Origin of the sequence: Neorhizobium sp. T25_27, assembly GCF_002968565.1 — a bacterium.
Taxonomy (GTDB): domain Bacteria; phylum Pseudomonadota; class Alphaproteobacteria; order Rhizobiales; family Rhizobiaceae; genus Neorhizobium; species Neorhizobium tomejilense.
Map to the genome: position 1 here is coordinate 610474 of NZ_PVBJ01000002.1, position 56369 is coordinate 666842.

The 56369-nt window shown below is 60.1% G+C and carries 58 protein-coding genes (2 of these 58 only partly in view); 44 read left to right on the forward strand and 14 right to left on the reverse strand.

The genetic code is table 11. The annotated features are described in order from the left end of the window. From flhB to motA, 5 genes are all read right to left on the reverse strand, one after another. Window positions 1-845, reverse strand: the 5' portion of a protein-coding gene (gene flhB, locus C5J24_RS09835) for a flagellar biosynthesis protein FlhB (protein WP_105404070.1). Its footprint begins 235 nt before the window's first position; 845 of the gene's 1080 nt are visible here — the first part of the coding sequence; its start codon is at window positions 843-845; the stop codon falls past the left edge of the window. A gap of 212 nt (window positions 846-1057) precedes the next feature. Next, window positions 1058-2110 (reverse strand): flagellar motor switch protein FliG, encoded by a 1053-nt coding sequence (gene fliG, locus C5J24_RS09840; RefSeq protein WP_105417518.1) that lies wholly within the window; start codon window positions 2108-2110, stop codon window positions 1058-1060. A gap of 28 nt (window positions 2111-2138) precedes the next feature. Further along, a complete protein-coding gene (gene fliN, locus C5J24_RS09845) occupies window positions 2139-2735 on the reverse strand; it encodes a flagellar motor switch protein FliN (protein WP_105417520.1) in 597 nt (198 codons plus the stop codon). 73 nt (window positions 2736-2808) lie between these two features. Then, complete coding sequence (locus C5J24_RS09850; RefSeq protein ID WP_172723912.1) at window positions 2809-3762, reverse strand: FliM/FliN family flagellar motor switch protein; 954 nt, start codon at window positions 3760-3762, stop codon at window positions 2809-2811. Then, window positions 3762-4631 (reverse strand): flagellar motor stator protein MotA, encoded by an 870-nt coding sequence (motA, locus tag C5J24_RS09855; protein ID WP_105404074.1) that lies wholly within the window; start codon window positions 4629-4631, stop codon window positions 3762-3764. The genes C5J24_RS09850 and motA overlap by 1 nt, the downstream gene beginning before the upstream one ends. Before the next feature lie 200 nt (window positions 4632-4831). On the opposite strand from motA, the gene C5J24_RS09860 reads away from it, so the two are divergent. The 13 genes from C5J24_RS09860 to C5J24_RS09920 are packed head-to-tail and all read left to right on the forward strand — an operon-like array spanning window position 4832 to window position 13810. Beyond that, the gene (locus tag C5J24_RS09860) at window positions 4832-5611 is read left to right on the forward strand and encodes a DUF1217 domain-containing protein (RefSeq protein ID WP_105404075.1); all 780 of its coding nucleotides are present in this window, start codon (window positions 4832-4834) and stop codon (window positions 5609-5611) included. A 1-nt stretch (window position 5612) separates the two neighbouring features. Next, complete coding sequence (gene flgF, locus C5J24_RS09865) at window positions 5613-6350, forward strand: flagellar basal-body rod protein FlgF (protein WP_105404076.1); 738 nt, start codon at window positions 5613-5615, stop codon at window positions 6348-6350. Window positions 6351-6372: 22 nt separating this feature from the next. Then, the gene (gene fliI / locus C5J24_RS09870) at window positions 6373-7770 is read left to right on the forward strand and encodes a flagellar protein export ATPase FliI (RefSeq protein WP_105417524.1); all 1398 of its coding nucleotides are present in this window, start codon (window positions 6373-6375) and stop codon (window positions 7768-7770) included. Between the two features lie 7 nt (window positions 7771-7777). Further along, complete coding sequence (locus tag C5J24_RS09875; protein WP_105417526.1) at window positions 7778-8344, forward strand: flagellar protein; 567 nt, start codon at window positions 7778-7780, stop codon at window positions 8342-8344. Between the two features lie 53 nt (window positions 8345-8397). Further along, window positions 8398-8784, forward strand: a complete 387-nt coding sequence (gene flgB, locus C5J24_RS09880; protein ID WP_105404079.1) for a flagellar basal body rod protein FlgB — start codon at window positions 8398-8400, stop codon at window positions 8782-8784. 4 nt (window positions 8785-8788) lie between these two features. Beyond that, complete coding sequence (flgC, locus tag C5J24_RS09885) at window positions 8789-9208, forward strand: flagellar basal body rod protein FlgC (RefSeq protein WP_046664764.1); 420 nt, start codon at window positions 8789-8791, stop codon at window positions 9206-9208. After that, window positions 9205-9543, forward strand: coding sequence for a flagellar hook-basal body complex protein FliE (locus C5J24_RS09890; RefSeq protein WP_037087084.1), 339 nt, complete (start codon window positions 9205-9207; stop codon window positions 9541-9543). Before flgC ends, C5J24_RS09890 begins: the two co-directional genes overlap by 4 nt. Window positions 9544-9560: 17 nt before the next feature. Next, window positions 9561-10349, forward strand: a complete 789-nt coding sequence (flgG, locus tag C5J24_RS09895) for a flagellar basal-body rod protein FlgG (protein ID WP_037087082.1) — start codon at window positions 9561-9563, stop codon at window positions 10347-10349. 20 nt (window positions 10350-10369) lie between these two features. Beyond that, window positions 10370-10852 carry a flagellar basal body P-ring formation chaperone FlgA gene (flgA, locus tag C5J24_RS09900; RefSeq protein WP_105417528.1) on the forward strand — a complete coding sequence of 161 codons (483 nt, stop codon included), beginning with the start codon at window positions 10370-10372 and terminating at the stop codon, window positions 10850-10852. Continuing rightward, window positions 10849-11976 (forward strand): flagellar basal body P-ring protein FlgI, encoded by a 1128-nt coding sequence (locus tag C5J24_RS09905; RefSeq protein WP_105404080.1) that lies wholly within the window; start codon window positions 10849-10851, stop codon window positions 11974-11976. The genes flgA and C5J24_RS09905 overlap by 4 nt, the downstream gene beginning before the upstream one ends. Then, complete coding sequence (locus C5J24_RS09910) at window positions 11973-12533, forward strand: MotE family protein (RefSeq protein ID WP_105404081.1); 561 nt, start codon at window positions 11973-11975, stop codon at window positions 12531-12533. Before C5J24_RS09905 ends, C5J24_RS09910 begins: the two co-directional genes overlap by 4 nt. After that, window positions 12530-13249 carry a flagellar basal body L-ring protein FlgH gene (gene flgH, locus C5J24_RS09915; RefSeq protein WP_037087079.1) on the forward strand — a complete coding sequence of 240 codons (720 nt, stop codon included), beginning with the start codon at window positions 12530-12532 and terminating at the stop codon, window positions 13247-13249. Before C5J24_RS09910 ends, flgH begins: the two co-directional genes overlap by 4 nt. A gap of 42 nt (window positions 13250-13291) precedes the next feature. Beyond that, a complete protein-coding gene (locus tag C5J24_RS09920) occupies window positions 13292-13810 on the forward strand; it encodes a flagellar basal body-associated FliL family protein (RefSeq protein WP_105417530.1) in 519 nt (172 codons plus the stop codon). Window positions 13811-13930: 120 nt separating this feature from the next. On the opposite strand, the gene C5J24_RS09925 is transcribed toward C5J24_RS09920, so the two are convergent. The 8 genes from C5J24_RS09925 to C5J24_RS09960 all read right to left on the reverse strand — a co-directional run bounded on the left by C5J24_RS09925 (window position 13931) and on the right by C5J24_RS09960 (window position 21553). Then, on the reverse strand, window positions 13931-14701 hold the full coding sequence (locus C5J24_RS09925) for a cephalosporin hydroxylase family protein (RefSeq protein WP_046611719.1): 771 nt from the start codon (window positions 14699-14701) through the stop codon (window positions 13931-13933). Continuing rightward, window positions 14694-15755 (reverse strand): class I SAM-dependent methyltransferase, encoded by a 1062-nt coding sequence (locus C5J24_RS09930; protein WP_105417532.1) that lies wholly within the window; start codon window positions 15753-15755, stop codon window positions 14694-14696. Before C5J24_RS09930 ends, C5J24_RS09925 begins: the two co-directional genes overlap by 8 nt. Before the next feature lie 4 nt (window positions 15756-15759). Then, window positions 15760-16593: an NAD(P)-dependent oxidoreductase gene (locus C5J24_RS09935; protein ID WP_105417534.1), complete on the reverse strand. Its 834-nt coding sequence runs from the start codon at window positions 16591-16593 to the stop codon at window positions 15760-15762. Beyond that, the gene (locus C5J24_RS09940; RefSeq protein ID WP_105417536.1) at window positions 16590-17813 is read right to left on the reverse strand and encodes a class I SAM-dependent methyltransferase; all 1224 of its coding nucleotides are present in this window, start codon (window positions 17811-17813) and stop codon (window positions 16590-16592) included. The genes C5J24_RS09935 and C5J24_RS09940 overlap by 4 nt, the downstream gene beginning before the upstream one ends. Beyond that, on the reverse strand, window positions 17810-18370 hold the full coding sequence (locus tag C5J24_RS09945; protein WP_105417538.1) for a dTDP-4-dehydrorhamnose 3,5-epimerase family protein: 561 nt from the start codon (window positions 18368-18370) through the stop codon (window positions 17810-17812). The genes C5J24_RS09940 and C5J24_RS09945 overlap by 4 nt, the downstream gene beginning before the upstream one ends. After that, complete coding sequence (gene rfbG / locus C5J24_RS09950; RefSeq protein WP_105417540.1) at window positions 18367-19449, reverse strand: CDP-glucose 4,6-dehydratase; 1083 nt, start codon at window positions 19447-19449, stop codon at window positions 18367-18369. Before rfbG ends, C5J24_RS09945 begins: the two co-directional genes overlap by 4 nt. Next, complete coding sequence (rfbF, locus tag C5J24_RS09955; protein ID WP_037087070.1) at window positions 19431-20204, reverse strand: glucose-1-phosphate cytidylyltransferase; 774 nt, start codon at window positions 20202-20204, stop codon at window positions 19431-19433. The genes rfbG and rfbF overlap by 19 nt, the downstream gene beginning before the upstream one ends. 101 nt (window positions 20205-20305) lie before the next feature. Further along, window positions 20306-21553: a glycosyltransferase family 2 protein gene (locus tag C5J24_RS09960; protein WP_105404088.1), complete on the reverse strand. Its 1248-nt coding sequence runs from the start codon at window positions 21551-21553 to the stop codon at window positions 20306-20308. 331 nt (window positions 21554-21884) lie between these two features. Between C5J24_RS09960 and fliP the strand changes: the two genes are divergently transcribed. Beyond that, window positions 21885-22622: a flagellar type III secretion system pore protein FliP gene (gene fliP / locus C5J24_RS09965; RefSeq protein ID WP_046630710.1), complete on the forward strand. Its 738-nt coding sequence runs from the start codon at window positions 21885-21887 to the stop codon at window positions 22620-22622. 62 nt (window positions 22623-22684) lie between these two features. Here the strand turns inward: fliP and C5J24_RS09970 are convergent, their stop codons facing one another. After that, complete coding sequence (locus tag C5J24_RS09970) at window positions 22685-24550, reverse strand: glycosyl transferase (RefSeq protein ID WP_105417542.1); 1866 nt, start codon at window positions 24548-24550, stop codon at window positions 22685-22687. A gap of 404 nt (window positions 24551-24954) precedes the next feature. On the opposite strand from C5J24_RS09970, the gene C5J24_RS32610 reads away from it, so the two are divergent. From C5J24_RS32610 to C5J24_RS10125, 30 genes are all read left to right on the forward strand, one after another. Beyond that, window positions 24955-26220, forward strand: a complete 1266-nt coding sequence (locus C5J24_RS32610) for a flagellin (RefSeq protein WP_105404090.1) — start codon at window positions 24955-24957, stop codon at window positions 26218-26220. Window positions 26221-26475: 255 nt separating this feature from the next. Beyond that, window positions 26476-27741 (forward strand): flagellin, encoded by a 1266-nt coding sequence (locus tag C5J24_RS32615; protein ID WP_105404091.1) that lies wholly within the window; start codon window positions 26476-26478, stop codon window positions 27739-27741. 276 nt (window positions 27742-28017) lie between these two features. Beyond that, on the forward strand, window positions 28018-29283 hold the full coding sequence (locus C5J24_RS32620) for a flagellin (protein ID WP_105417544.1): 1266 nt from the start codon (window positions 28018-28020) through the stop codon (window positions 29281-29283). A 251-nt stretch (window positions 29284-29534) separates the two neighbouring features. Further along, window positions 29535-30803 (forward strand): flagellin, encoded by a 1269-nt coding sequence (locus C5J24_RS09990; protein WP_105417546.1) that lies wholly within the window; start codon window positions 29535-29537, stop codon window positions 30801-30803. A 329-nt stretch (window positions 30804-31132) separates the two neighbouring features. After that, on the forward strand, window positions 31133-32422 hold the full coding sequence (locus tag C5J24_RS09995) for a flagellin (protein WP_105404094.1): 1290 nt from the start codon (window positions 31133-31135) through the stop codon (window positions 32420-32422). Window positions 32423-32644: 222 nt separating this feature from the next. Then, window positions 32645-33286, forward strand: a complete 642-nt coding sequence (locus C5J24_RS10000; protein WP_105417548.1) for a hypothetical protein — start codon at window positions 32645-32647, stop codon at window positions 33284-33286. After that, window positions 33283-34611 carry a MotB family protein gene (locus tag C5J24_RS10005; RefSeq protein ID WP_105417550.1) on the forward strand — a complete coding sequence of 443 codons (1329 nt, stop codon included), beginning with the start codon at window positions 33283-33285 and terminating at the stop codon, window positions 34609-34611. Before C5J24_RS10000 ends, C5J24_RS10005 begins: the two co-directional genes overlap by 4 nt. A 2-nt stretch (window positions 34612-34613) precedes the next feature. Beyond that, window positions 34614-35885: a chemotaxis protein MotC gene (gene motC, locus C5J24_RS10010; protein ID WP_105417552.1), complete on the forward strand. Its 1272-nt coding sequence runs from the start codon at window positions 34614-34616 to the stop codon at window positions 35883-35885. Continuing rightward, a complete protein-coding gene (locus tag C5J24_RS10020) occupies window positions 35882-37345 on the forward strand; it encodes a flagellar hook-length control protein FliK (protein WP_172723902.1) in 1464 nt (487 codons plus the stop codon). Before motC ends, C5J24_RS10020 begins: the two co-directional genes overlap by 4 nt. 151 nt (window positions 37346-37496) lie before the next feature. Next, window positions 37497-37994: a transglycosylase SLT domain-containing protein gene (locus C5J24_RS10025; protein WP_105404099.1), complete on the forward strand. Its 498-nt coding sequence runs from the start codon at window positions 37497-37499 to the stop codon at window positions 37992-37994. 280 nt (window positions 37995-38274) lie between these two features. Then, window positions 38275-38946: a transcriptional activator Rem gene (gene rem, locus C5J24_RS10030; RefSeq protein ID WP_038539784.1), complete on the forward strand. Its 672-nt coding sequence runs from the start codon at window positions 38275-38277 to the stop codon at window positions 38944-38946. A 107-nt stretch (window positions 38947-39053) separates the two neighbouring features. Beyond that, complete coding sequence (locus tag C5J24_RS10035) at window positions 39054-40346, forward strand: flagellar hook protein FlgE (protein WP_105417558.1); 1293 nt, start codon at window positions 39054-39056, stop codon at window positions 40344-40346. A gap of 45 nt (window positions 40347-40391) precedes the next feature. Further along, window positions 40392-41861, forward strand: a complete 1470-nt coding sequence (gene flgK, locus C5J24_RS10040) for a flagellar hook-associated protein FlgK (RefSeq protein ID WP_105417560.1) — start codon at window positions 40392-40394, stop codon at window positions 41859-41861. A gap of 2 nt (window positions 41862-41863) precedes the next feature. Then, entirely contained in the window at window positions 41864-42967 is a 1104-nt protein-coding gene (locus tag C5J24_RS10045) for a flagellar hook-associated family protein (protein WP_105404102.1), read from the forward strand. 35 nt (window positions 42968-43002) lie between these two features. Next, window positions 43003-43350 (forward strand): flagellar biosynthesis regulator FlaF, encoded by a 348-nt coding sequence (gene flaF / locus C5J24_RS10050; protein ID WP_037085209.1) that lies wholly within the window; start codon window positions 43003-43005, stop codon window positions 43348-43350. Further along, complete coding sequence (gene flbT / locus C5J24_RS10055; protein ID WP_037085211.1) at window positions 43347-43796, forward strand: flagellar biosynthesis repressor FlbT; 450 nt, start codon at window positions 43347-43349, stop codon at window positions 43794-43796. Before flaF ends, flbT begins: the two co-directional genes overlap by 4 nt. After that, window positions 43787-44227 (forward strand): flagellar hook assembly protein FlgD, encoded by a 441-nt coding sequence (flgD, locus tag C5J24_RS10060; RefSeq protein WP_105404103.1) that lies wholly within the window; start codon window positions 43787-43789, stop codon window positions 44225-44227. Before flbT ends, flgD begins: the two co-directional genes overlap by 10 nt. Before the next feature lie 53 nt (window positions 44228-44280). Further along, a complete protein-coding gene (gene fliQ, locus C5J24_RS10065; RefSeq protein WP_037085216.1) occupies window positions 44281-44547 on the forward strand; it encodes a flagellar biosynthesis protein FliQ in 267 nt (88 codons plus the stop codon). A gap of 122 nt (window positions 44548-44669) precedes the next feature. Beyond that, complete coding sequence (gene flhA, locus C5J24_RS10070; protein ID WP_046664742.1) at window positions 44670-46757, forward strand: flagellar biosynthesis protein FlhA; 2088 nt, start codon at window positions 44670-44672, stop codon at window positions 46755-46757. A gap of 28 nt (window positions 46758-46785) precedes the next feature. Further along, complete coding sequence (gene fliR, locus C5J24_RS10075; RefSeq protein WP_105417562.1) at window positions 46786-47538, forward strand: flagellar biosynthetic protein FliR; 753 nt, start codon at window positions 46786-46788, stop codon at window positions 47536-47538. A 9-nt stretch (window positions 47539-47547) separates the two neighbouring features. Further along, window positions 47548-47949, forward strand: a complete 402-nt coding sequence (locus tag C5J24_RS10080) for a hypothetical protein (protein ID WP_046630738.1) — start codon at window positions 47548-47550, stop codon at window positions 47947-47949. Between the two features lie 157 nt (window positions 47950-48106). Next, window positions 48107-48658 carry a rod-binding protein gene (locus C5J24_RS10085; RefSeq protein WP_105404129.1) on the forward strand — a complete coding sequence of 184 codons (552 nt, stop codon included), beginning with the start codon at window positions 48107-48109 and terminating at the stop codon, window positions 48656-48658. A 25-nt stretch (window positions 48659-48683) separates the two neighbouring features. Then, a complete protein-coding gene (locus C5J24_RS10090) occupies window positions 48684-49049 on the forward strand; it encodes a hypothetical protein (protein WP_105404104.1) in 366 nt (121 codons plus the stop codon). Further along, complete coding sequence (locus C5J24_RS10095) at window positions 49049-49597, forward strand: hypothetical protein (RefSeq protein WP_046664740.1); 549 nt, start codon at window positions 49049-49051, stop codon at window positions 49595-49597. Before C5J24_RS10090 ends, C5J24_RS10095 begins: the two co-directional genes overlap by 1 nt. A 177-nt stretch (window positions 49598-49774) precedes the next feature. After that, window positions 49775-50419 (forward strand): hypothetical protein, encoded by a 645-nt coding sequence (locus C5J24_RS10100; protein WP_105404105.1) that lies wholly within the window; start codon window positions 49775-49777, stop codon window positions 50417-50419. A gap of 107 nt (window positions 50420-50526) precedes the next feature. After that, entirely contained in the window at window positions 50527-52260 is a 1734-nt protein-coding gene (locus C5J24_RS10105) for a hypothetical protein (RefSeq protein ID WP_172723903.1), read from the forward strand. 119 nt (window positions 52261-52379) lie between these two features. Beyond that, window positions 52380-53279, forward strand: coding sequence for a bifunctional methylenetetrahydrofolate dehydrogenase/methenyltetrahydrofolate cyclohydrolase FolD (folD, locus tag C5J24_RS10110; RefSeq protein ID WP_105417667.1), 900 nt, complete (start codon window positions 52380-52382; stop codon window positions 53277-53279). A 139-nt stretch (window positions 53280-53418) separates the two neighbouring features. Next, the gene (locus tag C5J24_RS10115) at window positions 53419-54780 is read left to right on the forward strand and encodes an ABC transporter substrate-binding protein (protein ID WP_105417566.1); all 1362 of its coding nucleotides are present in this window, start codon (window positions 53419-53421) and stop codon (window positions 54778-54780) included. Window positions 54781-54872: 92 nt separating this feature from the next. Beyond that, window positions 54873-55886 (forward strand): carbohydrate ABC transporter permease, encoded by a 1014-nt coding sequence (locus C5J24_RS10120; protein ID WP_105417568.1) that lies wholly within the window; start codon window positions 54873-54875, stop codon window positions 55884-55886. A gap of 1 nt (window position 55887) precedes the next feature. After that, on the forward strand, window positions 55888-56369 hold the 5' end (the start) of the coding sequence (locus C5J24_RS10125) for a carbohydrate ABC transporter permease (protein WP_105417570.1). Its footprint extends 676 nt past the window's final position; 482 of the gene's 1158 nt are visible here — the first part of the coding sequence; the start codon lies at window positions 55888-55890; its stop codon lies off the right edge, out of view.

A 56369-nucleotide genomic window follows, 5' to 3' on the forward strand; every position in this document is an offset into this window, starting at 1 on the left:
CGCACGTAACGCAGCGCTACTGCAAAGTGAGTCGGGTTGGCGATCACGAGGGTGGCGCGCGGTACGTTGTTGATCATCCGCCGGCGGGCACGGTCTCGTGCGACCGATTTCTGGCGCTGCTTGACGATCGGGTCGCCCTGAGCCTGCTTGTATTCGTCCTTGACCTCCTGCTTGGTCATCTTGAGTTCGTTGTACCAGTGATAGCGCGTCCACAGCACGTCGACCACGGCAAGTATCCCCGCCGACAGGACGACCACGATCACCATTTGGCGGATGACTGAATCCAGTTTTACGAGGATGACCTGCGGATCAGAGAACATCGCGTCCAGCGAGGAGAGATATTCGCCGCGCAATGCGAAATACATGATCACTGCCACGATCAGGATCTTGAAGATCGACTTTCCGAATTCGACGAAACCCGGAACGCTGTAAATCCGCCCGAAACCCTTGGTGGGTGAAACGCGGGAAATCTGCGGCCGCACGCGCTCGAGGACCAGCGACGGCATGTTCTGTGCGAACGATGAGCCAAGGCCGAAAATGATGAAGAGCAGCATAACCGGAGTGAGGAACGCCGCGATCGCCCAGCCGAGATGGACGCTGAGCGAGACGACGTCCGTCGAATTTTCGAGCCGCCACTGATCCGGCTGTTCGAAAAGATCCTTCAGCGTCTCGGCCATTTTTGCGATGTTCGAGGGCAGGAAGAAGACGAGAAAGACATAGAATGCCAGCATGGAGGCGAAAAGCGGCACCTCTCGGGAGACAGGGACGTTACCCTTGTCTGCCGCTTCCGACATTCGTTTGGCGGTCGGGTTTTCTGTTTTACTGTCTTTATCGTCGTCGGACACGGCTTTGAACCAATCGGTCTTCCGGTTGCGAGGACGTGGCTCAAACGAATCGGCCGCCGCCGCCCGCGATGTTACCGCATCGCCTGCTAGCCGCTAATCGAGTCAAGAAAAAGACTGTGGGTGGCCGGAAAATATCCGCGAAAGGCTGCCGAAACGAAAACGGAGCGGGGAATTTCCCGCTCCGCTTCTTTCGTAGCGCCTCAATCGGCAGGTCAGGCGGCCTCGGCCGGCTTGTCGCCTTCCTTCTTTTCTTCCTTGAGCATGATCTGGCCCGAATTGGCGAGCCGGATCGCTTCCTGTGCGATCGCGCGACGGGCGATCGCCACTTCGCGCGGATTGAGGTTCATGTTCTGAACCGCGAGATCGCTTTCGATCATGCGGCGCTGGCGTGGGCTGATGGCCGCGAGAACACATTCCTTGATCTCGTTGGTCGCACCGCGTAGCGCCATCGTGAGAATGTCCCCTGCGACGTCGTTAAGCAGCATGACGCGGCTGCGCTGCGGCATGTAGAGCAGGTCTTCGAAGAGGAAGATCTTCGGGCGAACCTTGTTGACGGAGTCCTTGCTGATCGTCTCGAGGGAGTTGAGCAGGGTATCGACCTGGCTCTTTTCGAGTTCGTTCATCAGCTCTGCGACCTTGTTCGAGCCATTCGAGTTGCGTTCGGCTTCGATTGCAGCGATCAGTTCCATCACCCGGTTCTCGATGATCTGCGCGGCCTTGGGGCTGACTTCCTTCATGTTGACGGCGCGGTTCATGATATCGGCGCGGCGGCTGTCGGGAAGCTGGAGAAGGACCTTGGCGCCAAAGATCGATGGCATCTGCGAAAGAATGTAGGCGACCGTCTGAGGATGTTCGCGCGACAGGAATTTGCCCACGAATGCCGGATCGGCATCCTGCAGGCGGTCCCAGATATTGGCCTGGTAGTCGTCGAACGCGGTGCGGCGGCCGAGCAGCCCGTCGACTTCTTCCGGTGTCAGGCCCGCTTCGAGAATGCCCTCGATCGCCGCGGCATTGTCCATGAGACCGGTGCCCTCTGTGAACAGGTCCTCAAACTCGTTGACGAGTTCGAGGAGTTCGTCCGGGGGGATGGCGCGCAGGCTTTGGGCACAGGCAATGATATTCTGCAGCTCGGCCTGGGTGAAATACTTGAGAAGTTTGCCAGCGACGCCCTTGCCCATAGCCAAGAGCACTGCCGCGGCCTTTTCGGCCTTGGATAACGGTTTCGTCGAGAGGGCGCTGCCACCGAAATCGTCAAAGTCCATCATGGTCTTCCTTCTCTGTCCCAAACAGGGATCAGGTTCTTCTCGTGCTCAGTACTTCCGTCAGTCGCACACCGAAACGCGTGTCATCATTTTCCAGCACGGTGATTTCACCCTTGCCGATGCGGCGTCCGTTGACCACGATTTCAACCGGCTCGCCGATCTTCTTGTCGAGTGCGATCGTCGCACCCTCTTCGAGGGTCATCAGGCCCGATACCTGCATGCGGCTCGTACCGAGCACGATCTCGACGTCGATCGGGATATCCATGATCAGGTCGAGATTGGCGTTGAGCGCGCTGCCCGGTTCCTGGTAGGCAGCGCTGCTGGATGTCGAGCTGCCGAAATCGTTGCCGCCGAAGCTTTTCGCGCCGCCAAAATCCGAGGCACCGCCACCGAAGCCACTGCCGAATGTATCAGCCTGTGCTTCGAAGCCGCCGCCGAAGGACGGGGCGTCGGCCGAAAAATCGGAGGTTGCTGACGAGCCGAAATCGGCATCGAAATCAGGCGCGCCGCCATCGGCATCCGTCTTCAAGACGCCGCGCAAATCGTCGATGGCCTGATCCAGATCGGCATCATTGCCGAGCGGCATCAGCGAGTCGTCGTCAGTGAGAGGTGTCTTCTTCGTAGCCATGCGGTGATTATTCCTGTTGAAACTTGCGTCAGCCTGCCTTGGCGAAAAAGCCGGCAACAGGCTGGCCGCGGGTCTAGCCTATCAGGTGTTGGAGAATCTCGTCGTCCGTGCTGATGTTATCCTTTACGCGGACTGTATACCGCTCGCCGGACCGCCCGAATTCGCACGAATACATATCCCGGCCGTTTGCACTGACCTGAACCTGGACATCGCGCTTGTCCTGGAAAGCGATCACGTCGCCGGCGGCGAGCCGCGAAATCGTACCGAGCGTCAGCTTCTGCAGGCGGATACGGGCTTCGAGGGTGACATGCGAGCGGCGGACCTGGTCGTTCATGCGGTCCGTCCATTCCTGCTTGGCCTTGGAAGCCTGAGCCTTGGCCTTCGGCGCGGTGACCTTGGTCTTCAGGAAGGCACGCTGAGGGATGACGAGAGCGAATTCGGAGGTGACCGAACCGAGCTCGAACGCCATGCGGATCGAGACGCCGAATTCCGGGCGTGCCAGATCGTCCGGCTTTGGGCGGTCTTCGGCGTTGTGAGGCCGTTCAAGGGCCGCTTCGAAGCTCCCCTGGGCGTTGACCCCGGAGCGCAGCACATTGGCGATCCGCTCGAAGACCACCACGGCGAGGTCGAGTTCGATATCGGAGAGGGGACGTTCGATCGGCTGTACGATGGTCTCGAGCGCCGAGCCCAGCATCAGTTCCATGAGCGCAATCACGAAACCGTTGCCGCAGCCGAGCACGAAGTTCGGCGACCAGTTGCGCAGGGATCCGTCGGAAAGGGCAAACCCATCGCCGAGATCGGCGATGAGATCGGTCATCAAGCCGGACGTGCAGCTCACGTAGGAGACGCCGATCCGGATGCCGGTTTCGCTGTGAAAGACGTCCGGCAGGAATTCTGCATAGAGCTGCGCGAATTCGCTGCTGATCTTCTCGACGGTCTTCTTGTCGCCGAGGCCTCCGGTCAGTTTTGCCAGGAGCGCCAGGTCCATGCCCGACGCCGGTGATTGGTTTGCTTGGTTCGACGTCATCATGCCGCCTTTTCTCCACCAGGATTCATCATTTCCTGCTCGACCGAGTCGATCGAGGGCCGTTCTTTGTTGGAAATCGTCTTACGTCCGTATTCGAGCGCGACCTGCGGCACGGAGCCGTTCATGTAGGCAAGCAGGGTCTGCTTGACGATGATGTACAGGCGATGCTGCTTGGTGCGGACGATCTTGATCTGGGAGGTCAGCGGGTTGCAGACCGAATAGGACAGGAAGATGCCGAGCATGGTGCCGACGAGAGCCGCACCGATGAGGCCGCCGAGAACTTCCGGCGACTCGTTGATCTTGCTCATCGCCTTGATAACCCCAAGAACGGCGGCGACGATACCGATGGCCGGGAACGAGTCACCCATCGCGGTGATCGCGTGATAGGGCTTCATCTTGTCGGAGAACATGGTGTTGATTTCTTCATCCATCAGCGCCTCGATCTCGTGGGAGCGGGCATTGCCGATGATGATCAGGCGCACGTAGTCGCAGATGAAGGCGGTCAGTTCCTTGTTCTTCAGGACCGTCGGAGCGGTCTGGAAGATCGGCGATTCCTCCGGATTGTCGATATGCGCCTCGATTTCGTTGCGCGACTTGGTTCTGAGGTCGCGCATCAGCGAATAAAGCACGCCGAGAACGTCCAGATAGTTCCGCTCTTTCGGTACGGTGTTCTTGAAGGCCTCTCCGAGCGCCTTGCCGCTATCCTTCACGACCTTCATCGGGTTGGCCATGATGAAGCCGCCGAGACCGGCGCCGCCGATGATCAGAAGCTCATAGGGCTGGATGAGGACGTCGATGTGGCCACCCATGGCCATGAAGCCACCGAGAATACAGCCAACGGTGATGACAAAGCCGATAATAATATTCATCGCGTACCTGTGCCCGATCGTTTTCGTTTGTCTTGGGGATAAGGCGTCTGGCTTGCGTGAGGCTGGCTGTGGAGACGTCAACGAAAGCAGGTCCGGAACAGCTTCGCACAAGTCTTCGAGCCTAGTTCTGCCGACGATCGGACCGGATTGCCCGCTCCGCAGCGACGTCCGCCGCTTCCGCGGACTTAGGTAGAGCTATCGTGATCACGACCTATACCAGCTACGCAATGATCAGCCGCGACATGTCGAAGTCGCTGGAACGCGTCGCCGAAAAGCCGGAAGTTGCGCGCGAGAGCGAATATTACCTCTCCAAGATCGGCAGCATCAAAACCATCGACGACTTCATGGCCGATACGCGCATCTATAATTACGCGCTGAAGGCTCACGGTCTCGAGGACATGGCTTATGCCAAGGCCTTCATCCGCAAGGTCCTGACGGAGGGCACCGACAACAAGGCAGATTTTGCCAACCAGCTCTCCGACAGTCGCTATTCGCAGCTCGCCGAATCCCTGAATTTTGCCGCCTTCGGCACCACCGCCACCTCCTTCGACAGGGCCCAGAAGGGCGTCGTCGACAAGTTCCAGCGCCAGACGCTGGAAGAGGATGCGGGCGTCGACAACATGGGCGTCCGGCTGGCGCTCTATTTTGAGCGCACCGCCCCAACGATCAAATCCGGCATGGAAGTTCTTGCCGACGATGCGCTTTCGGAAGTCATGCGCACCGCGCTTGGCATGTCGGCTGAGATGATCGGCGCCGACCTCGACCGCCAGGCCAAATACATCGAAGACACGGTCAAGATCGCGGATTTCCAGGACCCGGCCAAGGTCAACAAATTTCTCGAGAGGTTCACGGCGATGTGGGAGATCAGCAATCCCACCGAGAGCTACGATCCGCTCGCCGTCTTCAATTCCCCATCCTCGAGCGGAATTTCCACGGATCTTCTGATCTCGATCAATAACCTGAAACTCGGAGGCAAATGATATGCAGTCCGGACTTTACGTCGGCATCTCTTCCCAGATCGCGCTCGAGCGTCGCTTGAACACGATCGCCGACAATATGGCCAACATGAACACCGTCGGCTTCCGTTCCACGGAGGTCAAGTTCGACGAGGTCTTGAGCAAGACACAGAACGATATCGGTGCAAAGGTCGCGTTCGTCACCCAGGGCAACGACTATCTGTCGACCCGGACCGGCGAAATGCAGCGCACGGGCAACCCGCTCGATTTCGCGATCAAGGGCAATGCCTGGTTTGCGATCGATACGCCGGGCGGCCAGGTGCTGACCCGCGACGGCCGTTTCACGATGGATGAGCTCGGCCAGCTCCGTTCGATCCGCGGTTATGCGGTTCTCGATGCCGGTGGTGCGCCGATCCAGCTCAACCGCGACGGAGGCCCTCCGACTGTCGGCTCCGACGGCATCATCCGGCAGAACGAACAGCCGGTCGCCAGCCTCGGTCTGTTCACGGCTGACGTCACGAAGGGCTTCGTCCGCCACGACAACTCCGGCGTCATCACCGTCGATACCCCGCAGCCGGTGCTCGAGGGCATCGATAACTCCGTCGTCCAGGGTTACCTCGAAGGGGCGAACGTCAACGGCATCCGCGAAATGACCCAGCTGATCCAGGTCAATCGCGCTTTTGAAAGCATCTCGTCGCTGATGCGCGACAGCGAGACCTCGCTGGACGATGCGATCAAGACACTCGGCGGCTCCAACGCTTAAACGATAGGAAAGAGGGCCCACCATGATGGAAGCGGCTATCCTCGATGCAGTCAACGGCGGCAAGCTGGCCCAGCTTGCCGGCCTTTCGGCACGTTATTCCGACCCGGCCTTCTCGGTCGCCCACGGTGGTCATGTCAGGACCATCGCTGCAGGACATTATACCGTCGCGGGCTTGTCGAAACACGTGCGGCTTGGCGAGTTCGTCGCCCATCGCAGCGCGACCGGCATCCATCTCGGCGAAGTGGTTCGCGTGGAGCCGGACATTATCTACGTCTGCCCCATCGAACCCGGCGAGCCGATCGGCATCGGCGATACGGTGATCCGCAAGGGCGCCTTCCGTGTCGCGCCGGACGATAGCTGGTGTGGACGCACGATCAATTCGCTCGGAGAACCGATCGACGGCAAGGGTCCGGTCGGGCGCGGTCTTCATCCACGTTCGATCGCCAATACCGCACCGCCTTCGATGACGCGCAGCCGCGTCGAAAAGGGTTTCAGGACCGGGGTCCGGGCAATCGACATCTTCTCGCCGCTCTGCCTTGGCCAGCGTCTCGGCATTTTCGCTGGCTCGGGCGTCGGCAAGTCGACGCTTCTCTCGATGCTCGCCAGAGCCGACTCCTTCGACAAGGTGGTGATCGCGCTGGTCGGCGAGCGCGGCCGCGAAGTGCGCGAATTCATCGAGGATACGCTCGGCGAGCACATGTCGAAATCGATCGCCGTCGTCGCGACCAGCGACGAAAGCCCGATGCTGCGCAAGATGGCGCCGCTGGTGGCGATCACCATCGCCGAACATTTCCGCGATCAGGGCGACAACGTCCTGTTCATCGCCGACAGCGTCACCCGTTTTGCCCACGCGATCCGCGAAGTCGCCGTTGCGGCCGGCGAACCGCCGATCGCCCGCGGTTATCCGGCGTCTGTCTTCACCGAGCTGCCACGCCTGCTTGAACGCGCCGGCCCGGGCGTCGAGGGTACAGGTACGATCACCGCGATCATCTCGATCCTCGTCGATGGCGACAATCACAACGACCCGATCGCCGACTCGACCCGCGGCATTCTCGACGGTCACATCGTTCTCGAGCGTTCGCTTGCCGATGAGGGCCGTTACCCGCCGATCAACCCGCTCTCCTCGATCTCGCGTCTTGCCCGCAAGGCCTGGACCGAGGATCAGGAAAAGCTGGTGTCGCGCCTGAAATCGCTGGTGCACCGCTATGAGGAAACCCGCGACCTGCGCCTGATCGGCGGTTATCGCGCCGGCAGCGATCCGGATCTCGACATGGCGATCAAGCAGGTGCCGGTCATCTATGAAGTCTTGAAGCAGACGCCGGGAGAAAAGCCGGCGCTCGACGCTTACGCGGATCTGGCCAATGCGCTGCGTGCGGCGGCAGGGCAGGGCAATCCGCAGTCGGCCATAGCCAGAAGGTGATTATTCGATGAGCGAAAAGAACAACCAGGAAGCGGCAGCTCAATCGGAAGAGGCTCGCTCGCGATTGGGCGACAAGATCCTGGTCGCGACGGGCATCACGCTCGCCGCAGCCTCCGCCTTCTTTCCCTGGTACGTCTTCCTGAATGCCGACAAGTTCGGCATTCGCACGGAAGCGCTCGGCCGCACGCGCGATCTGCCCCCGGGGGCCGCACGCGCGGTCGTCACCGTGTCGCCTCTCGCCATGACCGACAGTACCAAGGACGATTGGCCAAAGCCTGTCGAGCCAATGGACGCGTTGACCACGGCCACCACGTCGTCCCTCGGCGAAACGCGCAAGGACGGCAATCTGCAGGAAGAGCAGCCCTTTCCGGGCCGGGGCAATTTCCGGCTGCTTCACGTCGCCAACGGCCGCGCGCTCATCGAGGACGGCTCCGGCATGTACATGGTCCGGGTCGGCTCGGTTCTGCCCGACAACAGCAAGCTCGCCACGCTCGAACAACGCGGCGGCAAGTGGGTGATCATTACTTCCAGCGGAGAAGTTTATCAGGACACGGGCGGGAGTGCTCGCCCGTAAGTCCGACGCAAGGTTACTGGCATAGTTTCCGGACAGAAGATGGAGACAAGCCTATGCAACCGATTCAATTGTTCGAAATGGCATCCCGTCAGGCCGATTGGCTTTCGGTGCGCCAGGAAGTCGTTGCGGGCAACATCGCGAATGCCAACACGCCGAAGTTCAAGGCGAAGGACATCACGCCTTTTGATTCGGTGTTGGACCGCACGCATGTTCCGATGGCCCGCACCAATCCGGGCCATTTCGCCAGCAACGACCTCAGCGATGAGATCGACATCAAGGCATCGGAGCTGAACGAGGAAATCGGCGTCCAGGAATCCGGAAATACCGTCTCGCTGGCCGATGAGCTGACGAAGACGGGTGAAATCAAACGCCAATACGAATTGAGCACAGGACTAGTGAAATCGTTTCACAGCATGATGCTGACGTTAGTTAAGAGGTAAGCAAATGGATCCGCTTTCAGCCTCCCTGAAGATCGCTGGATCGGGAATGGAGGCGCAGTCGACACGTCTGCGCATCGTTTCCGAAAACATCGCCAACGCCCGCTCCACCGGCGACACGCCCGGTGCCGACCCCTACCGCCGCAAGACGATCACCTTCGGCTCGGAGTTGGACAAGGCAAGCGGCGTGGACGTGGTCGAGATCAAGAAGCTCGGCAACGACAGCTCCAAGTTCATCGAGGAATATGATCCGGACCACCCGGCCGCCGATGCCAAGGGCATGGTCAAGATGCCCAACGTCAACATGCTGATCGAGATGGGTGACATGCGCGAAGCCAATCGTTCCTATGACGCAAACATCCAGACCATCAAGCAGACGCGCGAACTGATCGCAGCGACGATTGACCTTCTGAAGGCCGGACAATGATCGACAAGATTCAAAACCTTAGCTCTCTCTCGCTGACCAACGGCCTCGACGAGGTCGGTTCCGCAAGCAGCTCCACGCTCGCCGGCGGCATCGCGACGACGCCCGGCCAGAATACCGGCATGGATTTCGGCAGCATCATGGCCAACATGGCGACGGACACGATGAACAGCCTGAAGGGTGCGGAATCGATGTCCTTCAAGGCCATCCAGGGCAAGGCCAATACCCGTGAAGTCGTAGACGCGGTTCTTGAAGCGCAGCAGTCGCTCCAGACCGCCATGGCGCTGCGCGACAAGATCGTCTCCGCCTATCTCGAAGTCACGAAAATGCAGATCTAGAGTTTGAGGACGAAGACATGAGAGCGCTTTCCGTCGCAGCAACGGGCATGGATGCCCAGCAGACCAATCTCGAAGTCATCGCGAACAATATCGCGAACATCAACACGACCGGTTACAAGCGCGCCCGCGCCGAGTTTTCCGATCTTCTCTATCAAAGCGAGCGCGCCCAGGGCGTGCCGAACCGCGCCAACCAGGCGATCGTGCCGGAAGGCGCGAACATCGGTCTCGGCGTGCAGACCTCGGCTGTCCGCAACATCCACACCCAGGGTGAGTTGACCCACACCGAGAACGATCTCGACGTGGCGATCGTCGGCCGCGGCTGGTATCAGATCCAGACCCCGGACGGCCAGACGCTCTACAGCCGCGCCGGCGCCTTCAACAAGAACGCCGACGGCCAGCTGGTCACGATCGACGGTTATGCCGTCGTGCCGAACATCACTTTCCCGGCAGACGTCAGCGAAACCAAGATCACCCGTACGGGTCAGGTCATGGTCCGCATCGGCAATTCCCCGGATTTCACCGAGATCGGCCAGCTCACCACCGCAAACTTCGTCAACGAGGCCGGCCTTCAGCCGCTCGGCGACAACCTGTTTGCGCAGACCGCCGCATCCGGCGAACCGATCGTGGCAGCCCCCGAGGATCCTGGTTTCGGTTATCTGAAGCAGGGTTATCTGGAGAGTTCGAACGTCGACGCCGTCCGGGAGATCACCGATCTGATCTCCGCACAGCGCGCCTACGAAATGAACTCCAAGGTCATCACCACCGCCGATGAGATGGCTACGATCGTCAGCAAGAACCTGAAATAATAACCAGGAGACGGGCAGACATGAAGTTTCGCCGGAAAAATGCGATTGGCGCCAGGCTTGGCTTGCGGCTCCTGACAGCTCTTCTTGCCGCAACCGGCTCGCCGGTGCTCGCCGGTATGGGGACGGCCGTGGTGCCGGTCCAGACCATTTATCCCGGCGAAGAGATCACCGAGGGCAGGGTCGAGGAGGTGCAGGTCACCAATCCGAATCTGGGCGGCGACTATGCCCGGAGGACCGAGGAGGTCGTGGGCATGGTGGCAAAGCGCACGCTGTTGGCCGGCCGCACCGTTCCGGTTTCGGCGCTTCGCGAAGCCTTCGCGGTCACTCGCGGAAAGTCGGTTCGCCTGATCTTCACCATCGGCGCCATGACGATTTCGGCATCCGGCGCACCGCTCGAGAACGCGGCTGTCGGGGATGTCATTCGTGTGCGCAACATCGATTCGGGTGTCACGGTCAGCGGTACCGTCATGGCCGATGGGACGATCCAGGTGATGGCGAAATGAGAACCCGTCTCTTCCTCACGCTTGCCGTGATCGGCTCCCTCCTGGGCGGCGCCCCGGCGTCCGCCGACGGTCCCTATGTCGTCACCGCCCGTATCAAGGACATCGCGTCCCTGCAGGCCGGCCGCGACAACCAGCTGATCGGCTACGGCCTTGTCGTCGGTCTTCAGGGCTCGGGCGACAGCCTGCGCTCGTCTCCTTTCACCGACCAGTCGATGAAGGCGATGCTGCAGAACCTCGGCATTTCGACCCAGGGCAGTCAGTCCAACGCCAAGAACGTCGCGGCCGTCATGGTCACGGCAAACCTGCCTCCCTTTGCCAGCCCCGGCAGCCGCATCGACGTCACGGTCAGCTCGCTCGGCGACGCGACCTCTCTGCGTGGCGGCACGCTGGTCATGACCTCGCTTTCCGGCGCCGACGGCCAGATTTACGCCGTGGCCCAGGGGGCGCTGGTCGTGTCCGGCTTCTCGGCCCAGGGCCAGGCGGCCACATTGACCGAAGGCGTGACGACGGCGGCCCGCGTTCCGAACGGCGCGATCGTCGAGCGTGAATTGCCCTCGAAGTTCAAGGACTCGGTGAACCTCGTCCTGCAGCTCCGCAATCCGGACTTCTCGACCGCGGTGCGCGTCTCCGACATCGTCAACAGCTTCGCGGCCCGCCGGTACGGCGGCCCGATCGCAGAACCCCGCGACAGCCAGGAAGTGATCGTTCAAAAGCCGAAGTCCGCCGATCTGACGCGGCTGATGGCCGAGATCGAGAACCTCGTGGTCGAAACCGATACGCCGGCCAAGGTCGTCGTCAATGAACGGACCGGCACGATCGTCATCGGCGCGGATGTGAAGATTTCGCGCGTTGCCGTGAGCTACGGGACACTGACGGTGCAGGTCACGGAGACCCCGCAGGTGATTCAGCCCGAACCTTTCTCGCGTGGCGAGACGGCGGTTCAGCCCCAGACGGATATCATGGCGATGAAGGACGGCGGCCAGGTCGCGCTCCTCAACGGTCCGGATCTGCGGACCTTGGTCGCCGGTCTCAACAGCATCGGCGTCAAGCCGGACGGCATCATAGCCATCCTGCAAGGCATCAAGTCCGCCGGCGCCCTTCAAGCGGAGCTCGTCCTGCAATGACCGAGACGCTATTCACCATTTCCGTATCCAAGACGCTGGCGCGCCGCGTCCTCGCCGCTGCCGCTGTCCTGATGCTGGTTTCCCAGGTCGGAGCACAGCAGCCGGGGCCGGTCACCGAAGCGTCGACCAGCGACGAGATCCAGAAATTCTGCACCAATATCGCCGATGCCGCGCGGGACCAGCGTTACCTCCTGCAGAAGCAGGAGCTTGAGAAGCTGCAGGCCGAGGTCGACGACCGCATCAAGGCCCTCCAGGATCGTACCGCCGAATATCAGGACTGGCTGAAGCGCCGCAACGACTTCCTGGCGCGCGCGCAGGCCGGCCTGGTCGATATCTTCAAGACCATGAAACCGGATGCGGCAGCACCGCAGCTCGGAGAAATGAACATGGAGGTCGCAGCCGCGATCATCATGCAGCTTCCGGCCCGCCAGTCGGCCCTTTTCCTCGCGGAAATGGACCCGCAGAAGGCCGGCATGATCTCCACGATCATCTCAAGCGCTTCCGACCCCAATACGTCGAAAGCACGCGCTCCCAATGTTCCGAAAGTGCCCTCATGACGAAACGCATTCCCGCCATCATGGCCGTTCTGTTCCTGGCTGGTTGTTCGAGCCAGACGATCAAGGAGATCGGCAATGCGCCGGCCATGAGCCCGATCGGCAGCGGCCTGCAATATGCGCAGGCGCCGCAGATGTCGTCCTATCCGAAGCAGCCGCGGCAGATGGCCAGCGGCTATTCGCTCTGGAGCGACAATCAGGCCGCGCTTTTCAAGGATTCGCGCGCTTTGAATGTAGGCGACATCCTGACGGTCGATATCAAGATCAACGACAAGGCGTCGTTCGACAACGAGACGGAACGCAACCGCACGAATTCGACCAGCCTGACCTGGGGTGCCAACCTCAGCAACCTGTTCGGCTGGACTCCGAAGGCGGGCACGACCGGCGATCTCGGTACCGATTCGAGTACGGATTCGCAGGGCAAGGGAACGACCAAGCGTGCCGAAAGCCTGAAGCTGCTCGTGGCTGCCGTCGTGACCGGCATTCTCGAAAACGGCAATCTTCTGATCAGCGGCTCGCAGGAAGTACGCGTCAACCACGAAATCCGCATTCTGAACGTTGCCGGTATCGTCCGGCCGCAGGATGTCGATTCCACCAATATGATCTCCTATGACAAGATCGCCGAGGCCCGCATCTCCTACGGTGGCCGTGGCCGCCTGACGGAAGTCCAGCAGCCGCCGGTCGGTCAGCAGGTCGTCGATATGTTCTCGCCCTTCTGATGGACCTGGGCGAAGGTCTCTTGATGTGAAGGTTTGAAGACCATGGCGGATGAAGCACAGGCGGCCGACGCTAAGAAAAAGAAGAACGGCACCATCATGGTCGTCGCGGGCGTCGCGATCCTGACCGTGATCGGCGCCGGTGGCGGCTGGGTCGTCGGCGGCATGATCGCGCCGAAGGATCCGAACGCGGCGCAGAAGCACGAGACGGCGGCAGCCGGCGGCGAACACGGCAAGGCCGGCGAGAAGGAAGAGGGGCTTCCCCATATTTCCACCGCGGCCAACGGCGTCGTTCTCCTCGAGCCGATCACCACCAATCTCGCCTATCCGTCCGAAAACTGGATCCGGCTCGAAGTCGCACTTGCGTTCACGGGGCCGCCGGAACTGGCACTCGCGGAAAATATCCACCAGGATATTCTCGCCTACATGCGCACCGTTTCGCTGCAGCAGATCGAGGGTCCGCGCGGCTTCCAGTATCTCAAGGACGATATCAAGGAACGTGTCGATCTTCGCTCGCAGGGCAAGGTCGCCAAGGTGATGTTCCGCTCCTTCGTGATCGAATAGAGGCGGGGTTCAAAGACAACCACGAAAAAAGCGGCCCAAATGGCCGCTTTTTTTGTTTGCTTGGATCTCTGTCCAGTTGGAACCCTCCTTCCGGTTTTGCCGGAAGGAGGGTCTGTTCGTTCAGCGCAGGCGCTTCAGGAAGCCGTCCGGAGCGACGGTGATCAGCAGCTTGTTCTCGACCGACTTGTCGATCTCGAATTCCGGATGGGTCTTCAGATATTCGAAGACGGCCGTTTTCGGATTGTCGCCCGGTCCCCAGGGACGGTCGCCGGCCAGTTCCTTCGGCAGATCCTCGACGACGGTGTCGAAGACGACGCAATAGCTGCCGACGCTGGTGAGCGGGGCATAGAGCTTGAGTTCCTCGAGAACGTGCTCGTGCGTGTGGTTGCTGTCGAGGCTGATCAGGATACGCGAATAACCGGCAGCGACCTTGCGGACCTGGTCCATGATCTCGGGCGCGATGCTGGAGCCCTGGATCATTTCGATCCGCGACGCCATCGGGTGAGCCTCGATCGCCTGCTTGTTATGGGGGCGGATGTCGATGTCGATGCCGAGAACCTTGCGCTTGGGCTTGGCCGGATCGACGACCTCGCCCTTTTCCGCGGCCTCCGACAGTTCCAGCAAGGCCAGCATCGAGGCGCTGAGGATGAGGGAGCCGCCATGGGCGATGCCGGTTTCGATGATCAGGTCGGGCTTTACCGTCCAGATCAGCTCCTGCATGGCGACCATGTCCTGCGGATACTGGATGATGGGTCGGCCGAGCCAGAAATAGTTGTAGGAATATTGCGAGGCGATCGACGTGCGCATGAACTGCGCGGCGCTGTCGTTCAGCTCCTTGTTTCCCGGGACGGCCGCGACGCGGGCTTCAACTTCCTTGGTGAAATCACTCATTGTCGATCCCCACATAGATGTAAGCGTTGTGAGACAGCATTCGAATTTCCTCGAGATAATTGGAGTTCATGACGTAAATGGTCGAGCCGTGGGGAAGTTTCGCCAGTGCGTGCTCCGGCGATTGCACCATCAGGCCGGTTGCCGGCAGGAATTTTCCCTGCTTGGCGGGATTGATGTCGATGACCATGTCGACCGGCTGCCCCTGGCGGGATTTCAGCAGCGAGAAAGTCACCCCCTTCGACGCGCCGCCCCAGATCGCCGAACTGTCGCCCGCGGCAATTCGGTCGCCCAGCGTACGGGCGAAGTCGGCGGGAAACGCGACGCGATCGGTTTCTTCACGCACCGGCGGCCGCAACGAGTCCAGCTCGGCCACCACATAGAGGTACTGTCCGCCGAAAACCCGACCGCTTTCGATGACATTGCCGAAGATCCGATGGAAATCGGACAGGCGGAAATAATTGACGTGCTCGTAGAACACGTCGAACCAGGCGCGATGTTCCATGATCCAGTCGAAGCAGGGCACCTCGATATAGATGCGGCCCTTGCCGCCGTTCGCCTTGCAGAGCTCGACGAGGAAATCATACGGGTCCTGGATATGCTCCAGCACGTGGCGAAGGATCAGCCCCTCGCCTTGGACATCGACGCCGGCCTCGAAATAATGCCGCTTCACGCGCGGGTTCGTGCCCTCGTAGGTGGGGTCGAACCCGGTGAGGTCGAAACCTTTTTCAAGCAGCATTTCGAGGAAGAGGCCCTTGCCGCAGCCGACCTCGACCAGGTTCTCACGGCCCATCGTCCGCTCGACGATGCCAGCCACCATTTCCAGATGCTGGTGGAAGTGCCGGCTGACACCCTGTTCGTTATTGTAATTGCCGTCGTAGTCCATGAGCTTCGGGTCGAACGCATCGTTGTAGACGAGGCCCGTCTTCATGTCCTGCACCAGGCGGATATCGCCCTTGGCGCAGCCTTTGGCTTCCGCCGCCGTGGGATAAACGCGGTTCTGGAAGGTCGGCAACTGCGGCTGTTCGTAAAGCAGCAGGGTATCTTTCGTCGTCATGTCATCACCTCGTTAATCCCACAACGCAGGGAGGATCCACCAGATTGTCGGGACGGACGTCGAATCGCAGGAGATCGCGGCGACCATACTCGTCGGCCAACCGCTCGGCTATCTGCCGCACCGTGACCGGAATTCCGGAGCAGATATTGGTGGCTCCCGTTTTGTCGCCAAGTCCGATATCGGCGATCTGCCTTCCTGCTTCCCGAACGTCCAGGAAGTCGCGAATCTGGTTGCCGCTGGTCAAATCCACCGGTTTGCCGGCGGCAAGCTGCGTCCGAAGATAGGGAAACAGCCGCCGCTCATCCTCGCCTTCGCCGAACAGATAGAAAAGCCTGCACCAGGCAAAGCTGATCTGGTGCAGCGGCAGCCACTGCGACAGCGCCAGGAACGTAGCGGCCTTGGCGCCGGCATAAGGACTGATCGGGCGCAGCGGCGTGTCGGTGGCGAGCATGCCCAGCGAGAGGTCGTATTCGAAACACGTGCCCACGCCAACGAACCGTTTGACGCCGGCAAGCGCCGCGCCCTGCGCCATCCGCAACGTGCCTTCGAGGCAGACGATATTTTCCGGCGACTGCAGATATTTGCCGGGTTCGGCATACCAGGCGACATGGGCGACCGTATCGACCCCTTCGAGGGCCTTCGCCCACCACTCGACTGATTCGCGGAATAGGTCCGGCGTCCGCACGATGCTCTCGACGGCGGAGAGATCGCCAAGCCGGCTTTCCGCCGATCTTTCGCGTAGAACCACCCGGACGCGCGCACCGGATTCGGTCAGCGCCCGCAACACCTGCCGGCCGACAAAACCTGTTCCCCCGGTGAGCAGCACGAGTGGCGTCATATGATCTTCAATTCCGGCACGGCGGTTACGAACCTGGTGCCCTGATCGGCAAGTGAAGCCAGCTGCTGGCGGACTTCGGTCGCGATGTTCCAGGGCAGGATCATCACATAGTCCGGCCGGCGCGCGACGATCTCGTCAGGATGCAGGATCGGGATATGGCTGCCCGGCATGAACTTGTTCTGCTTGGCGGCTGCGGCATCGCAGACATAGGGCAGCAGGTCCGGCTTGACGCCGGCAAAATTCAGAAGCGTGTTGCCCTTGGCCGCGGCGCCATAGGCCGCCACCGTCTTGCCCTCGCGCTTTGCGTCCAGCAGGAAGGCCAGGGCATCGTTCTTGACCTTTTCGGCCTTGGCCTGGAAGTCGGCATAGATCGCCGGCGTCTGAAGGCCGCGGCGCTGTTCTTCCCCGAGCAGCGCAGTGACGGCTTCGGTCGTCTGCCGCTCGTCGCCTTGATGGCAACCATAGACGCGAAGACTGCCGCCATGGGTCGGCAATTCCTCGACGTCGAAGACGCGCAGGCCCGCCGCTTCGAAGATTTTCCCGACCGTGAAGAGGGAGAGATAGGAGAAGTGCTCGTGATAGACCGTATCGAACTGGTTGTGTTCGATGAGCCGCATCACATGCGGAAATTCGAGCGTCACCGAGCCGCCGGCCTTCAGCACCGCCTTCAGGCCGCGCGTGAAATCGTTGATATCGGGCACATGGGCATAAACATTGTTGCCGAGGATGAGATCGGCAGCCTTGCCTTCGCCGGCCAATTGTTTGCCCAGCGCCTCCCCAAAGAACTCCCGGCGAACCGGAATGCCGAGCGCCTCGGCAGCTTCGGCAGTGCTCGCCGTCGGCTCCACGCCGAGGCAGGGTATGCCGGCCTTGACGAAGTTTTTGAGAAGATAACCGTCGTTTGATGCGACCTCGATGACCATGCTGTTCCGGCCGAGACCGAGACGAGAGGTGATCATCTCGACATAACGGGCTGCATGGGCGAGCCAGCTCGTCGATGCGCTGGAGAAATACGCATATTCGGCACTGAAGAGCGATTCGGCCGAGGCATAGTCCTCGGTCTGAACCAGCCAGCATTCCTCGCAGACCTGCAGCCTCAAGGGAAAATAGACTTCCGGCCTGGAGAGGTCCTCGGCCGTCAGATACGCATTGGACGGCGGCGCGAAGCCGAGGTCCAGGAAATCGCAGCGGAGTGCGGTACCGCAGTGGCGGCAGTTCATGGCGTCAGTCCCGTGAATTGTGATGTCAGGAAGGAATGACCGCGATCCCGATCCGACATTTCGGTGATCTCCAGCGGCCAGCTTATGTCGAGAACCGGATCCTGCGCGTTCAGCGCACCTTCCGAACCGGATGCGTAGGGCATCGAATGGAAATAGAGGAGTTCGCAGTCGTCGGTCAGCGCCTGGAAGCCATGCGCGAACCCTTCCGGGATCAGCAGCGAGCGGCGGTTCTCCGCGGAAAGCTCCTGGGCATGCCACCTCAGGAAGGTCGGGGAACCGGATCTGAGATCCACCGCGACATCCAAGACCGCGCCGCGCAGGCAATTGACCAGTTTCATCTCCGCATGCGGCGGATGCTGAAAATGCATGCCGCGCACCGTGCCCTGGCGCGCCGTCATCGTCAGGTTGATCTGGGCGATCGGCTTTGCCCAGCCTGCCGGCGCCAGCTCGTCGGCGCAGAACATGCGTGACAGGAAGCCGCGCGAATCACCGAGGTTCTGGCGTTCAACGAGCTTCAGGCCGGCAAGCGGCAGATCGGTGACGGTGAAGCGGCTCAACGGCGTGCCTCGTATTCGGCGATCTCGGCTTCGCAGAGGGCGCGTGCGTCGGCGCCGTCATTCTGTGCACGATACCATTTCATCGTCCGGTCGACAGCCTCCGCCAGCGACCAGCGCGGTTCGATGTCGAGCATATGTCGCGCCTTGGCCGTTTCCAAGGCAAGCCAGCCCGCTTCGTGCGGTCCTTCGCTGCCGTCGCCATATTGCACTTCGCCGCGGCCGAAGGATGTGCGGGCGATCTCGATCACCTGGCGCACCGGCGCGGCCTCGTGACTGATCGGGCCGAAATTGAAGGCATCGCCAATCGCGGGATCGCTCCACAGCCGTTCGGCAAGTACGAGATAGGCCGAGAGCGGTTCGAGCACGTGCTGCCAGGGGCGCTTTGCCTCCGGCCGCCGGACACTGAGGGTATTACCGGACTGCCAGGCGCGGACCGCGTCCGGCAGCAGACGGTCGGCCGACCAGTCGCCGCCGCCGATCACATTGCCGGCCCGGGCGCTGGCGACCGCCACGCCTTTTTCGCGCAGAAACGAATCGCGATAGCTCGCAATGACGATCTCGGACGCCGCCTTGCTGGCGCTGTAGGGATCATGCCCGCCGAGATGGTCCGTCTCCCGGTAAGGGAAGGCATGTTCGAGGTTGCGGTAGACCTTGTCGGTGGTGATCGCGACGATCACGCGCGCCGACGGAACCGAACGGACCGCCTCGAGCAGGTTGGCCGTTCCGAGCACGTTGGTCGCAAAGGTGCCGAGCGGATCCTGGTAGCTCGGGCGCACCAGGGCCTGGGCGCCGAGATGCATCACGATCTCGGGCGAGGCGGAGCGCACCAGTTCGGCAAGCTTGGCCGCATCGCGGATATCCTGGAAATGGCTTTCCTTGAGATCAGGCCGCGCGAGCGCAAAGAGGCTGGGTTGGGTTTCGGGCGGCAGGGCAATGCCGGTGACCTCGGCGCCGAGGCGTCCGAGCCAGATCGAAAGCCACGCTCCCTTGAAACCGGTATGCCCTGTCAGAACAACGCGTTTACCCGCCCAGAAACCGCGGTCCGGACGAGCCCCGCCGGTCACGGCCAGATTTTCCATGGCGCTTTTCCGGAGGCCCAGAGGTCTTCGAGAAGGTTCTTTTCCCGCAGCGTGTCCATCGGCTGCCAGAAACCTTCATGCTCGTAGGCCATCAATTCGCCCATCGTGGCAAGGTTCGCCATTGGCGCAGACTCCCACGGAATGTTGTCGCCCTCGATGAGATCGATGCATTTCGGCGAAAGCACGAAGAAACCGCCATTGATCATCCCGCCGTCGCCGCGCGGCTTTTCCACGAAACCGGTGACCTGATTGCCGGAACGTTCGAGCGCGCCGTAGCGGCCCGGCGGATGCACCGCGGTAACCGTCGCATTCCTGCCGTGCGAACGATGGAACTTGACGAGCTCGGTGATGTTCACGTCGCTCAAGCCGTCGCCATAGGTGAAGCAGAAGCTTTCCTCGTTGCGCAGATATTCGGAAACCCGCTTCAGGCGGCCACCGGTCATCGTCGCTTCGCCGGTATCGATCAGCGTGACTTTCCAAGGCTCCGCGCTGCGGCGATGAACCTGCTTTTCGTTATAGGCCATGTCGAAGGTGACGTCCGACATGTGCAGGAAGTAGTTCGCGAAATACTCCTTGATGACGTAGCCCTTGTATCCGCAGCAGATGATGAACTCGTTCACGCCATGGGCGGAGTAGAGCTTCATGATGTGCCAGAGGATCGGCCGTCCGCCGATTTCGATCATCGGCTTGGGCTTGAGATGCGTCTCCTCAGAGATGCGGGTTCCCAACCCACCGGCGAGAATTACAGCTTTCAATTCCGTCTCTCCGTAACTGACGGCCTATCCGTTGAACGACGACCGTCAGCAAACCATGCGAATGGGGCTTCTCCGGCGATCGGGCTAAACGCCTTCGTGCGCTAAAGCAAAATGGTCCTGATCAGATCGTCCTGGGCGAACACAAGGTTGGGCAGATAACCCATCTCAACGAAACGGGCCCGCTCTTCCGGCAGATGCACCAGGATCGCTGTGTTTTCGAGTTGTGCGGGTGTAGGTTCCACCGGCTCGTCGATGATCTCCAGTCGCGAAGGGAGCCTCACCCTTTGGAGCCGTTCCTTGAGGGTTACGATGTCCGGATATCCGGAGATGACGAGGTTCTCGATGCCCGCGGTCACCCCCAACTGCCAGGAAAGGGTCTGCAGCGCCGTTGCGAGCAATCCGCCTTCCTTGAAGGACATGACCTCCGGATGCTCGTCGAAGCCTCCGAAGACCATTCTCGTATAGACCTCGTACGCCTTGACGTATTCGCGCATGCCGACAAGCAGTCGCATCGAGACGGCCATTCGCTGCAGCGTGAAGTTTCTGCAGAGATGCTCCTGGGTCGCGCGTTCGTCGGGCGAGGTGCCGACCTTGCCGCGTTTGGACGCGAAGTAGAGGAAGTATTCCAGGCCGCCGCGGTACTGGTCCCATCCGGTTGCCGCGATCTGAGCGCCCCCCTGGACGCGATCGCGTTCGACGTTGGATGCGATGACCTGGCGATAGAAGGGCGTTCTGCGGAAGGCGATGTCGCCCTGGTCCAGGAAGTGGGCAAGCATGGGGAAGGGGTAGAAGCAGATATCCCTGGGAACCCATGAGGACCGGAAAGCGCTGGCGCGGTAGATGCCGATTTCAGGGAAGATGTGGCCCCGGAACATATAGTTGAAAACTTCGGCGAAGCTTTTCTGCGGAAAAACCTTGTCTTCGTTGACCGTGTAGAACAGTCCGCCCTCGACCTCGTTGATGCCGTCATACATCGCCCACGGCGCATGGCAGACCGTGATGTTCGGATTTTCGTCGAGGTAAGCGACGATATTGGCGACTTCCTGTGGGATCAGGCGATCGTCGTCGGCGAGGTAGAGGAGGTATTCGCCGCGTCCCAGCCGCAGGGAGCTGCTCATGTTGGGGATCATCCCCACATTCTCCGCGCCCCTGACGTAGCGGATCGGCATTCCCCGCTCGATGAATTCCTTGGCGACCGCGCCGGTATTGTCCGTCGAGGCGTTGTCGGAAATGACGATTTCATAGGGGAAATCGAAGCGGAAATCGCGATGGCACCGTTCCAGACAATCGTGCAGGTGTTTCTCACGGTTGTAGGTGGGGATGCATATGCTGAGTTTGATGGAAGACACCGAATTTCCTCGACCTGATTTGTTCGAAAACGCAGCGGGTTCGCCGCAAGCAAGGGACGCTCAGCGGCAGAGTTCCGAGGCGCTTCCGATCGACGTCAGAGCCGGCATGGGACTTTTCCAGGCTCTGTACGTCCATTAGCTATTCCTGGATTGAGGCTATGCGACCAGACTTGCGCCAAGCTGAATGATGGTCGCGTCGGCAGCCCAGGCACCGTGGTTCGGCCAGCGCGGTCTCCTTTCTGTGTACGAGTCCCCGCACGCGGCCCGCAGGTGTTGACCTGCATTGGTCAGGGTGACTATCGAAGATGACGCAAAGGACCTTCGTGATCGCATGATTCGGCTGATCTACCTGTTCGTCGCTCTGATGGCGGCACCCGGGCTCGCGCTCGCCCAGCAATCGCCGGCGGATCTTCTCAATCTGCCGGTCGACGGTTCTGCAGCCGCGTGGATCATCCGGACTTTCGGGCTGTTGACGGTTCTTTCCGTCGCCCCCGGCATCCTGATCATGGTCACGAGCTTTCCGCGGATCGTGATCGCCTTCTCGATCCTGCGCTCGGGCATGGGCCTGTCGACCGCGCCGTCGAACATGATATTGGTCTCGATGGCGCTGTTCATGACGTTTTATGTCATGTCGCCCACCTTCGACAGGGCGTGGAACGAGGGTGTCCAGCCGCTTCTTCAGAACCGGGTCACCGAGGCGGAGGCGGTTCAGCGGATCGCGGAGCCGTTCAGGGTGTTCATGTCAGCCAATACGCGCGACAAGGACCTGGAACTCTTCGTCGAAATCGCCCGGGAGCGGAACCAGTCCGTCGGCACGCCGCAGGCCGTCGACTACCGCGTCCTGATCCCCGCCTTCATGCTCTCGGAAATACGGCGCGGTTTCGAAATCGGCTTCCTGATCATCCTGCCGTTCCTGGTCATCGACATGATCGTCGCTGCAATCACCATGGCAATGGGGATGATGATGCTGCCGCCGACATCGATCTCGCTGCCCTTCAAGATCCTTTTCTTTGTCCTGATCGACGGCTGGAACCTGCTGGTCGGCAGTCTGGTTCGTTCTTTCAACTAAACGCAGACCTGCTGAAATGGAAACGGCGGGAAATTTCCCGCCGTTTCTTTTTGGTTCGGATATCAGCTTTTGCGGAAGCTGAAGGGGCCTTCCCGCGGGGGGAGGGCCGGGACGCTGAAGTGATCAGGCTTGATCTTGGCCTTTGCCCGGTCCGCCATCATCGTGTAGGCGGTCTCGAGATGCCGGCAATAACGATCAGCGTCGAAAAGCGGATGCGTGAAGCGGTTTGCCTCCAGCCGCTTGCGCACCTCGGCGAGCTCCTCGCGGTTGTTGTAATAATGGACCGCCCGGCGAACGAAGTCATCCCGATCATCGGCGACCATTTCCGGCAGGCCGAGTGCATTCAGCAGGCTTTCGCTGACGCGCGATGCGAAGTTCTTACCCTTGTGGGTCAGCATCGGAAGCCCGGCCCAGAGCTTTTCGGAGGTCGTCGTGTGGCCGTTATACGGATAGGTATCGAGACCGAGATCCGTCAGGCCGATACGGTTGATATAGGCCGCGTAGTTGTTGACGCGATCACCGAACATCAGGCGGCTCTCGGGGATTCCCGCTTCCGCAAAGGCCTTGATCAGGTTCTTTCGAGCACCGAACCGTTCGCGGCAGATCAGGAACAGATAGCTCTCCGGCGTTTCTTTGAGGACGCGGACCCAGAGGTCGATGGTTGCGGGCGTGAATTTCCAGTGGCTGTGGAAGCACGAGAAGATGAAGGCGTCCTGCGGCATGTCGCAGAGCGCCCGATCGATCGGCTGCGGCATCGGGCGGTGGACCGCTTCGTTCGGGAAGAACGTCTCGGGCATCCAGCAGACCTTCTCGTAGTAGTGCTGGAAGGAGCTTTCCGGCACCACCGTTTTGTCCGCGATGAGGTAGTCGATGTCGACGTTGACCACGGTGCCCGGATAGCCGAGCCAGGTCGCATGCACCGGTGCGGTCTGGCGGTTCATCACGAATACCCGGTTTTCCGCGGTATGCCCCTGCAGGTCGACCAGGATGTCGATGTTCTCGGCCTTGATCGCCTCGGCCGCCTCGTCATCCGTCATGCCCCGGATCCGGACAACTCTACCCCATTCCTCGCGGATGGCGTTGTTGTCGTTGCGCAGCCGCTCGGCAGGAGCGTTGCAGAAGAGCGTGACGTCGAAACGACTCTTGTCGTGCGATTCCAATATGCCGCGAAGCGCCTTCATGACGGCGTGTTCCGTCCAAAGGTCGGCCGAAAGATAGCCTATGCGCAGCTTGCTGCCCCAGCGGTGCGGCATGTTGTGCCTTTTCGAAGCGGCGTTTTTGGGCTTTCTCTCGCCCATCCGGGAGCCAGCGATGGCGTTTGTCTTTTCATCGTCGCACCAGCGCAGATTGAAGAGCGACACCTCGTCGGCGATCGCTTCGAATTCGCCTCTGGCGATTTCCTCGAATTGGATAGGCTCGTATTTGCGGATGATATCGTAATCGAGGGCGTCTCTCATGGCTGAGAGATAGAAATTGCGCACGATCCGATCCTCGGGATCTTTCTCGAAGATCTCCAGGATGCACTTGTTCTCGTCGTCGCTCCGATCCTGGAGCCGGATCGAGCGTGCCGCAAGCTGGCGGTGTGTCGGCTCGTCGCTTCGCGCGAGCGTGTTGCGAAATGCTTCGGCGCCCTCCAGTTCCTGGCGCATCAGAGCGCCGGACATCAGGACCGCCATGTCCGGATCGGCAATCGCCTCTTTGAGAATGCGCGCACCGAGGCGCAGGACGTTGATGTCGTCGTTATTGGAGAAATGAAGCCGCATGGCTTCGCGCGTGTACTTGAGCTTATGCGGAGATTCCATCTCGCCGGCAATTTGGAAAGCCTGGGCGGCCTCGGTCTTCATCTTGAGCTTCAACAGAGTCGCGCCCAGGAGTGCGTAGTGCCTCGGATCCTTGTGAACATCCAGCAGCTTGTTCAGGATGCCCAATACATCGTGATATTCTTTTTTGTCGAAGTGATTTTGTGCTGCGACGTATTGCCGTTGTATCTTCAGGGGTTTCAAGGCTTCCCGCTCCAGTAAAGTTGTGCCGGCGTCCCGGCAAATCGGCTTCACCGCGCATCGTGGCAAGCCAAGCTTGCATGAAGCCGACCTCCCGGAGTCAGGGCGCTTCGTACACCGTTTGTTAATGATACTGGTCGAACGGTTTTCAGGTCGTCGTGCTGTTTAAAGAACTTAGCAAGGATTTGCTGCGAGATTTGGCTCACACGACGGGTTTGGTGTTCCTTCAGATTGAAGAGACCGAGTTGGCATGATGCCGGACCGAAGTGCCGGTAATATATACAGTCCGGTATGTCCCCCTCCATGTATTTCGTTCAAAGGGACAATCAACTATGGCTAGCATTCTCACTAACGTGTCGGCGATGGCCGCGCTCCAGACGCTGCGCGGCATCAGCAACGACATGGAATCCACGCAGAGCCGCGTTTCTTCCGGTCTGCGCGTCGGTTCTGCTTCCGACAACGCTGCCTATTGGTCGATCGCGACCACCATGCGTTCCGACAAGGGTTCGCTCTCGACGGTTCAGGACGCTCTCGGCCTCGGCGCTGCCAAGGTCGACACTGCCTATGCCGCCATGGAATCGGCGATCGACGTCGTCACCGAAATCAAGAACAAGCTGGTTGCCGCTTCCGAACCGGGCGTCGACAAGTCCAAGGTCCAGGAAGAAATCACCCAGCTGCAGAGCCAGCTGAAGAGCATCGCTTCCTCCGCTTCGTTCTCCGGCGAAAACTGGCTCCAGGCCGAAATCGGCGGCACTCAGAACGCCACCACCGGCATCATTCAGGCCGGCACCGAGATCACCAAGCAGCTCATCGGTTCGTTCGTTCGTGACAGCGAAGGCAACGTCTCGGTCAAGTCCATCAACGTCGTCCTTGACGAACAGAACGTCCTGTTCGACTTGAGCGGCGGCCGCGGCGGCCTTCTCGACCAGAACGCCCTCAACGGTTTCCGCGCCATCGAGTTCGACGACGGCACGACGAACCAGAAGGAATACTTCGGCAAGATCAACACCTCGGCGATCTACGCAACCAACGCTGTCTGGAAGGACATCGGCGGCGGCGTGTTCATGAAGGGCGATACCAACGGCGTCTACTCTTCGGGCTCCAACGGCACCTACATGATCAAGGTCGGCGGCGCTTACATCGACGCAGTCTACACGACCAAGGGTTACGACTTCTCGGCCGGTGCGACTGCAACTGCCGGCATCAAGTACGGAGCGGACATCTCGGTTTCCGACCTCGACATCACCAAGCTCGAAGACTATCGCGACTCCAGCGGTGTCAGCTACCTCGGTCTGGGTACCAAAGCCAGCGATGAGGATCTCATGCAGGCATTGACCTCGTTCGTCGACGGTCAGCTGGAAGCGATGGGCAGTGCTGCGGCCAAGCTCGGTGCGGTCTCGAAGCGCATCGACATGCAGTCGGACTTCGTCTCCAAGCTCACCGACTCGATCGACAAGGGTGTCGGCCGACTGGTGGATGCGGACATGAACGAAGAGTCGACCAAGCTCAAGGCACTGCAGACCCAGCAGCAGCTGGCGATCCAGTCGCTCTCGATTGCCAACTCCGACTCGCAGAACATCCTGTCGCTGTTCCGTTAATCGACACAGGGAAAATGGCGCGGCGGCTGACCGCGCCATCGACCTTCAAAAAGGGCCGCGTCCGAGTTCGGACGCGGCCCTTTTTATTCTCTGGATCACTTCAATGTTCCTTAATCATATTGCTTCATTCTTTGGTCATCGAAACGGTGAGTTAACCAAGAAAATTAAATGGTTAACAAGCATGATGCTGACCGCTGTTCCCGGTGAAGTCCGGAATGTCCCTTCCTACAATTAGCCATTCAAGGGGCAATCAATATGACTAGCATTCTCACCAACGTTGCAGCTATGTCTGCGCTCCAGACGCTGCGCGGCATCAGCAACGACATGGAATCCACGCAGAGCCGCGTTTCTTCCGGTCTGCGCGTCGGTTCTGCTTCCGACAACGCTGCCTATTGGTCGATCGCGACCACCATGCGTTCCGACAAGGGTTCGCTCTCGACGGTTCAGGACGCTCTCGGCCTCGGCGCCGCCAAGGTCGACACTGCCTATGCCGCCATGGAATCGGCGATCGACGTCGTCACCGAAATCAAGAACAAGCTGGTTGCCGCTTCCGAACCGGGCGTCGACAAGTCCAAGGTCCAGGAAGAAATCACCCAGCTGCAGAGCCAGCTGAAGAGCATCGCTTCCTCCGCTTCGTTCTCCGGTGAAAACTGGCTGCAGGCCGAAATCGGCGGCTCGCAGAGCGCGACCACCGGCATCATCTACGCCTCCAGCGAAATCACCAAGCAGCTCGTCGGTTCGTTCATCCGTGATGCCGACGGCAACGTCGCGGTCAAGACCATCAACGTCCTCCTCGACGAACAGAACGTCCTGTTCGACTTGAGCGGTGGCCACGGCGGTCTTCTCGACAGCAACGCTCTCAACGGTTTCCGCGCCATCAAGTTCGACGACGGCACGACGAACCAGAAGGAATACTTCGGCAAGATCAACACGTCGGCGTATTATGCAACCAACGCTGTCTGGAAGGACATCGGCGGCGGCGTGTTCATGAAGGGCGACACCAACGGCGTCTACTCTTCGGGCTCCAACGGTACCTACATGATCAAGATCGGCGGCGCTTACATCGACGCGGTTTACACCACCAAGGGCTACGACTTCTCGGCTGGTGCGACTGCAACGGCCGGCATCAAGTACGGGACGGACATCTCGGTTTCCGACCTCGACATCACCAAGCTCGAAGACTATCGCGACTCCAGCGGTGTCAGCTATCTCGGCCTCGGCACCAGAGCCAGCGATGAAGACCTCATGGCTGCACTGACCTCGTTCGTCGACGGTCAGCTGGAATCGATGAACAGCGCTGCCTCCAAGCTCGGCGCCGTATCGAAGCGCCTCGACATGCAGACGGACTTCATCTCCAAGCTGACGGACTCCTTCGACAAGGGTGTCGGCCGACTGGTGGATGCCGACATGAACGAAGAGTCGACCAGGCTCAAGGCCCTGCAGACCCAGCAGCAGCTGGCGATCCAGTCGCTCTCGATTGCCAACTCCGACTCGCAGAACATCCTGTCGCTGTTCCGTTAATCGACACAGGGAAAATGGCGCGGAGGCTGACCACGCCATGGACTTAAAAAAGAGCCGCGTCCGGATTCGGGCGCGGCTTTTTTTAATTTCCTAATCGCTTTTCTCAATTTCCCGATCGGCTTCAATATTCATTAACCATATTGCGGTTACCTAACAGCATCGAAACAGTGAGTTAACCAAGAAAATTAAATGGTTAACAAGCATGATGCTGCCCGCTGTTCCCGGTGAAATCCGGAATGTCCCTTTTCGTAATCAGCCACTCAAGGGGCACCTAAAATGACAAGCATTCTTACCAACATTGCAGCTATGTCTGCTCTGCAGACGCTGCGCGGTATCGCAACCGATATGGAATCCACGCAGAGCCGAGTTTCGTCGGGTCTGCGCGTAGGCACTGCTTCCGACAACGCTGCCTACTGGTCGATCGCGACCACCATGCGTTCCGACAACGGCGCTCTTTCCGCAGTTCAGGACGCTCTCGGCCTCGGCGCCGCCAAGGTCGACACTGCCTATTCCGCCATGGAATCGGCGATCGACGTCGTCACCGAGATCAAGAACAAGCTGGTTGCCGCGTCCGAACCGGGCGTTGACAAGTCCAAGGTCCAGGAAGAAATCACCCAGCTGCAGAGCCAGCTGAAGAGCATCGCTTCCTCCGCTTCGTTCTCCGGCGAAAACTGGCTCCAGGCCGAAATCGGCGGCTCGCAGAGCGCCACCACCGGCATCATCTACGCCGCCAGCGAACTCACCAAGCAGCTCGTCGGTTCGTTCATCCGTGATGCCGAGGGCAATGTCACGGTCAAGTCCATCAACGTTGTTCTCGACGAAACCAACGTCCTGTTCGACTTGAGCGGCGGCCACGGCGGCCTGCTCGACAGCAACGCCCTCAACGGTTTCCGCGCCATTAAGTTCGACGACGGCACGACGAACCAGAAGGAATACTTCGGCAAGATCAACACGTCGTCGTATTATGCGACCAACTCCGTCTGGAAGGACATCGGCGGCGGCGTCTTCATGCGCGGCGACACCAACGGCGTCTATTCTTCGGGCTCCAACGGCACCTACATGATCAAGGTCGGCGGCGCTTACATCGACGCAGTCTACACGACCAAGGGTTACGACTTCTCGGCTGGTGCGACTGCAACGGGCGGCATCAAGTACGCTTCGGACATCTCGGTTTCCGACCTCGACATCACCAAGCTCGAAGACTATCGCGACTCCAGCGGTGTCAGCTATCTCGGCCTCGGCACCAAAGCCACCGATGAAGATATCATGGCGGCACTGACCTCGTTCGTGGACGGTCAGCTGGAAGCGATGAACAGTGGGGCGGCCAAGCTCGGCGCCGTTGCGAAGCGGCTCGAGATGCAGTCGGACTTCGTCTCCAAGCTCACCGACTCGATCGACAAGGGTGTCGGCCGACTGGTGGATGCGGACATGAACGAAGAGTCGACCAGGCTCAAGGCACTGCAGACCCAGCAGCAGCTGGCGATCCAGTCGCTCTCGATTGCCAACTCCGACTCGCAGAACATCCTGTCGCTCTTCCGCTAATAAGACGCGTCATTCGGCACAAAGAAGCCGCGCCCTTTTGGGGCGCGGCTTTTTTTATGTCCCGGTAGTTTTTGTTAACTTTCGTAAATTCCATTTAACCTTTGTTAACCATTTCCACCTTAACTGAGCTCATCGAAACGATGGGTTAACCAAGACGAAGAAAAGGTTAACAGGCATCAGGCCAAGCCAACGTTCACCGGTGTAATCCCGGAAATGTCCCTTCCATCTAGCCATTCAAGGGGCAAACCAAAATGACCAGCATTCTTACCAATATCGCAGCTATGGCTGCTCTCCAGACTCTGCGTAACATCGACGGCCAGATGCAGACTACTCAGGACCGGGTTTCTACCGGCCTGCGCGTCGGCACCGCTTCCGACAACGCCGCCTACTGGTCGATCGCGACCACCATGCGTTCCGACAACGGCGCTCTCTCCGCGGTCCAAGACGCCCTCGGTCTCGGCGCCGCCAAGGTTGATACCGCCTATTCCGCAATGGAAAGCGTTGTCGACGTCGTAAAGGAAATCAAGAACAAGCTCGTTACCGCCTCGGAAGCCGGCGTCGACAAGACGAAGATTCAGGCAGAAATCTCGCAGCTGCAGGACCAGTTGAAGAGCATCACTTCTTCTGCTTCGTTCTCCGGTGAAAACTGGCTGCAGGCCGAAGTCGGCGGCGCCTCCAACCCCACCACGGGCGTGATCTACGCAGTCAGCCCGGTCGTCAAGCAGGTTGTGAGCTCGTTCATCCGTGATCCCGACGGCAACGTCGCCGTCAAATCGGTGGATGTCGTTCTGAACGAAACGAACGTCCTGTTCGACTTGAGCGGCGGTCACGGCGGTCTGCTCGACGGCAATTCCTTCAATGGCTTCCGGGCGATCAACTTTGACGATGGCACGACCAACCACAAGGATTACTTCGGCAAGATCAACACTGCCGCGTATTACGCAACGGACGCGCTCTGGAAGGATGTCGGCGGCGGCGTCTACATGAAGGGCGACACCAATGGCATCTACACGTCCGGCACCAGCGGCACCTATCTCATCAAGGTCGGCGGCGCCTACATCGACGCTGTCTACACCACCAAGGGATACGATTTCTCGGCCGGTGCAACGGCAACGGGCGGCATCAAGTACGCCGCTAACATCTCCATCTCCGAACTGGACATCACCAAGCTTGATGACTATCGCAACTCGAACGGTGTCAGCTATCTCGGGATGGGGACCAAGGCCAACGACGCCGATCTCATGGCCGCTCTCAACTCGTTCGTCGACGGTCAGCTCGAAAAGCTCATCAGCGCAACGGCAAAACTTGGGTCGATCAACAAGCGCATCGACATGCAGGAAGCTTTCGTCTCCAAGCTGACCGACTCCATCGACAGCGGCATCGGCCGACTGGTGGATGCGGACATGAGCGAAGAGTCGACCAGGCTCAAGGCCCTGCAGACCCAGCAGCAACTCGCGATCCAGTCGCTCTCGATCGCCAATACCAGTTCCGAGAATATTCTGTCGCTCTTCCGTCAGTAAGCGGCGCTCTAGGCTAGGAGCGGTTTCGTCCTGCTCTGCTGGCGTGATAGCAAATATTCTGGAAAGAAGACCGCGTCTCGAAAGAGGCGCGGTTTTTCGCGTTTTGGGGCGTGGCTTGCGCGAAACCTGCACCGTTGTCGGATAGGCCGTTAAGACTTCATTAACCTCTTGCCAATCCTCGACCGGGTTTGATAACTGTCGATTTAACGATTTGTTAAGAACGACAGACCGCCCGCATCTGTGATGCTGAGTGGCGGTACGCATGATGCCTCTCGTCGTTTCCGGTGAAGTACTCCGGATTTCCAGACCAATTGACCGAGGCACGGCCGATGACCAGCATCTTGACCAATCCCGCCGCTATGGCTGCACTGCAGACGTTGCGCTCGATCGATCGCAATATGGAAATCACTCAGGCGCGGGTTTCCTCGGGCATGCGTGTCCAGACAGCCGCGGACAATGCCGCCTACTGGTCGATCGCAACCACCATGCGTTCCGACAATCATGCGCTCTCGACCATCCAGGATGCGCTTGGCCTCGGCGCCGCCAAGGTGGACACAGCCTACACGGCAATGGAAAGCGCGATCGACACCGTTGTCGAGATCAAATCCAAGATCGTTGCGGCTTACGGCGTCGGCTCCAACCGCGGCAAGATTCAGGAAGAAATCGCCCAGCTCCAGGAACAGCTGAAGAGCATCTCGGACTCGGCGACCTTCTCCGGCGAGAACTGGCTTCAGGACTATATCAGCGACGGCGGTACCAACGCTCAGGAAAGACCGGTCGTCAAACAGGTGGTTGCGTCGTTTACCCGCACCGCCTCCGGTGACGTCGCGGTCAAGACCGTCGATTATACGCTTGATTCCAAGACGGTCCTTTTCGATCTCAACGGCGGCAATCTTGGCATCTTGGACTCGTCCGTCAAGTTCGTCGCCGAGAGCGAAGTCGCCGTCGACATGATCACCTCCAACGGCACCATGGGTTCAACGAGCGCGTCCTACGCGGTCTCGGTTCTCGCCGAAAGCCAATTGATGGCGTTGGGCGCGGATACGAATACAATCGACACGAGCATCTATGCTGTTGGCGGCAATTTTTATCTGAAGGTCGGGGAAGGCAAGTGGGCTCAGGTGACGACGACCGATCCGGCTACGGCACCGGCGGTAACGACCCCTGCTCACGACGACGGCACGACAAAATATTATTTCGTTGTGACCGCGGCGAACAATCTCAATAACCGAAAACTTGGGATGTCGGTCACCACGGTCGACATCAACAAACTGAACGACCTCGTCGTAAAGATGAACACGATGGTCCCGGGCTCCGCGCCGAACACTGACGCGGTGCTTGATATGATGGAGCGTTTCCTCGACAAACAGCTTCTGGCGATGACGAGCGCCGCTTCGAGCCTCGGCTCGATCCAGAAGCGCATCGATCTGCAGGAAAGCTTCGTCGCTTCCCTGACCGACGTGATCGACAAGGGTGTCGGCCGACTGGTCGATGCGGACATGAACGAAGAATCGACACGATTGAAGGCGTTGCAGACCCAGCAGCAGCTCGGCATCCAGTCGCTCCAGATCGCCAACACCAACGCCGAAAACATCCTGCAGTTGTTCCGGCAGGGTTAAGACTGCGCGGCGCCGATCACTCGGCCGCCGCCCTTCATCCTCGCGCAAGTTTAACTTCCTACCGTTCCGCTAAAGTCCGGCAAAGTGTCTTGTGTCGCCGGGGACAAACGAATGGCAACCTTGTCGGGATGATACGATGATTGCAGCGGCGAAGATTTGCGCTTTCGGGAGGCTCATGACGAGCCTCGAACGAAAGGCGACGGCAGGGCAGGGGGACGCTCGATGAGTGCCTCGCTCGCCCGCTATCTGAAGGATTTCAGCGAGCCGCAGGCCCCACCGTTGCCCTTGCTGGCCGATGGTTTCGGCGATGGCTTCGAAGACGATCCGGCATTTCCCACTGTTGTCGAGGCGCCTGTCGATATCGAAGCCGAACGCGCCGAAGCCTATGCGAAAGGCCATGACGCGGCGTCCGAGGAGCTTCAACAGCGTTTTGATGAAGAGCGGCAGGCGCTTCTGACCGCGCATGCGGAAGAGATGGCGGCGCTGCGCGAAAAATATGAAACCGAAGCGGCCGCGATGATCGCGACCGGACTTGAGGGCATTGCCGGATTGACGGCCCAGGCGGTCAGCGATCAGACGGCAAGGATCCTGTCGCCTCTTCTCGACGAAGCGCTCGTCGCCAAGGCGATCTCCGATATGGCGGATATCATCCGCAGCGCAATACTCGAGGGCGACGTCGGGACCTTGACCGTCCGCGGCCCGCTGCATCTGTTCGAAAAACTGAAAACTGCGCTTGGAGAGCCCACCCCACTCCTGCGCCACATCGAAGCGCCTGACCTGGATATTGCGGTCGACATCGGCGAGAGCGCCCTTGTGACCCGGATGTCCGCATGGCTGGCGAGTCTGAAGAAGGTATTGGGATGAGCGAAGGCGAAAACCATCACCACGGCAAGAACGAGGTCGTCATCGTCAAGCGACATGGCGGCGCACACGACGACGGCGTCCATGGTGGCGCCTGGAAGATCGCCTATGCCGACTTCATGACCGCGATGATGGCGTTTTTCCTCGTCATGTGGCTGGTCAACGCCGCCAACGAGGAGACGAAAGCCTCGATGGCGAGTTATTTCAACCCGATCAAGCTTTCCGACGAGACTCCGGCCTCGAAGGGATTGGAAAAGCCGGTCGATGCGGCCGAGGGCCAGGAAAACGGCGAGAAGTCGAAGGTCAAGGCGGAGGGCAACGTTCAGGGCTCTGCGGCGGCGACCGGCGAGGACATGACCTCGACGTCAGGTGACGAACCCAATTACTCCGAGGCGGATTTCTTCGAAAACCCCTATTCCGTTCTTGCCGAGATCGCTCAGCAAGTGGGCCAGCAGGCGAATGTCAGCGCCAAGGGCGAGGGCGGTGCCAGCGATTCAGGGCCCGCGACCGGTGCCGACGGCGGCCAGGCCTACCGCGACCCCTTCGATCCGGACTTCTGGACCAGGCAGATGCAGATGTCTAGCGCCGAAGGGCCTGAGCAGGCTGTGAAGACCACGGCGAGCGACGATCCGCTCGCCCAGATGGGGCAGGCGCCGCAATACCAGCAGGCGCCGCAATCCACGGAAGCCAACACGCAACTGCAGCAGACCCAGATGGCTGTTGCCATTCCCATCCCCATCCCGCGTCCCGACCCGACGCAGATGGATAAACCCCAGACGGCCTCGGATGCGCAGGCGACGAAGCCTGCCAACCTCAACGGACAAAGGCCGGAAGATGGCGCGAAAGCGGAAGAGCTGGCGGAACTGAAGGCCGCGGACGAGCTGAAGAAGGAAATCCAGCAGCAGATTTCCGGTATCGCCGGCAAGCTCGCGGAAGGTCTTGTCGTGACGCCTGCCGAAGGCGGTCTGCTGGTGTCGATCTCCGACCAGGCGGATGATCCGATGTTCAACATCGGTTCGGCCGTGCCGCGCCGCGAAATGGTGCTGGCGATGGAGAAGATCGGCCAGATCCTCAAGGATCGGAAGGGCAGCATCGTCCTGCGCGGACATACGGACGGCCGTCAGTTCAAGGGTACCGAGAACGACAACTGGCGCCTTTCCATGTCCCGTGCTCACAGCGCCTATTACATGCTGGTGCATGGCGGCCTGGCGGAAGATCGCATCAAGCAAGTTTCCGGCTTCGCCGACAGGCGTCTCCAGGTGGCGGACGATCCGCTCGCAGCCGCAAACCGGCGTATCGAAATCCTGCTCGAGGCGGACGAGGGATAGTGATGGCTGTGGGCATAAAGTCCTTGATTGCGGCCGGCCTCGTTTTCGGGGTCGCATTCGCGCCTGCGGCATCGGCTCAGGATCGTACGGACCTTGCGCCCTATGCGATGCTTCGGTCCCTGCAATTCGTGCAGGATTCCGTCGTGCTCGGCGATCATTCGGCCGCGGAAATGCAGCGCTTCATGCTGGGGACGATCGACCAGCGCCTGCGGACGGCGCCCGCGTCCATCTTCGAAGATCCGCGCAATGTCGACGCCGCGCTGATCTACGCCATGAGCGGCGGCAATCCCGCTACGCTCGAATTTCTCGCTTCGCGCGATGTCGCCGGCAATTTCGATAACCGCGTTTCCGACGGTCTGAGAAAATACCTCGGCGGCCGCGGGACTTTGATCGAAAAAAGCCTCAGCGAAATGGCCAAGGAATATCGGGATGAGAAGATCGGCCCCTACCTTTCGCTCGTCAGCGGAAACGTTTTGGTCGCCAAGGATCCGAAGGGCGCCTTGGTTTTTTATGATTGGGCGCGCTTGACGGCGCCCGGCACGATCATCGAGGAAGCCGCGCTGCGTCGATCGGTGGCGATCACCGTCGATGCCAATATGGTGGCGCCGGCGCTCTCCTATTCGCGGAAATACGCGCGGCGTTTCATCCATTCGCCCTACGCCAGCCAGTTCGCGGATTTCTTCGTGCAGCTGGCCGTCGGCCATTTCGGTGAGATCACCGAGGACGATATCGACGGAGCGCTGGAATTCATGGACGCCGACCGGCGCCGTGAGATTTTCCTGCGCATTGCCCGTTCGGCCGCGATCGCCGGCAAGAACGATCTCGCTCGTCTCGCCTCCGCAAAGGCCGAAGCGCTTGCCAAAACTCCGACGCCCGAGGCGCTCGCGAAGCTTTATGGTGGGTTCGCCAATATCCCGACGAAGGATATCGGGCAGGCCATTCAGGCGATAACCGACGTTCCCGAGGAAACGCTTTCGCCGCGTGACCGTGCTTTGCGGCAGGCCGCAAAAGTGGTGGCGGAGCAGGTCGTTAGCCGGCCTACGGTCGACAGCCTCGCACAAGATAAAGCTATCAAAGTGACCAATACAGAAGACGCGAAATCTCCAGTCGCGTTGCCCAGGAATGAGATCGCTGGGCCTGCCTCCGCCACGGAACGTCCGATGGCCGGCACCGCTGCCAAATTCGATCCGGCCTTCCAGACATTCGTCGATAGCGGTCGTTCGAAATTGAGTGCTATCGACGAAATGCTGAAGGAGGAGAACGCTTCCAAATGATTACTGACATTCTTGGTGGTGGTAAGACTGGCGCAGCCGACGCGGCTTCGGCCACGAAACAGGGCGTTGCCGGTCGCAAAGGTGCCGACGGTTCAGCTGGCGGCTTCTCCGACGCTCTTTCCGGTTTTGACCGCGATGCGGCTTCGGCTAATGCCGACGACGTGCCGGATGAGGACGCCCGCGCGTCTTCAGCGGAAGAACGCATGGCTGGCGACGTGAAGCAGGGCAAGCCAAAGCCGATCATCGACATCAAGCCGCAATCCCTCCGCCGCCCGGTCGAGGAGGCGGAAGATCCCGCCGCCGCCCTGAAGCAGACGCCGGTAAACGAGCCCAAAGAAAAGCAGATGACCACCGCCGAAAGGAAGCTTCGCGAGGCCCTCGAGGCCGCAAAAGCCGTCGCGCGGAAGTCGGACGAGGTTCAGGGCAAGCGCGCCGCCAAATCCGAGAAGGACGCGGAGACCGAGACGGAGGGCGGCGAGGATCTCGACGTCTCCATGCTGGTCGCAGACGATGCCAAGATCACAGACATGCTGTCGCTTTTGACGAACGGTGAGGCGACCGGCGCTATCAATGCGATGGTATCGAAGAATGCACCCGGGCAGCAGAACAAGCGGACCAAGGGTGAGGATGACGAAGGGCGCGAGGTCGATGCCCTCGACCTGAAGGATGCCAAGCACGCAGGCGCCGGCGGCGCGGAAGCGGACCCGCTTTCGACGCCGGTGGATGCGGACCGGAGTGCCCCTGGCACGCGTGTCTTCCGTTTCAGCAACGCGCGTACCGACCAGCATGTCGATATGGCCGTCGGTGGGCGGGGCGAACGCAGCACGGCGGAATTCAGATCGTCGTCGGGCGGTGCCGCCGAAAACATCACCGTGCTCGACGCACGCCGCTTCCTCGGGCTCGCACCGAATTCGAACGGCGCCAATCTCACGGCGATGCTGTCGGGGGATGCCGATTGGGCGGGCGCCATGAGCCCGAGTTCGGCGCTCTCGAATGCAGCGGCGCAGAGCAGCACCGGCACCGTGGTGAATACGCTGAAGCTGCAGTTGAACCCACACGATCTCGGCGCGGTGACGGCCACGCTGCGGCTTCACGGCGAAGAACTCAATGTTCATCTGACCGTCGAGACCCGAGCGGCCTATCGCCAGCTCAGCGAAGACAGCGGCGGCATTCTGGATGCGCTGCGTGCCCAGGGCTTCGCGGTCGAGCAGGTGACCATCAGCATCGCGCCGACGGCGGATTCCGACGGTACCGGCAGCCAGCAGGGGCAACCCGGCCAGAGCGGCCAGCAGGCCATGGCCGAGGGCGGGCGTCAGGGCCAGGCCGCCGGCCGCGGCCAGCAGCAGAATGGGGAGCGCCAGGGAGCAGATCAGGGAACGAGGAACGCAAATGACGCGGCATCGGACAATGTGGCTGGTACCGCTCCTGGTGGCGCTCGTCCTGGTCAGCTCTATCTCTGACGCCGACGCCGGATCGCTCTTCAGTTCCGGAGGTTGGGGAGCGCAGCAGGGCGCTGCTGCGCCCGCCACGCCTCCCAAGAGGGCTCCAGCGACGCCGCGCACGCCTGTCAGAGCGCCCGCATACAGCGCACCGAAGGCCGCCAGTGCGCCTTTGAGTTCCGGCGTCTGCGAGCGGGAAATACAGGCTGCTGCGGCGAGATATGGCGTACCGGAAGGCATCCTCTATTCGGTCGGTCTCACCGAGACCGGCCGCAAGGGCAGCCTCAGCGCCTATGCCATGAATGTCGAGGGCAAAGCCTATTTTCCTCCCTCGCAGCAGGCGGCAATGACGACCTTTTACGACGCCAAACGGCAGGGCAGGAAGCTCATCGATATCGGCTGCATGCAGATCAATCACCATTTCCACGGTGAAAATTTCTCCTCGCCGGAAGAGATGTTCGACCCGAAACGCAATGTGGAATACGCGGCAAAGTTCCTCCGGAACCTGCACGACAAACACGAGACCTGGACGATGGCCGTGGCACGATACCATGCCGGACCGAACAACAACCCCGCCCAGAAGCAATATGTCTGCCGGGTGATCAGCAATCTCGTCGCCACAGGCTACGGAGAGTGGACTTCCAACGCTTCCCGGTTCTGCGCCAGCTAGACAATCACTAGTTGAATCTCCGAAATAAAGAATCGCAAAATTGCAGTGGTTTGCATTTATGGCAAAAATGGCCATGCAAGCCTTCTTTTATGATGCGTTAATTTTTCCACCGGAAATTTGTGTCCGAATTTGGCGCACCCACTATATCTAGTGCAAATCGCGGTGCAGTTATTAATCAACTGTTAATTTGTTTGGTTAACTTCACACAGCTTGTCTCGGATTTCGCCGATTCGTACCCATAGACATATTGAAGCACCACAAGTGATTCGGAGGCGGACGAATGATCGTAGTGGTTGATGAGCGTGAGCTCGTGAAAGACGGTTACACATCTCTTTTTGGGCGTGAAGGAATTCCTTCCCAGGGGTTCGATCCAAAAGAATTCGGCGAATGGGTGAGTACGGCGGCTGACTCGGATATTGCCGCGGTCGAAGCCTTCCTGATCGGCCAGGGCGAGCGTACGCTCGAACTGCCGCGGGCCATCCGGGACCGGTCCATGGCACCGGTGATCGCAGTCAGCGATCAGCCGTCCCTGGAGGCGACCCTCGCCTTCTTCGACAGCGGCGTGGACGACGTGGTGCGCAAGCCCATCCATCCCCGCGAGATCCTGGCGCGTGCCGCTGCGATCCGTCGCCGGCTGAAGGCGATCTCGAATTTCACCGATATCGGTTCGATCCGGGTATTCTCCGACGGTCGCGATCCGGAAATCGACGGCGATGTCTTCGCCCTGCCGCGCCGCGAGCGCCGCATCCTCGAATACCTGGTCTCCAATCGCGGTCGCCGCGTTTCCAAGACCCAGATCTTCAACGCCATCTACGGCATCTTCGACGAGGAAGTCGAAGAGAACGTCGTCGAAAGCCATATCAGCAAGCTGCGCAAGAAGCTGCGCAAGAAGCTCGGCTTCGATCCGGTCGATTCCAAGCGTTTCCTTGGTTATTGCATCGACTGGAGCTGATTTCTTAACAGGGCCTTGCCGCAAATTTTCGGCGGGAACCGTAAGCAGACAGCTTCACGCAAGGCCCGCCACTTACTCTCTCCATCAGACAAAAAGGAGATTTTCCTATGAGTATTTTCGGCACGATGAAAACGGCCGTCTCGGGCATGAACGCTCAGGCAAACCGCCTCGGTACCGTTGGCGATAACATCGCGAATTCGAGCACCGTCGGTTACAAGCGTTCTTCCACTGCGTTCTCCACGCTGGTTCTGCCCTCGACTCAAGGGTCGTATTCTTCCGGCGGTGTCGAAACCAACGTCCGCTACAGCATCGCGGAACAGGGCGGCATCCAGTACACCACGTCGTCGACCGACCTTGCCATCCAGGGCGAAGGCTTCTTCATCGTCAGCGATCCGAACGGTACTCCTCACCTGACCCGCGCCGGTGCCTTCGTGAAAGACGCAACGGGCTTCCTCAAGAACACCGCCGGTTTCAACCTGATGGGTTATCCCTACGGCACGAACCCGCCGGCCGCCGTCGTCAACGGCTTCAACGGCCTCGAGGAAATCAACATCAACGACTTCGGCATGGTGTCCTCGCCGTCGACGGCAGGCAGCTTCCCGGCCAACCTGGACAAGGGAGCTGCTGTGGTTCCGCTTGCAAACCGTCCGGGTGCTAACGCGGCAACTGCTGTCATCACCAACAAGAGCTCGTTGACCGCTTACGACCACGCCGGTGCCAAGGTGCTCTATGATTTCTACTACACCAAGACGGGCGTCGGTCCCGATACCTGGGAAGTCTCGGTCTATCGCCAGGATCAATCTACCAACGGTGGTTTCCCTTACACTGTGACGGCGCCCGAGGTTCTTGTGCAGCAGACGGTAACGCTTGCGTTTGACCCGAACACCAACAAGCTGACGGCGGCTTCGCCGAAGTCGATCACCTTCGTCGACCCGAACGACGGCGCTACTCCTGCACAGTCGATCGCTATCGACCTTTCGGATATGACACAGTTCGCGACCGCCTTTACCCCGGGCAAGGGCATCATCGACGGCAATGCGCCGAGCCCGATCACCGACGTCGAAATCGGTGGCGACGGCCTGGTCACGGCGGTCTATCAGGATGGCGGTCGTCGTCCGATCTACCAGGTTGCCCTCGCAACGGTCCCGAGCATCGACAATCTGCTTCCGCAGAACGGCAACGTCTACCTGCCGACCAACGACTCGGGCGTCGTCACCATCGGCTTTCCGCAGGCTGGCGCCTTCGGCCAGATCTACTCCGGCGCGCTTGAAAGCTCCAACGTCGATATCGCCAGCGAACTGACGGAAATGATCGAATCGCAGCGTGTCTACACCGCAAACTCCAAGGTCTTCCAGACCGGTTCCGACCTGATGGACGTCCTGATCAATCTGAAGAGATAATCGGACCGACGATCGAGAGAATAAGTCTCAAGAGGTTAGTAAAAAATGTCGCTCGCATCAGCATTGTCTACGGCACAGTCGATCTTCACCAACTCCGGCACCCAGTCGGCTGTATCGGCGAAGAACATCGCTAATGCACAGAACCCCGATTACACCCGCCGATCCGCAATGGTCGTGACCGGCGGCAACGGGGCCATTATCGGCGACATTACACGATCCTTCAGCGAGCCGCTGCTGCGCCAGACGATCGCAAGCTCGTCGATCGCCAGCGGCCAGCGGACGGTGCTGGACGGCCTGCAGGAAATCAAGAACCTGATGGGGGGGAACGACAACGAGCTCTCCCCCGCCAAGCTGATTGCCGCCTTCCGCAACAACCTCGATGCTTTTGCCGGAAAGGCAAACGATACCGGCATCGGCATCGCCTTCATTTCAAGCGCCCGGGACGTCGCGGCCGGCCTGAATATCGCCTCCGATAAGCTTCAGCAGATCCGCAAGGATGCGGACGATCAGATCAAGCAGAACGTCACCGATCTGAATGCCCTGCTTGCGAAGTTCGAGACCGTCAATAACCAGGTCAAGAACGCGGTCTCCAGCGGCGCGGATCCGAACGACTCTCTTGATGAGCGCGACGGCCTCGTCAAGAAGATCTCCGAAATCGTCGGGGTCACGTCCTATACCCGCGGCGGCAACGACATGGTGCTCTACACCACGGACGGCACGACGCTGTTCGAGGCGGTGCCGCGCAAGGTAACATTCCAGTATACCGCAGCCTTCGACGCATCGACGACCGGCAACGGCGTCTATATCGACGGCGTGGCGCTCAAGGCCGGGGATTCGGGCAATACGACCGCCAAGGGCTCGCTCCAGGCGCATATGCAGATCCGCGACAAGATCGCGCCGACGTTCCAGAGCCAGCTCGACGAAATCGCCCGCGGTCTGATCACCTCGTTTGCGGAAACCGGACCGACCGGCGCACTGCTCCCGCAGACCGGCCTCTTTACATACAAGAATGCCGCCGGCGTCCAGCAGACGGCCATTCCCCCTGCCGGGACGATCGTTCCGGGCCTCGCCTCCAAGATCTTCGTCAATCCGGTGGTCGTTCCCCCGGCAGGCACGCCCGACAAGGTGCGCGACGGTGGCATCAACGGCCTGACCTACGTCGTCAACACCGGCGGCAGCAGCTACGGGGACCTCCTCGACAAGTACAACCAGAACCTGACCAGCCCGATGGCCTTCGATACGGACACGGAAATCGCCGATGCGCCGGACGTCCTCTCTTTTGCCGCGGACTCCATGGGCTGGCTCGAGCAGCTTCGCAGCACGGCGACCGCCGCAGACGAGACGAAGACGGCCATGCTGTCGCGCAGTCTTGAAGCGTTTTCCAGCAACACGGGCGTCAGCCTCGACGAGGAACTGTCCCTGCTTCTCGATATCGAGCAATCCTACAAGGCCGGCGCCAAGCTCATGTCGACGGTCGATGATATGATGAAGGCCCTCTTGGATATTGCGAGCTGATCATGAAGACCTCTTTCATTTCCACATTGTCGATCCAGACTACGATGCGAAACTCCATCTCGAACGTTCAGCGCGAGATGGTGAAGGCGAACCAGGAGGCCGTGAGCCAGAAGCACGCCGATCTCGGCGTCGCGCTCGGCGCCAACACCTCGCGCGCTATCGATCTTTCCCGCGACATCACCCGCACCGACTCGCTTCTGACCACGGCCGCGCTCGCGACGCAGCGTCTCGAAACTGCTGAGCTTTCGCTCAAGAGCATGAACGAGCAGGGTTTGAAGATTCAGAGCGCGATCCTGACGCTTGGAAGCTCGGCCGACGAGACGAGCCTGTCGACGGCGCGCATGGCCATGTCCGACGCGCTGGACGCGTTCACCAACTTCGCCAACACCGCCGTTCAGGGCGAATATATCTTCTCCGGCATCAATTCCGACGTGAAGCCGCTCGATGATTATTTCGCGCCGGCATCACCGGCCAAGGCCGCGGTCGCCGCCGAACTCACTCACTACCTTTCGGTGAATGCGATCCCGAGCAAGGAGCAGATGACGGGGGCCCAGATGAACGGCTTCCTGGACAACCTGGAAGCCAAGTTCAACGGCTCGGCACCACTGACAAGCCCGCCGCATCCGGCGGCGGTTGCCGGCCAGGACTTCTGGAAGACCTTCTTCTCTGATGCCAGCGACGAAAACATGAAGAGCCGCATCAGCCCGACGGAAGTGGTCGAAAGCTCGACCAATGCCAACAGCCAGGGCATGCGCAACTTCGCTTTCGCATCGATCATCTCGATGGAATACCTGCAGACCGGGATGGACAAGGATGCCCGCGCAGCCGTGGCCACGCGTACCACAGGTGTCATCAACAAGGCGATGAACAGCGAGGGCAGCATCAACCAGCAGCGGACATCGATCGGTATCTATACCGAACGCGTCTCCAAGGCTGAGGAAAGGTTGCAGGCGCAGAAAGATATCCTGAAGACCAGTCTTGGATCAATGGAGAACGTCAACCCGGAAGAGGCGGCAACCCGCCTCAACACGATGAAGACGCTCCTCGAAACTGCATATACAGTAACGGCAAAGATACAGCAGCTGAGCCTGGCCAACTTCCTTTGATGAATAAAGGAAGGCTCGTGACGAAGGATACATGAATGTACCAATTTTCATATGCCGAGATCATGGAGGACGGCGTTGCCAACGCCAAGGATCGCGAGCGGCAGGCCCTGGATCGTTCTATCGATCTTCTGATCGCGGCTCGCGATGAGAAGAACTATACGCGCACCACGGTTGAGGCTTTGTTCTACACCCGGCGTGTCTGGATCCGCTTTGTCGAGGATCTGAAGCATCCGGATAACGAGTTGGCCAATGAACTTCGTGCGGATCTGATCTCGATCGCAATCTGGATACTGAAGGAATGCGAAAAGATCAGGAACCGTGAATCGACGAATTTCCAGGGCATTATCGATGTGACCACCATCATCAGGGATGGACTTAAATGAAAAGTACGCTTCGCATCTCTTTGAAATCCGGCGAGCGGATATTTATCAACGGCGCGGTTCTGCGCGTTGATCGCAAGGTCGCGCTGGAATTTCTCAATGACGTCACGTTCCTTCTGGAGAACCATGTTCTTCAGCCGGAAGATGCGACGACGCCGCTTCGGCAGCTCTACTTTATCGCCCAGATGATGCTCATCAACCCGGATGGCAAGGAACAGTCGACGACATTGTTCCGCAAGTCGGTGGCAATGCTGCTGACCTGCTTTACCGACGATGAGATGCTGGCGGAACTCAAGCGCATCGACGGCATGGTTGCATCTGGCCGGGCCTTCGACGCTCTGAAGGCAATCCGCGCGCTCTACCCCATCGAAGACCGTATCCTCAACAATCGGGAACTCGCGCCGGCAACCGTCGAGCGGATTCGCAAGGAGATAGCACCGTGGCGGTAGACCCGATCAACAACAACAACCCTTATGCCTCCGGCAACGGCAAGACGCCGTCGTCCGACCAATCGGCCGCAGGTCTGAACTACGACAACTTCCTGCAGCTCCTCATCGCTCAGATGAAGTATCAGGATCCGACCGATCCGATGGATGCGAGCGAGCAGATTGCCCAGCTCGCCACCTTCTCGCAGGTCGAGCAGTCCGTGAAGATGAACTCGAACCTGCAGTCGCTCATCCAGGCGAACTCGTTCTCGCAGGCAGCCGATATGATCGGCAAGTACGTCACCAGCGCCGACGACAAAACCACCGGTATCATCAAACAGGTGGAAATCTACTCCGACGGTCTGGTGGCGATCACCGAGAAGGGTGATAAGGTCCTCATACAGCCCGGCATCATTCTTTCGAATCAGCCGCCAACGACGCCTCCGGCGACCTGAGACCAGACGACGCGGCATGATGCCGAAACACTAAAGCAGACGGAGCCGGCGCAATGAATGAAGCCGATGCCCTTGATATCATGCAGGCGGCGATCTGGACGATCCTGATCGCCTCCGGTCCCGCGGTCCTTGTGGCGATGGTCGTGGGCGTCCTGATCGCATTTCTCCAGGCTCTGACGCAGATCCAGGAGATGACGCTGACTTTCGTGCCGAAAATCGTCGCCATCATGATCACGATCGGCATTACCGCGCCGTTTATCGGCGGCCAGATCAATCTTTTCGCCAATCTGGTATTTTCGCGGGTGCAATCGGGGTTCTGACCCGGTTGCTGCCCGCCCATCCTTTTTCATCTACCCACCTTCGCGCAAGCTTCGCCCTTTAGGCAGGACATGAACTGGTAGGAGTACTTCCTGCCGCCATCTCATGAAGAGACGGGAAAGTCATGGCGCAACCACCTTCACTATCCATTCCGAAAGTAGCCCCGAACGGTCGCGATCTCGGATTTGCGGGCGGCATCGTCGCCATCCTCTGCATCCTCTTCCTGCCGATCCCGGCATTCCTGATCGACCTTGGCCTTGCCTTCTCGATTGCCTTCTCGGTTCTGATCCTGATGGTGGCGCTGTGGATCCAGCGGCCGCTGGACTTCTCGTCCTTCCCGACCATCCTGCTTATCGCCACCATGGTGCGATTGTCGCTCAACATCGCGACGACGCGCGTGATCCTGTCGCATGGCCACGAGGGCCATGGCGCGGCCGGTAACGTGATCCAGGGCTTCTCCGGCCTCGTGATGTCCGGCGACTTCGTGATCGGCGTGATCGTCTTCATGATCCTCGTCACCGTGAACTTCATCGTCATCACCAAGGGCGCCACGCGTATCGCGGAAGTCGGCGCCCGCTTCACCCTCGACGCCATCCCCGGCAAGCAGATGTCGATCGACGCGGACCTTTCGGCCGGGATTATCGACGAGAAGGAAGCGCAGCGCCGCCGTTCCGAGCTGGAAGAGGAAAGCTCCTTCTTCGGGGCGATGGACGGTGCGTCGAAATTCGTTCGCGGCGATGCGATCGCCGGCCTCATCATCACCGCCATCAACATCTTCGGCGGCATCATCATCGGCTATTTCCGCCACGACATGCAGATCGGCGAAGCCGCCGACGTTTTCGTCAAGCTGTCGGTCGGTGACGGTATCGTCACGCAGATCCCGGCCCTGATCGTTTCGCTCGCCGCCGGCCTCCTGGTCACCCGCGGCGGCACGGCCGGTTCCACCGACAAGGCAGTAGTCGATCAGCTGAGCGGCTATCCGCGCGCCCTTTCGATGTCTGCCGGCCTGATGGCGCTTCTGGCGATCATCCCCGGACTGCCCTTCCTGCCCTTCATGGCACTCGGCGGCCTGATGGGCTTCGGCGCCTGGCTTGTTCCGCGCCGTATCGAGGCGGAGAACAAGGCTCGCCGCGAAGACGAGGAACAGAAGGTCGTCCAGACCAAGGAGATGGAGAAGGACTCCGTCAAGTCGGTTCTCAAGACGTCCGAAATCGAGCTCGCTCTCGGCAAGCAGGTCTCCACCCGGCTGCTTGGCGCCCACCAGGAACTCGCCTTCCGCGTCGGCAAGATGCGCAAGAAGTTCGCGACGCAGTACGGTTTCGTGGTGCCGGAAATCAAGGTCACCGACGACATCTCGATCCAGGAAAAGTCCTATCAGATCCGTATCCATGGCACGACGATCGCGTCGAACGCCCTGCGGGTCGGCGACGTCCTCGTGGTGACCGGATCCGGCCGCAAGCCGAGCATCCCGGGCGACGAGATCCGCGAACCAGCCTTCGGCATGCCGGCGGTGTCGATCCTCGAAACCTTCGCCGAAGACTTGAAGCGTGAAGGCTTCCACCCGATCGACAACGTCTCGGTGGTGCTGACCCACTTGTCGGAAGTCATCCGCAACAACCTGCCGCAGCTTCTCTCCTACAAGGACGTGAAGATCCTGATCGAGCGTCTCGATCCCGAATACAAGAAGCTCGCGGACGAGATTTGCTCGTCGCACATGTCCTATTCCGGCCTGCAGGCGGTGTTGAAGCTTCTGCTCGCCGAGCGCGTCTCGATCCGCAACCTGCATCTCATTCTGGAAGCAGTGGCTGAGCTCGCCCCGCATGTCCGCAAGACGGAGCAGATCGTCGAGCACGTGCGCGTCCGCATGTCGCAACAGCTCTGCGGTGACCTCGCCGACAACGGCGTGCTGCGCGTACTCCGCCTCGGCAACAAATGGGACATGCTGTTCCATCAGGCGCTCAAGCGCGACGGCAAGGGCGAAGTGGTGGAATTCGACATCGACCCGCGCACGCTTGAAGAGTTCAGCGAGCAGGCGACCAAGGTCATCCGCGAATTCATGGATCGCGGCCTGCCCTTCGTGCTCGTCACCTCGCCGGAAACGCGTTCCTACGTCCGCATGATCATCGAACGGCTGTTCGCGACCCTGCCGGTTCTGTCCCATGTGGAACTCGCCAAGGGCCTCGAAATCAAGATACTGGGCGCCATTTCGTGATAGACTGTCCGCAAAGGACGATTCTCGCATGATTACAGACCCGCAGGGGACCATTCTCGCACTTTTCCTTGCGTTTTGCCGCATGGGTACGTGCGTGATGGTACTCCCGGGGCTGGGAAGCGGCCGCGTGCCGGTTCAGGTGCGATTGTTCGTGGCGGTCGCCCTGTCCATGGCAGTACTGCCGGTTCTGTGGGACCAGATTTATCCAAGAGCCTCCGAGCCGACTGCCACCTATCTTGGCCTGATCTTCACCGAGGCCTTGATCGGTGCGGTCTATGGATTGATAGCCAGGCTCTATACGCTCGGCATGCAATTTGCCGGTACCGTCCTTACGATGTCGATCGGTTTCACGGCGCCTGGCGGCCATGACATTTTTGAAGACTCGCAGGAAAATCAGCTGACCATTCTGCTGACGCTGAGCGGCCTGCTGCTCCTGTTCTTGATGGATTTCCACCACATCGTGTTCCGCGCGCTGGTCGATTCCTATGCGGCGACGCCGGTCGGCGCGCTGATCGATCCGCAGAAGATACTGATCACGCTGACCGATACGCTGCGCGCGTCGACCATCATCATGTTGCGGCTGGCAAGCCCGTTCCTGATCTTCGGCCTGATGTTCAACGTGGCGATCGGCCTCATCAACAAGATGGCGCCGCAGATCCCGATCTTCTTCATCTCGACGCCCTTCCTGCTGATGGGAGGGCTTTTCCTTCTCTATCTGTCCATCGCCGCCTTTATCCGCCAGTACGCGGATGGTTTCGCGCCGATCTTCAGGTCCTTCTAGGAGATCGCAATGGCAGGTCCAGTCAAGCGGTCGGACAAACTCAAGCGCCTGGTGGCGGTCCAGCGGCATCTCGAGACGATGGCCGAGCACGAGCTTGCTGCGACGACCCGATACCGTGCCGAGGTCAATCAGTCGATGGAAGACGTCATCGATGCGATCGGCTCGATGAACCCGGTGCACCGGCAGTTCTCTCAGCATTATTCGGAACGCTTCGGCCGCCTGACCACGAAGGAGCGCCAGCTTGCCGGCGTTCAGCAGATCCAGGAAATGAAGGTGCTCAAGGAGCGGACCAAGGCCGACCGCCTGGAAGAACACATGAAGGACGCGCGTGATCACGAAGACCGCGAAGTGGCCGACGATGCGATCTATGAGCTGATCGATATCACGCTCGCCCTCGAGCAAGTCAAATAGACTGGCCAGCCTCCAGCAAGCTTCGACCTTCATAGTCTCGTCATTGCACTGATTGCCGGTTCGATCGAGGTCGGGCGGGATCATGTGCCATTTCAAACTGTTGCTGCGCTCTTGCACCTTTAGGATGCGGCTCGCGGCAGTCATGAAAGGAGCTGACGTGGCGATTTCACCTCCGAGCGATCTGGTCATGGACGTCGTCCGCGCTGCGGACCCGACTGCCGTTCAAGAAGCGCAGGCCAAGCTGAAGGCGAACAAGGCGGCCTTTGCCGCGACCAGCCTTGCCGAAGTTGGCAAGGGTTTTGGTGCAGCCATGAAATTCATCGACACGCCCGGCACGACGGCGGGTCTCGGCAATCCGGAGGCACCGAAGAAGGTCGCCGAAATGCCGGAGGAATACCGCAAGTTCGAAGCATCGGTTCTTTCGACATTCGTGAATTCCATGCTCCCGAAGGAGACCGAGGAAGTTTACGGCAAGGGCTCCGCCGGTGAGTTCTGGAAGGGCATGATGGCCGAGAAGATCGCCGACGAAATGTCGAAAAAGGGCGGTGTCGGCATTGCCGAGCAGATGTATTCGCAGGCGCTCGCCCGCGCGGAGCGTCAGGCCTCGGTCAATCCGACCACCAATGAGACTGATCGCAGCCGCGCAATGAGCATGATCACCGATTTCGAGCGGCAGGTTCTCGGCGTCGATAAGAAGAGTGAGGCCTGATATGCATCAGACTGGGGCAGAAAATATGGAAGTCATTTCGAATGATTATCGCATCAAGACCGTGCTTGGCCGGTTGGAGATGATAATCGACAACGAAAATCAGCGCATCGGCCGCGATCCGGAATTCGACCTGAAAGTGTCGAACGCGCACAAAAGCCGCTGCCTCTACGAATTGACCATGCTGTTCCGCGGCACCGATCCGAAGCAGCTTGCCACCGGCCATATCGATCAGATGCACGGGCTGAAGAGCAAGCTGGCGCTCAATGCCCGCCGGGTCGAGGCACATCTTCACGCTGTTCGCGCCGTCGCCGATCTCTTGAAGAACGCTGCCCGCGACGCAGACGACGACGGTACCTACACCCAAGAACAGTTCACCTACGGCGAGGCCTGATGGTCAAGCTCCTTCTCACTGGTCTGTGGGTTTGCATCGTCACGCTTGGGGCGGTGTATTTCTCCGTGCAGATGTCCGCAGCACCTGCGCCGGTCGACGAAGAGGCCAGGCGGAAGGAGCTTCTTCAACTGGTGCGCGGGGAATCGATCACCATTCCGATGATCGCGGACGGTGCCATTACCGGTTATTTCTTGAGCCGTGTCTCCTTCATGATGGACAAGGAAAAGATCAAGAATACCAAGCTGCCGATCACCGAACTGACGACGGACCAGCTTTTCACGCTGCTGATCGGCAACCAGATGGTCGATCTCAGCAAGCCCGGCGCCTTCAACCTCGAAAAATTCCGCACCAGCATCAAAGACAACTTCAACAAGAAGCTCGGCGAGGGGCTGGTGGCGGAGGTGCTGGTCGAACAGCTCGATTATCTCTCCAAGGAAGACATTCGCAACAACGCCTCGCGCGGCAACAAGAACCCGAACCCGGGCAAGAAGATTGTCGAGGGCGTGAAGATCGAAGATCCGAAAGCTTCGCCCACGGCCGGCCACTGACGACCGCATCGCGATAGCACAACGAATATAGGCCGGCCTTCATGGTCGGCCTTTTTCGTTGCGAGGGCCTTGGAAATACGGGCATCGTTCGCATTTTACCAATCGATTTAAAGGCGATTTCAGAGCGCGCTGCTAGACCTTGGGGACGAATTGGTCTTGCCCATGGGGAGCGCATCGATGAACGCATCCGGAGACTTCCTGGCATCCGCGTCACCCCGGACCCTGTTCGGCCTGCGTGTCTGCGATCTCGGATGGAACGCAACGCTCGGCTTCGTGGAAAGCCTGATCGCGCTGCGCGGCAACCGCACCACACTCGGCTTTCTGGACGAGCGGACGGCTTTCCGTCAGATGATCGATCCCGCCTACCGCGGTCAGTTGAGCCGCAGGATGCTTCTGCCGGGTGGCGGCCGCGCCTTCGGCATCCTCGCCAAAGCGCGACATGAAAAACCGGCGCCGGTGCGTTTTTCGGCCAGCATGTTCGTCCCGGCCCTGTTGAGCTTCCTGGAAAAAGGTCATCGCATCGGCATAGCCGGCGAGGATGCCGCGCGGGTCGAAGCCCTCCGCGAGCATTTCGCCCGCCATGCCCCCTGGCATGACGTGGCGGTCGTACCCCTCGACCAGGATATGCCGCAGCGTTTCGATCTTATCCTCGTCGATGCGGCGGGTCTCGGCCAGGAGCGGCGGATCGAGCGCCGGCTGGCTTCTGTCCGTACCGGATTGGTGGTGATGACCGGTGCGGGGTTGTCCACCTTCGTTGAAGGCAAGTCGGTGCCCGCAGTGCCCCAGGCGACAGTCCCGTCCCGGCAGCCGTCTTTCGCCTGACAAGTTAACCCTTTCTTTGCCATGAAATTTTAGACTGCCTTAATCAGAGGGCTGCCCGCGGGATGCCGGCGGCCTCAGATTAGCGCGGTCTTCCCATGTATCAGTCGGTGAAAATCGAAGACGACCGAAACCCTGACCCGGCAGCAATGCTCGCCGGCACCGGTTCCGTGTTCGCCGGATTGCGATCCGCGGCCCTCAAGGTTGGCGCTCTGACGGTGATCGGCGCTCTTTTGCCGCTGCTGTTTATCGAGACGGTTCCGCATCAGTTCAGCGCCGAGACCCGACTGAAGGTCGAAGCGGCGAGCGAAGGCACGATCAACACGGCCGCTGCCGCGCTCCGCTCCAAAACCAGCCTCGACAATGTCATCCGTGCCCTCAATCTCGGCCGCGACAGCGAGTTTTCGGTCGACCGCCCGAGCGTCATCAGGATCGTGTCCGATATCGTCTCCGGTGAGGCGATGACCGTGGCGGAGGCCGAAAACCGGCTGCGCGAGCGACTTTCTCAGGCAATCGTAACGAGTTACGACCGCCGCGCCGGCCAGCTTGCGATCTCCGTCACGGCGGGAGAGCCGGAAGAGGCGGCCCGCATCGCCAACATGCTTGGCGACACATTCCACGACGAGATCGCATTCTCCGGCACAAGGTCGTCCGGCCCGGTGGTGGAGAAGCTGCGCCAGACACTCGAGCATGCGCAGGCCGCTCTTTCCGGCTTCATCGCCGAGACCGACGCGCAGAAGCTTGCCGAACTGCGCCGGACCGAGGGCGACGGACAGCAGCTCACCGCGGAAATAAATGAGGCGACGGCGCAGCTTGGTGAACTGAAGCAGAAGGCGGCCCAGGCGTCCGCCATGAAGCTTTCGGACGTGCTCAACAAGCCACTGCCGGACAGTCTCGAATACACCGGCCTCGACTATCAGCGGCAGAGGCATGTCGAGGCAAAGCTTGCCGTCGACCAGCTTTCGAGCGATCTCGGCCCGCGTCACCCACGGCTTGCTGCGGCTCAGGCGGCACTGGCGGATGTCAAAGACGACATCCAGGACGCGCTGAAACAGCTCGGAACCTCGCTTCGTCAGCAGGAGACTGCCGCAGCCAAACATCTGGCTGAGCTCAAGGCGAAGCAGGCGAAGAAACCCGACGACAAGGAAATAGCCGATTCCGGAGCAAGGCTTGCGGCTCTCGAAGCTGCCGTGGACGAGGCACGGCGAAATTATCTCGAAGCGCTGCACGGCTCCGAAGCCAAAGCATCCACGGGCAAAGTGTCGGTCGTCGTTCCGGCCGTGGCGGCATCCGCGGCCGTCCTGGGTCCCTCATCCGCCGAGCTTTCGGGCATCGGTGCCCTGATCGGGTTCTCCCTCGGCACTGCCCTGGTCTTTCTGAGGCGTCGCGCGCCGCGGCCCGCGAGCTCCGCCGATGAAACGGATCCGGCCGATGAGCCCGCGCTGATTGTCGACCGAGACCTGCTCGCGGAGCATCTGGACGAGCGGGATTTCCTTCCCGAGGAGTATGATCCGGCTTACGATCGGCTAGCCTATGAGCCGCAGCCGTCCTGGCGCCCGCGCCATCCGACGCCCGCCAATGACTGTCCGCTCGCCGATCACATCCGCGAAATGCTGATGGTCAATCGCCGTCCGGCTCCGGAGGCGGAGCTTCCATCCCTGGTCGCGGCCGTCATGGCCGGCCGCCTTGCCGATGGACCGTCCTATGGTGCACCTCGTCGCCCGGTTCTATCGCCGGAGGAGGTCCGAAAGGCGGAAGAACTTCGCGAGCTTCGCCGGAACATGGCGGAGTTGCGCGAACGGGTTCAGGTCTATTCCGACCGCCGGAACGCCTCCCGAGGATAAGAAGCCTGCGACATCGAATCCGCTTGCATTTGCCGTCTGCGACCAGCATAGGCGTTGGTGGGCAAATTCAGAACATGCCCAATGTATACATTGGCGGCGGTTTCAAGCGGGAGGTGCGCATGGCTGTGGTGATCGATGGTAAAGAGGCGGCAGCATCGGTAATCACCGCGGTGACCGAGGCTTCGAGTTCGCTCGAGAGGGAAACCGGCGTGAAGCCAGGCCTTGCAGTCGTCATCGTCGGCGACGATCCGGCCAGCCACGCCTATGTCAATTCCAAGAGCAAGATGGCCAAGCAGTGCGGTTTCAAATCGATCCAGCACAGTCTGCCCGACGACACCACTCAGGAAACGCTTGAGAAGCTGGTTGCCGAGCTCAATGCCGATCCGTCCATCCATGGCATTCTCGTCCAGCTCCCGCTGCCGAAGCACCTGAACGCCGAGCCGGTCATCCTGTCGATTTCGCCGAAGAAGGACGTCGACGGTCTGCATGTCGTCAATGCCGGCAAGATCGCGACCGGCGACCTTGAGAGCGGCTTGATTTCCTGCACTCCTGCCGGGGCCATGTTGCTGGTCAACCGTATACATGGTCGTGACCTTTCGGGTCTCAACGCTGTCGTCATCGGCCGCTCCAACCTGTTCGGCAAGCCGATGGGCCTGCTGCTGCTGGCCGCTAACGCGACCGTTACCATGGCGCATTCCAGGACGAAGGACCTCGGGTCCGTATGCCGCAACGCCGATATCCTGGTTGCCGCCGTCGGCCGGCCGCAGATGGTCAAGGCCGACTGGGTGAAGCCTGGCGCCACCGTTATCGATGTCGGCATCAACCGCGTAGCGGCGCCCGACAAGGGCGAGGGCAAGACCCGGCTGGTCGGTGACGTGGCCTATGCGGAAGCCGCTGAAGTTGCTGGTGCCATCACCCCGGTCCCCGGCGGCGTCGGCCCGATGACCATTGCCATGCTGATGGCCAACACCGTCATCGCGGCCTATCGCACGGCCGGCAAAACTGCACCCAAATTCTGATCCTGCGAGGACAGATTTTTTCATTTGTTCCACACCGGCTGCGCGGGGGTTGACTCCTCCGCGAGAGCGTTAAATCTCTCCCCATGTTTTGGAACTCCCGGCAGGGTAGAAAAAGCCGGGACAGCGGGAGGATATTTCAATGAAGGCATCATTTTGGATCGGTACGGCGCTGGCAGCGCTTCTTGCCGGTGGCGCGGTCGCCCAGGAGCTGAAATTCGCGCCCGGCCAGGATTCGAAATTTAACTGGAAGAGCTATGAGGATTTCAAGGCTGCCCACGCCAATCTCAAAGGGCAGAACCTGACGCTTTTCGGCCCCTGGCGCGGCGAGGACGAAGTGCTGTTCAACAGCGTTCTGGCGTATTTCAATGCCGCGACCGGCATCAATGGCCGCTATTCCTCCTCGGAAAATTACGAACAGCAGATCGTCATCGACACCCAGGCCGGTTCTCCGCCCAACATCGCCATCATTCCGCAACCCGGCCTGCTGGCCGATCTCGCAGCCAAGGGATTCCTGACCTCGCTCGGCCAGGAGAACTCCGACTGGGTCAAGACCAACTATGGTTCGGGCGGGGACTGGATCCGTTACGGCACCTACAAGGGCAAGGACGGCAAGGAGGCCTATTTCGGCTTCCCCTTCAAGGCCGATTTCAAATCCATGGTCTGGTATGTGCCCGAAAACTTCGAGGAAGCGGGTTACGAGGTTCCGAAAACCATGGAGGACCTGATCAAGCTCAGCGACCAGATCGTCGAGGATGGCGGTGTTCCATGGTGCATCGGTCTCGGCTCCGGCGGCGCGACGGGCTGGCCGGCGACGGACTGGGTCGAGGACATGATGCTGCGCACCCAGAAGCCGGAAGTCTACGACAAGTGGGTGAGCAACGAAGTCAAGTTCAATGATCCGGCTGTTGTTGGCGCGATCGATGAATTCGGCAAGTTCGCCAAAAATCCGAAATATGTCAGCGGTGGGGTTGCGGCCGTTTCCTCCACCGACTTCCGCGACAGCCCGAAGGGCCTCTTCGGCATTCCGCCGAAATGCTACCTGCATCATCAGGCATCCTTCGTTCCGTCCTTCTTCCCTCCCGAGACCAAGCTCGGCACCGATGCCGACTTCTTCTACCTGCCCACCTATGCTTCGAAGCCGGACCTCGGAACACCGGTTCTCGGCGCCGGCACGATGTTTGCCATCACCAAGGATTCGCCCGCCGCCAAGGCGTTCATCGAATTCCTGAAGACGCCGATCGCCCACGAGGTCTGGATGGCGCAGTCGTCGTTCCTGACGCCGTTCAAGGGTGCCAATGCGAATGCCTATGCCAATGAAGTGCTGAAGAAGCAGGGAGAGCTTCTGACCACTGCCACGACATTCCGCTTCGATGCCTCGGACCTGATGCCCGGCAAGATCGGCGCCGGCGCGTTTTGGACCGGCATGATCGACTATGTCGGCGGCAAGGACGCCAAGACCGTGGGGACCGATATCCAGAAGGCGTGGGACGGCCTGAAATAAGCTTTCCCCAGTGGGCTCTTGAACACGACCGCGTCGGACGCCGGCGCGGTCCAATAAAAAGCTACGCATAAAACCGTGAAAAGGGGAGAGCCATGATATCGCAGATCGTTTCAGCCGTCGGCGTCGTGATCGCCGGCGTTTTCGTCTGTGCCTTGTATTACTGGCTCTCCGACAAGATCCTTCAAATCGTCTTGCCCGTGCCGGTCGAGAATGTCCGCACCGCCTCCGTCAATCTCAACCGCCGCGCCATGGTGCGTCCCTGGCTGTTTCTCGGCCCGGCGCTGATCCTGCTGGTCGTCTATCTGGTTTACCCGGTGGTCGCGACCTTCATCCTTTCCTTCTACGATCGATCGGGCGGCAATTTTGTCGGTCTTGCGAACTATCGCTGGGCGATCCAGGACGCGCAGTTCCGCCAGTCCATCTTCAACAACATCCTCTGGCTCGCCGTGGTGCCGGCAGCGTGTACCTTCTTCGGCCTCGTCATCGCGGTGCTGACCGACCGCATCTGGTGGGGCAACCTCGCCAAAAGCCTGATCTTCATGCCGATGGCGATCTCCTTCGTCGGCGCTTCGGTGATCTGGAAGTTCATCTACGAATATCGCGGCGGCAGCGAAACGCAGATCGGCCTCCTCAACGCCATCGTGCAGGCCATTGGCGGCTCTCCGCAGGTATGGATCTCGCTGCCGTTCTGGAACAATTTTTTCCTGATGGCGATCCTGATCTGGATCCAGACGGGCTTTGCCATGGTCATCCTGTCGGCGGCCCTGCGCGGCATCCCCGAGGAGACGATCGAGGCGGCGGTGATCGACGGCGCCAGCGGCTGGCAGATCTTCTGGAAGATCATGGTGCCGCAAATCTGGGGCACCATCGCCGTCGTCTGGACGACGATCACCATTCTCGTGCTGAAGGTCTTCGATATCGTGCTGACCATGACCAACGGCCAGTGGAACACCATGGTTCTCGCAAACCTGATGTTCGACTGGATGTTCCGCGGCGGGGGCGACAGCGGCCGAAGCGCGGTCATCGCGCTGATCATCATGGCCGCCGTCACGCCGATCATGATCTGGAACATCCGTCAGGCGAACAAGGAAATGGGAGGCCATTGAGATGAGTGCAGCCGCAAGCCTCCGCCGTATCGGCCTTCCGCGCCTTATCGTCCACGTCTCCGTGCTCGTCATCTGCATCATCTGGCTCATCCCGACGCTCGGCATCCTCGTCACCTCCTTTCGAGAAGCGGGCCAGATCACCGCATCGGGCTGGTGGACCGCCTTTACGGGCGCCGCCGAGACGAGTGCCGCCCGCCTCGGCGAGCCTTCAACCGCCAAGCAGAATGGTACGAACTACGTCATTTCCGGTTCCGTTTTCGAGGGAGGGAAGGGCGGCACCGTGCGCGCCTTCGGTACCCGCGTTGCCGCCCCAACGGAATTTACAGCGGGGCAGCCCGCCGATATCGGCAATGGCGAGATGCTGACCGTCAACGAAGACGGCAGTTATACCTATTCCAAGAACGCGCCGTTCGAGGGCCGCGGCAAACGCGTCTACCTGTCCGTTGCCACTCCGCCATCCTTCACCACCGAAAATTACCGCAC

What these genes read in the sequence shown, in the direction of transcription:
- C5J24_RS10090 (WP_105404104.1), top strand. Translation starts at nt 48,684, where the DNA reads ATGGAAGTCATTTCGAATGATTATCGCATCAAGACCGTGCTTGGCCGG.
- fliG (WP_105417518.1), bottom strand. Translation starts at nt 2,110, where the DNA reads ATGATGGACTTTGACGATTTCGGTGGCAGCGCCCTCTCGACGAAACCG.
- flgH (WP_037087079.1), top strand. Translation starts at nt 12,530, where the DNA reads ATGACGAAACGCATTCCCGCCATCATGGCCGTTCTGTTCCTGGCTGGT.
- rem (WP_038539784.1), top strand. Translation starts at nt 38,275, where the DNA reads ATGATCGTAGTGGTTGATGAGCGTGAGCTCGTGAAAGACGGTTACACA.
- flgK (WP_105417560.1), top strand. Translation starts at nt 40,392, where the DNA reads ATGTCGCTCGCATCAGCATTGTCTACGGCACAGTCGATCTTCACCAAC.
- C5J24_RS10115 (WP_105417566.1), top strand. Translation starts at nt 53,419, where the DNA reads ATGAAGGCATCATTTTGGATCGGTACGGCGCTGGCAGCGCTTCTTGCC.
- folD (WP_105417667.1), top strand. Translation starts at nt 52,380, where the DNA reads ATGGCTGTGGTGATCGATGGTAAAGAGGCGGCAGCATCGGTAATCACC.
- C5J24_RS10095 (WP_046664740.1), top strand. Translation starts at nt 49,049, where the DNA reads ATGGTCAAGCTCCTTCTCACTGGTCTGTGGGTTTGCATCGTCACGCTT.
- C5J24_RS32615 (WP_105404091.1), top strand. Translation starts at nt 26,476, where the DNA reads ATGACTAGCATTCTCACCAACGTTGCAGCTATGTCTGCGCTCCAGACG.
- C5J24_RS32620 (WP_105417544.1), top strand. Translation starts at nt 28,018, where the DNA reads ATGACAAGCATTCTTACCAACATTGCAGCTATGTCTGCTCTGCAGACG.
- C5J24_RS09990 (WP_105417546.1), top strand. Translation starts at nt 29,535, where the DNA reads ATGACCAGCATTCTTACCAATATCGCAGCTATGGCTGCTCTCCAGACT.
- flgC (WP_046664764.1), top strand. Translation starts at nt 8,789, where the DNA reads ATGGATCCGCTTTCAGCCTCCCTGAAGATCGCTGGATCGGGAATGGAG.
- flgG (WP_037087082.1), top strand. Translation starts at nt 9,561, where the DNA reads ATGAGAGCGCTTTCCGTCGCAGCAACGGGCATGGATGCCCAGCAGACC.
- C5J24_RS09935 (WP_105417534.1), bottom strand. Translation starts at nt 16,593, where the DNA reads ATGACGCCACTCGTGCTGCTCACCGGGGGAACAGGTTTTGTCGGCCGG.
- C5J24_RS10045 (WP_105404102.1), top strand. Translation starts at nt 41,864, where the DNA reads ATGAAGACCTCTTTCATTTCCACATTGTCGATCCAGACTACGATGCGA.
- C5J24_RS09930 (WP_105417532.1), bottom strand. Translation starts at nt 15,755, where the DNA reads ATGACGACGAAAGATACCCTGCTGCTTTACGAACAGCCGCAGTTGCCG.
- C5J24_RS10005 (WP_105417550.1), top strand. Translation starts at nt 33,283, where the DNA reads ATGAGCGAAGGCGAAAACCATCACCACGGCAAGAACGAGGTCGTCATC.
- C5J24_RS09925 (WP_046611719.1), bottom strand. Translation starts at nt 14,701, where the DNA reads ATGAGTGATTTCACCAAGGAAGTTGAAGCCCGCGTCGCGGCCGTCCCG.
- C5J24_RS09940 (WP_105417536.1), bottom strand. Translation starts at nt 17,813, where the DNA reads ATGAACTGCCGCCACTGCGGTACCGCACTCCGCTGCGATTTCCTGGAC.
- flgF (WP_105404076.1), top strand. Translation starts at nt 5,613, where the DNA reads ATGCAGTCCGGACTTTACGTCGGCATCTCTTCCCAGATCGCGCTCGAG.
- C5J24_RS10020 (WP_172723902.1), top strand. Translation starts at nt 35,882, where the DNA reads ATGATTACTGACATTCTTGGTGGTGGTAAGACTGGCGCAGCCGACGCG.
- flgA (WP_105417528.1), top strand. Translation starts at nt 10,370, where the DNA reads ATGAAGTTTCGCCGGAAAAATGCGATTGGCGCCAGGCTTGGCTTGCGG.
- rfbG (WP_105417540.1), bottom strand. Translation starts at nt 19,449, where the DNA reads ATGGAAAATCTGGCCGTGACCGGCGGGGCTCGTCCGGACCGCGGTTTC.
- motC (WP_105417552.1), top strand. Translation starts at nt 34,614, where the DNA reads ATGGCTGTGGGCATAAAGTCCTTGATTGCGGCCGGCCTCGTTTTCGGG.
- fliN (WP_105417520.1), bottom strand. Translation starts at nt 2,735, where the DNA reads ATGGCTACGAAGAAGACACCTCTCACTGACGACGACTCGCTGATGCCG.
- C5J24_RS32610 (WP_105404090.1), top strand. Translation starts at nt 24,955, where the DNA reads ATGGCTAGCATTCTCACTAACGTGTCGGCGATGGCCGCGCTCCAGACG.
- C5J24_RS10120 (WP_105417568.1), top strand. Translation starts at nt 54,873, where the DNA reads ATGATATCGCAGATCGTTTCAGCCGTCGGCGTCGTGATCGCCGGCGTT.
- C5J24_RS09850 (WP_172723912.1), bottom strand. Translation starts at nt 3,762, where the DNA reads ATGACGTCGAACCAAGCAAACCAATCACCGGCGTCGGGCATGGACCTG.
- C5J24_RS09910 (WP_105404081.1), top strand. Translation starts at nt 11,973, where the DNA reads ATGACCGAGACGCTATTCACCATTTCCGTATCCAAGACGCTGGCGCGC.
- flbT (WP_037085211.1), top strand. Translation starts at nt 43,347, where the DNA reads ATGAAAAGTACGCTTCGCATCTCTTTGAAATCCGGCGAGCGGATATTT.
- C5J24_RS10080 (WP_046630738.1), top strand. Translation starts at nt 47,548, where the DNA reads ATGGCAGGTCCAGTCAAGCGGTCGGACAAACTCAAGCGCCTGGTGGCG.
- fliI (WP_105417524.1), top strand. Translation starts at nt 6,373, where the DNA reads ATGATGGAAGCGGCTATCCTCGATGCAGTCAACGGCGGCAAGCTGGCC.
- fliR (WP_105417562.1), top strand. Translation starts at nt 46,786, where the DNA reads ATGATTACAGACCCGCAGGGGACCATTCTCGCACTTTTCCTTGCGTTT.
- motA (WP_105404074.1), bottom strand. Translation starts at nt 4,631, where the DNA reads ATGAATATTATTATCGGCTTTGTCATCACCGTTGGCTGTATTCTCGGT.
- fliP (WP_046630710.1), top strand. Translation starts at nt 21,885, where the DNA reads ATGATTCGGCTGATCTACCTGTTCGTCGCTCTGATGGCGGCACCCGGG.
- C5J24_RS10000 (WP_105417548.1), top strand. Translation starts at nt 32,645, where the DNA reads ATGAGTGCCTCGCTCGCCCGCTATCTGAAGGATTTCAGCGAGCCGCAG.
- flhA (WP_046664742.1), top strand. Translation starts at nt 44,670, where the DNA reads ATGGCGCAACCACCTTCACTATCCATTCCGAAAGTAGCCCCGAACGGT.
- C5J24_RS09905 (WP_105404080.1), top strand. Translation starts at nt 10,849, where the DNA reads ATGAGAACCCGTCTCTTCCTCACGCTTGCCGTGATCGGCTCCCTCCTG.
- C5J24_RS09995 (WP_105404094.1), top strand. Translation starts at nt 31,133, where the DNA reads ATGACCAGCATCTTGACCAATCCCGCCGCTATGGCTGCACTGCAGACG.
- C5J24_RS09920 (WP_105417530.1), top strand. Translation starts at nt 13,292, where the DNA reads ATGGCGGATGAAGCACAGGCGGCCGACGCTAAGAAAAAGAAGAACGGC.
- C5J24_RS10100 (WP_105404105.1), top strand. Translation starts at nt 49,775, where the DNA reads ATGAACGCATCCGGAGACTTCCTGGCATCCGCGTCACCCCGGACCCTG.
- C5J24_RS09875 (WP_105417526.1), top strand. Translation starts at nt 7,778, where the DNA reads ATGAGCGAAAAGAACAACCAGGAAGCGGCAGCTCAATCGGAAGAGGCT.
- fliQ (WP_037085216.1), top strand. Translation starts at nt 44,281, where the DNA reads ATGAATGAAGCCGATGCCCTTGATATCATGCAGGCGGCGATCTGGACG.
- flaF (WP_037085209.1), top strand. Translation starts at nt 43,003, where the DNA reads ATGTACCAATTTTCATATGCCGAGATCATGGAGGACGGCGTTGCCAAC.
- flgB (WP_105404079.1), top strand. Translation starts at nt 8,398, where the DNA reads ATGCAACCGATTCAATTGTTCGAAATGGCATCCCGTCAGGCCGATTGG.
- C5J24_RS09890 (WP_037087084.1), top strand. Translation starts at nt 9,205, where the DNA reads ATGATCGACAAGATTCAAAACCTTAGCTCTCTCTCGCTGACCAACGGC.
- C5J24_RS10035 (WP_105417558.1), top strand. Translation starts at nt 39,054, where the DNA reads ATGAGTATTTTCGGCACGATGAAAACGGCCGTCTCGGGCATGAACGCT.